Consider the following 56612-nt stretch of genomic DNA (forward strand, 5'->3'; position numbering starts at 1 on the left):
CCTCGTCGGTCGGGACGCGCAGGCGTACGGCGGGGGCCGGCGCGGTGGGCGGCGGAACAGGTGCTATCGACATGAGGGAGCCCTTCGGAGGGTTGTTCAGCAGGCCCCCATAGACTGCACGGGACATGTGCCGCGCGGCACGCGAATTCGAGTCTTCGGGAGATCCGACCGTGACCGAGCCCCTCTCCGAGCACAGCGCGGACGTGATCGTCGTCGGAGCGGGCCCAGCCGGCTCCACGACCGCGTACTACCTCGCCAAGGCCGGACTCGACGTCCTGCTGCTGGAAAAGACGGCGTTCCCGCGCGAGAAGGTGTGCGGCGACGGCCTCACCCCGCGCGCCACGAAACAGCTCGTCTCCATGGGGATCGACATCTCCGAGGAGGCCGGCTGGCTGCGCAACAAGGGCCTGCGCATCATCGGCGGCGGCGTCCGGCTCCAGCTGGACTGGCCGGAACTCGCCTCCTACCCGGACTACGGACTGGTCCGCAAGCGCGACGACTTCGACGAGCAGCTCGCCCGGCAGGCGCAGAAGGCCGGCGCCCGGCTGTACGAGCGCTGCAACGTCGGCGCACCGATCCGCGACGAGCGCACCGGCCGCATCACCGGCGTCGAGGCGAAGGTCGGCGAGGAGAAGACCCCGGTCACCTTCCACGCCCCGCTCGTCGTCGCCGCCGACGGCAACTCCACGCGCCTCTCGCTCGCCATGGGCCTGCACCGCCGCGAGGACCGCCCGATGGGCGTCGCCGTCCGTACGTACTTCACCTCGCCGCGCCACGACGACGACTACCTGGAGTCCTGGCTGGAGCTGTGGGACCGCCGCGGCGCCGAGGACCGGCTGCTGCCCGGCTACGGCTGGATCTTCGGCATGGGCGACGGCACCTCCAACGTGGGCCTCGGCATCCTCAACTCCTCCTCCGCCTTCAAGGAGCTGGACTGGCGCGAGGTGCTCAAGGCCTGGTGCGCCTCGATGCCCGAGGAGTGGGGCTACACGCCGGAGAACATGACGATCCCGATCCGGGGCGCCGCTCTCCCGATGGCCTTCAACCGCCAGCCGCACTACACCAAGGGCCTCCTCCTCGTCGGCGACGCGGGCGGCATGGTCAACCCGTTCAACGGCGAAGGCATCGCGTACGCCATGGAGTCGGGCCAGATCGCGGCCGACGTCATCGTCCAGGCCCACGCCCGCGCGACCCCGGCCCAGCGCGAACTGGCCCTGAACAACTACCCGAAGGTGCTCAAGGAGACCTACGGCGGCTACTACACGATGGGCCGCGCCTTCGTGAAGCTGATCGGCAACCCGAAGGTCATGAAGGTCGCCACGCAGCGCGGCCTGACCCACCCGCTGCTGATGAAGTTCACCCTGAAGATGCTCGCCAACCTCACCGACCCGACGGGCGGCGACGCGATGGACCGCATCATCAACGGGCTGTCGAAGGTGGCGCCGAAGGCCTGAGGAAGGCCGCGAGGTGTGCGCCTTTCGGGGGCGCACACCGTTGTTCGGTGGGCAGGCCGGCCGGAGAGGCCGGCACACCCTCCTCGATCGGGCCGTCGCCCGCCGGACCGGGGAGTTCCTCCTTGCGCAGAGCCGGGCGAGGAAGCTTCCGTGCTCGTTCTTGACGTGGCGTACAACCATCGGTGCGTCCGGTCGGTCTTGGCCTCCGAAAGAATGTTCGCCAGGAGGTTTGCTCTGTGAAGTTGTCCCGGATCGCTGCTGCCGTCACCACCGCTGCTCTGGCTCCAGCCGTCCTTATCGCGTCTCCGTCCTTCGCCGTCGGCAAACAGGCGGCCGTGCCCGGCCACCCGGCGGCTCCGACCGCGATGGACCAGGCCGCGAGCGACCAGGCCGCCGAAGACCAGGCGGAGCAGGACCGCAAGACCATTCTCGCGATCATCGCCGAACCGAGGGCGAGCGAGTACATGAAGCAAGCGGGCCACGACGCCATAGCCGCGGGCCCCGCAGCCATGCGCAAGTTCGTCGAGACCGACCAGCACGAAATCCGCCGTGACGACTACCGGGTGCTGATCGGCCGTCTGCTGAACGACGCCGGTCCTTACCTGAAAGAGGGCATTCAGGACATTCTCCGCAGTGGTGGCGCGACTGTGGAGCAACTGCGCGCGTTCTACGAGGTCACCCAGCACAAGCTGCGTGATGTCGACAACCGGATCACCATCGCCAGGCTGATCACCGACGGCGGTCTCGGAATGCGGGAAGCGGGCGAGAAGGCACTCAAGGGAACCCCCACCGACCGGATCGCCTTCCTGGAGAAGGGGCAGTACCTCGCGCAGGCATCCGACGACAGGGTCGAACTCGCCCGCATCGACCAAGGCTGGGACGGCCCCATCCTGAGCCAGGCGATCAGCAAGCTCCTCAACGGCTATCCGACCCCGGCCGAGCTGCGCCATTTCCTGGAGACGACCCAGTACGAGCTGCGCGACCAGGACAACCGTGTCGCGATCGCGAAGATCATCGACGGTGGAGGGCCTGAACTGGTCAAGGCCGGCCGCGCCGCGCTGGCGGGCACCGCCGCCGATCGCAGCGAATTCCTCGAAACAGGACAGCACGAGGCACGCGCCAAGGACGAGAAGGCCCAGCAGGAGGAAGACAAGGACCTGGAGGACGACAAGGACCTTGAGAACGAGCAGGACAAGGACCAGCAGGACCAGAGCGGCGTAGAGACCAGCTCGGGCTCCGGTTCGGGCTCCGGTTCCGGTTCGGGCTCCGGTTCGGGCTCCGAGACCAGCACCAGCACCAGCGATGCCGAACCGCAAGGTGGCGGCGATTCCCTCGCCGCCACAGGTGCGGGCGGCTCGGCTCTGATCGCGGGCGGCGCGGGCAGTGCCCTCGTCGTCGGCGCAGGCGCCCTGCTCGTCGCGCGGATGCGCCGCGCCGGATCCGCGGGCTGATCCGGCCACGTACTTCCGGGCCCCCCGCGCCGTAGGCTTTCGGCGCGGGGCGGCCCGGGCCCGGGCTTAATCCTCGGCCCTCCAGGTGATCGTGTGCGATGATTTGCGCGCCACCCCCGGTCATCGGCAGTCCCGGACCGGCTGGTGCCCGCCCTCGCATCGGCGGCGACCCGCGGTGCGTACGCATCCTCATGACGCGCGCTCACATCGAGCGCAGGCCAGCGGGGTACGGAACAAGCCGATACAGCGCTGCTCGACCCCAAGGACAGACAGCCATGACCACCGCATCCCTGCCCCGGAAGTCCTCACGCCCGGAACCGGCAGCTGAGAACACCGCGCCGCTCCAGCACCACAACCTCTTCCTGGAACCGCAGTTCGCCGCGGGCCTGACCTCCCCGGACGAGGACGACGAGGAGCTGGACGCCTCGTACGACGCGCTGCCCGCGCCCACCACCTCCGCGCGCGAGCCGGAGCGCACCGCCAACCGCCGCCAGCGCCGCCGCTGACCTCCGGTAGTCTCGCCGCATGTCCAGCCCCGAGTCCGACAGACTCCGCCCACCGGTGCGCCGGTGGGCGAACTGCCGCTGAGCGTCGCCGGCCGACCCCACGGGTCACCGGCTTCCTCCGCCACGGCCGAGCCCCCGCCGGATCACCGCGGGTAAGGGCCGCTCCCACCCGGCGTACGCGCCGACCCATCGCCGTACGCCGGTTTCCTGCCCCGGGCCATGAGCACCCCGGGCACTTCTCCGCGATGCCTCGCCGACCTCCGGCGGTGGTCCCGCGCGGCCCGCATCCCCGCACTTCGGTACGTCTGTCCACCGACGCTTCCGTCAAGGGGTCTGCCACCCATGCCACTTCCCTTCGCCGTCCACGTCCTCGGGCTCGCGGTCTTCGCCCAGGGCACCTCCGAGTTCATGCTGTCCGGGCTCGTCTCATCCATCGCCGCCGATCTCGGCGTCTCCCTCGCCGCCGCCGGCCTCCTCACCTCCGCCTTCGCCGTCGGCATGGTCGTCGGTGCGCCCTTCATGGCCCTGTTCAGCCGCACCTGGCCCCGGCGCCGAGCGCTGCTGCTCTTCCTCGCGGTGTTCGTCGCCGTCCACATCGCGGGTGCGCTGACCCCGAGTTACGGAGTCCTCCTCGCCGCCCGCTTCGTCGGGGCCCTCGCCAACGCGGGCTTCTGGGCGGTGGCGCTGTCGGCGGCGGTCTCGATGGTCCCCGACCGGCTGCGGGGCCGGGCCACCGCCGTGGTGGTCGGCGGGGTGACGATCGCCTGCGTCGTCGGCGTACCGGCCGGAGCGGTGCTGGGGGAGCGGTGGGGGTGGCGGGCGGCGTTCTGGGCGGTCGCGGTGGTCTCGCTGCCGGCGTTCCTGGCGATCGCGCGGTGCGTCCCGAGCGGCCGGGGCTCCGAGGCTGTCCCCGTACGGGACGAGCTCCGCCTCCTCACCGGTCCGCGCCTCCGTCCGACCCTGCTCACGATGGCCTTGGTCCAGGGCGCCACCTTCTGCGCGTTCTCCTACCTCGAACCGCTCCTCACCCGCGCGACCGGCCTCACCGCCGCCTATGTGCCCGTAGCGCTCGCGCTCTTCGGTGCGGGGGCGTTCCTCGGCGTCACGGTGGCGGGCCGCTACGCCGACCGCCGGCCCACGGCCTTCATCGCGTACGGCATGGCGGCCCTGGCCCTCGGCTGGAGCACCCTGGCCCTCACGGCGGGCCGACCGGTCGCCGTCCTCGTCCTGATCCCGCTGCTCGGCCTGCTCGCCTTCGGTACGGGCACGGCCCTGATCACCCGGGTCCTCGGCCTGGCTCCCGAGGCGTCGGCACTGGCGGGAGCCTTCGGCACGAGCGCGTTCAACCTCGGTGCTGCGGTGGGCCCGTGGGCGGGCGGCCTGGCCCTGGAGGCGGGGTTCGGCTACCGGGCGCCGGTCTGGGTGAGCGCCGCGCTGATGGTCCTGGCGCTGCTCACCGTGGCGGCGCGGTGGAGGCGACGGACACAGGCCCGTGCGGGAACGGCGGCGGGGTGCTGAGGGTCAGGTAGGTGAGGGGCCGATGAGGATCGGGCGGCCCTCGTGGCGTCGGCGGACGCCTGTATGTTGGGCCGGTGGTCGGTGCAGAGGTGAACGACAAGGGCCCGGGAGGCCGCCGGATCCGAGGTCTGGACGCCGAGGAGCGGCGCGCGAGGCGCCGCGAGGACCTGCTGGACGCGGCGCTGGAGCTGTTCTCCGTACAGGGGTACCAGGACACCTCGATCGAGCAGATCTGCAAGCAGGCCTACGTCGGGACGAAGAGCTTCTACGAGGTGTTCACCGGCAAGGAGAACCTGTACCTGGCCCTGCTGGACCGGATCGTCGTGGACGTGACCGGCCGGCTGACCGCCGCGCTGGACGCGCTGCGTGACGACGAGGACGGAACCGAGGCGGCACGGCGGCTGATCCGGCACTTCGCGGACGCGTTCGTGGACGACGTGCGTGTGGCGCGGGTGACGTTCGGCGAGGGCCGTGCCGTCACCCCGCTGGCGGAGGTGCACCGCCGGACCAACCGCCGGTGGGCGGCGTCCTTCGTCGAGACCGTCTGGCAGCGCCTCGGCCTCCCGGTCGGCCCGCACGCGCATGTGGTGGCCATGGGACTGATCGGCGGTCTCTTCGACATCATCGCCGACTGGCTCCTGGACGGCGACACCGCGCGGCCCGACGACCGCGCGGCCCTGCAGGCCGGACTCGACCGCTTCTACACCGTCATCAGCGCGGGTCTCACAGCTTCCTGACGCTCCGCCACAGCGGTTCTCAGGTCCCTGGCATCACCTTTCGGCAGCGGGTCCGGAACCACGCGTCTTTTTTGGAAACGATGCCTTGTTCCTAATAATGGGCCGTGCTGTACTTCGGGTAACCCCACCGCGAACAGGGAGTCGCCCGCATGGCAAAGCTCCGCACGTTCCTGACAGTCCTTCTGCTGTCCGTCCTCGCCTCGACCACCCTCACGACGACGGCCTCGGCCGGGACGGCCCCGTCGTCGGGATGGAACAACTGGTCCTGCCGCCCCAGCACCGCACATCCCGAGCCCGTGGTGCTCGTCCACGGCATGGGCGCCAACCACTGGGACAACTTCCTGACGCTGGCGCCGACGCTCCGCGCGAACGGCTACTGCGTCTACTCGCAGACGTACGGCAAGACCCTGCTCGGCGGCCTCGCCGGCGGGCTCGCGCCGATGGCCGGCAGTGCCGCCGAACTGAGCACGTTCGTCGACCGCGTGCGCGCCGCGACAGGAGCGTCGAAGGTCGACATCGTCGGCCACTCCGAGGGCACCACCGTCCCCGCCTACTACATGAAGCACCTGGGCGGCGCCTCGAAGGTCGACGACTTCGTCGGCTTCGGCTCCAACTTCCAGGGCACCACGCTCAACGGCCTCGCGACTCTCGCCGAGGCGCTGGGGCTCCAGGGCCTGCTGACCGGCCTGGGCTGCGGGGCCTGCACGGACTATCTGCCGGGCTCGGCCTTCCTCGCCGAGCTCAACGACGGTCCCGTCGCCGTACCCGGGCCGACGTACACCACCATCGTCACCCGCTACGACACGGTGGTCACCCCGTACACCAGCGGACTGCTCGCTCCCGCGCCCAACGTGACGAACATCGTGCTCCAGGACAAGTGCGGCCCGGACTTCGCCGGCCACCTCGGCCTGGCGATCGACCCGAACGTCGCCCAGCTCGTCCTGAACCGTCTCGACCCCGAAGGGTCCAAGCCCTTCCGATGCCGCCCCTTCACCACCCTCGGCATCTGACGTACGGCGCACACCCCTGTGAGGGCGGCGCCGCCCTCAGCTGCTGAACCACGCCGAGGGCCGCCACTCCCGAGCGGGGGAGTGGCGGCCCTCAGTCGTGCTGCGAGGCGCTTGTGAACGCTTGTGAATCAGAGAACGCGGACCGCGCCGGACGGCCGGTCGTAGTCCATGGAGCGCTGCACCGTACCGGTGCTGGAGTTCTGCGCACCGACGAACTGGCCGTCGCCCACGTAGATCGCCACGTGGTACGCGCTGCCCGCGCCGCCCCAGTACAGGATGTCGCCGGGCTGGAGGTTGTCCAGCGAGACCTGGGTGCCGGCGGTCGACTGGGACTGCGAGACGCGCGGCAGGTCGATGCCCGCCGTGCGGTACGCGGCCTGGACCAGGCCCGAGCAGTCCCACGCGTTCGGGCCGGTGCCGCCGGAGATGTACGCGTCGCCGACCTGCGCCTTGGCGAACGCGACGATCGAGGCGGCGGAGCCCGTGGCGTTCGACGAGGAGGACGGAGCGGACGAGGAGGCGGACGCGGAGGACGAGGAAGCCGAGTTGTCCGAGGAGTTGTCCGAGGAGGAGCTGGAGGGAGCGCTGAGCGTCGTGCGCTCGGCGGTACGGGAGGCGCGCTCGGCCCGCTCCTCGGCCTCGGCACGGGCCTTGGCGGCGGCTTCGGCCTTCTTCTTGGCCTCGGCCTCGCGGACCGCCTCGGCCTTGGCCTTCTTGGCCTTCTTCGCGGCGCTCTCGGCCGCGGCGTCCTCCTGGGCCTGCGCCTCCATGTCGAGGGCGACCTGCTGCGTGGCCTGTGCGGAGGCGGCGACGGCCGTGGAGAGCCCGGCGGTGATGGTGGGCATCTCGATGGTCTGGGTCACCGGTTCGGCCTGCGCCGGACCCGCGGCACCCGCGACCGCGATGGTGCTGAGGACGCCACCGGCAACTCCGGCTCGCAGCGCCGACTTCGAGGCACGCTGGCGGGGCTTCCGGTGGCTGGGTATGTGAGCGGTGTGGGACATGGGTACTAGCGCTATCAGGGTTGTAGGGGTCCCATCAAGAAACGTGTGTTGCGACACAGTTACGTTCGGAATCTGTGAATCCGCTTTCTCTGCGCCTTTATTGACGCCGTAACGGGCAAAACGGTCATGGATGTTCAGGGTCGTGATCTCTGCCTTTCGACAATACGCCCGAATTGCCCGCCACCTACCATCCGTTCACACCGATGGCCAAGCCCGGTTTTCCCGCGCGATGGTCCGCGTGGCGCAGGTCACAGCTTGGCGATCCGGCGGCCGGCAACCCTCGCGCGCGCGGCCGGGTCTGGCTCCGCCTCGACGGCGGCCGCTCCGTCGTCCGCTTCCGGAAGTCCGCGCGAACTCCGCGCACTCGCGATCCGGAAGTTCGTGAATGCGTGCACATGTCCTCTTCGGTCCCCGGAGCCCCTCGTCCGAGTGAGGGATGGGTGGCGGCGGGTGGCACGCGGTGCCCATATCACTCCACCGCCGTCCATCGCCAATTTGCTTGTAGTGGCTGTCCATTGATAGCGCCACACGTCTTTGACCAGCGGTAACACCATTGAATGTCACGTCTCGTGATCACTTCGCCGCTTCGCGTACGAAGATCACTGCTCATACGACTTCATGATCCTTCGTCAGGTGGTGGAGATCACAAAGACGGTGACGTACCCCGTGTCGCAGATCACAGGGCGACGGGCATAGGATGCGGGGCAGTCGGGCTTGTGAACTGCCTCACATGTGCACGATCTTGGTGAGGTGGCGAGCCGGTCGCCCGATGCGGTCCAACGGTCAAGGACGACTGGAAGGAGCGAGGAGCGTGAATGCCTACGCGCCCATCCTCGTGCTCGGCGCCCTCGGGGCAGGGTTTGCGATCTTTTCCGTGGTCATGGCCACGCTTATCGGCCCCAAGCGGTACAACCGGGCAAAGCTCGAAGCGTACGAGTGCGGTATCGAACCCACGCCGACACCGGCCGGAGGCGGCCGCTTCCCGATCAAGTACTACCTGACGGCGATGCTTTTCATCGTCTTCGACATCGAGATCGTCTTCCTCTATCCCTGGGCGGTCTCCTTCGACGCCCTGGGGATCTTCGGGCTCGTGGAGATGCTGCTCTTCGTGCTCACCGTCTTCGTCGCCTATGCGTATGTCTGGCGTCGCGGCGGCCTGGAATGGGACTGAGGGGCTGAGGGGCACACATGGGACTCGAAGAGAAGCTGCCTAGCGGCTTTGTGCTGACCACGGTCGAACAGGCCGCCGGCTGGGTACGGAAGTCCTCCGTCTTCCCGGCCACGTTCGGCCTCGCCTGCTGCGCCATCGAGATGATGACGACCGGCGCGGGCCGCTACGACCTGGCCCGGTTCGGGATGGAGGTCTTCCGCGGATCGCCGCGCCAGGCGGACCTGATGATCGTCGCGGGACGGGTGAGTCAGAAGATGGCGCCCGTCCTGCGGCAGGTCTACGACCAGATGCCGAACCCCAAGTGGGTCATCTCCATGGGGGTTTGCGCATCATCGGGCGGAATGTTCAACAATTACGCCATTGTGCAGGGTGTTGATCACATTGTCCCGGTCGACATCTATTTGCCGGGATGCCCGCCGCGTCCCGAGATGCTGCTGGACGCCATCCTCAAGCTCCACCAGAAGATCCAGGACGGCAAGCTCGGGGTCAACGCCGAGGAGGCCGCCCGCGAGGCGGAGGAAGCGGCCCTCAAGGCGCTGCCCCTGATCGAGATGAAGGGGCTCCTGCGGTGAGCGACAACACCCACGGCGAGGGGCAGAACGGCGACTCCGTACCCGCCCCTCGCGACACCGGCGGCGAGGTCATCCGCGTACGCAGAGGGATGTTCGGCGCCAACAACGGCGGCGACACCTCCGGTTACGGCGGCCTCATCCGCACGATCACCCTGCCGGGAGCCTCCTCCCGGCCGTACGGCGGGTGGTTCGACGAGGTGGCCGACGAGCTCGAAGGGGCCCTGGAGGAGCAGGACCTGCTCCCCGGGAACGCCATCGAGCGCACCGTCGTCGACCGCGACGAGCTCACCTTCCACATCGCCCGCGAGCACCTCGTCCAGGTCGCCCGCACCCTGCGCGACGACCCCGCCCTGCGCTTCGAGCTCTGTACAGGCGTCAGCGGTGTCCACTTCCTCGGGGACAAGGGCCGCGAGCTGCACGCCGTCTACCACCTGCGGTCCCTCACCCACGGCCGGATCATCCGGCTGGAGGTCTCCGCCCCGGACAGCGACCCGCACATCCCGTCCCTCGTCGAGGTCTATCCGACCAACGACTGGCACGAGCGCGAGGCGTACGACTTCTTCGGCATCGTCTTCGACGGGCACCCGGCCCTGACCCGGATCATGATGCCGGACGACTGGCAGGGCTTCCCGCAGCGCAAGGACTACCCGCTCGGCGGCATCGCCGTCGAGTACAAGGGCGCCCAGATCCCGGCTCCGGACCAGCGGAGGTCGTACTCCTGATGACCACTCCTCATGCGACACCCCGTGCCACGACCGAGGGGACCGTATATACGGTCACCGGCGGCGACTGGGACGAGGTCGTCGAATCCGCCGCCAAGTCCGACGACGAACGCATCATCGTCAACATGGGCCCCCAGCACCCGTCCACGCACGGCGTGCTGCGGCTGATCCTGGAGATCGACGGCGAGACCGTCACCGAGGCCCGCTGCGGCATCGGCTACCTCCACACCGGGATCGAGAAGAACCTCGAGTTCCGCAACTGGACGCAGGGCACCACCTTCGTCACGCGCATGGACTACCTGACGCCGTTCTTCAACGAGACGGCGTACTGCCTGGGCGTCGAGAAGCTCCTCGGCATCGAGGACCGGATCCCCGACCGGGCCACGGTCCTGCGCGTGCTCCTGATGGAGCTCAACCGCATCTCCTCGCACCTGGTCTGCATCGCCACCGGCGGTATGGAGCTGGGCGCGACCACGATCATGATCTACGGCTTCCGCGATCGTGAACTGGTTCTCGACCTCTTCGAGCTGATCACCGGCCTCCGGATGAACCACGCGTTCGTCCGCCCCGGCGGCCTCGCCCAGGACCTGCCGCCGGGCGCGGTCGACGCGCTGCGCGAGTTCATCAAGACCATGAAGAAGAACCTGCCGGAGTACGACAAGCTCGCCACCGGCAACCCCATCTTCAAGGCCCGCATGAAGGACGTCGGCTACCTCGACCTCACCGGCTGCATGGCGCTCGGCGCCACCGGCCCGGTCCTGCGCTCCGCCGGGCTCCCGCACGACCTGCGCAAGAGCGACCCCTACTGCGGCTACGAGACCTACGACTTCGAGGTGCCGACTACCGACACCTGCGACTCCTACGGACGCTTCCTGATCCGCATGGACGAGATGCGCGAGTCGCTCCGGATCATCGAGCAGTGCCTGGAGCGCCTGGAGCCGGGCCCGGTCATGGTCGCGGACAAGAAGATCGCCTGGCCCGCCCAGCTCGCTCTGGGCCCGGACGGACTCGGCAACTCGCTCGACCACATCAGGAACATCATGGGCACCTCCATGGAAGCCCTCATCCACCACTTCAAGCTGGTGACCGAAGGCTTCCGGGTCCCCGCCGGGCAGACGTACACCGCCGTCGAGTCCCCCAAGGGCGAACTCGGCGTGCACGTCGTCTCCGACGGCGGCACCCGCCCCTACCGGGTCCACTTCCGCGACCCGTCCTTCACCAATCTGCAAGCCATGGCGGCGATGTGCGAGGGCGGCCAGGTCGCCGACGTGATCGTCGCCGTCGCGTCCATCGACCCCGTGATGGGAGGCGTCGACCGGTGACCGCAAACCAAGAGGTCAGTCTGGGGATGCCGCAGCTCCCCGCCCCCGCCTACCCGGCCGACGTGCGCGCCCGGCTCGACGCAGACGCGAAGGAGGTGATCGCCCGCTACCCGGGAAGCCGCTCCGCACTACTGCCGCTGCTCCACCTCGTCCAGTCCGAGGAGGGATACGTCTCCCGTACGGGGATGGCCTTCTGCGCCGAGACGCTCGACCTCACCACCGCCGAGGTCACGGCCGTCGCCACCTTCTACTCCATGTACCGCCGCAAGCCCAGTGGTGATTACCAGGTAGGGGTCTGCACCAACACCCTGTGCGCGGTCATGGGCGGCGACGCCATCTTCGACACGCTCAAGGAGCACCTCGGCGTCGGCAACAACGAGACGACCGAGGACGGCAAGGTCACGCTCGAACACATCGAGTGCAACGCGGCCTGCGACTTCGCGCCCGTCGTGATGGTGAACTGGGAGTTCTTCGACAACCAGACGCCCGAGAGCGCCACGCAGCTCGTCGACGACCTGATCGCCGGGCGCACCGTCGAGCCCACCCGCGGCGCCCCGCTCTGCTCGTACAAGGAGACCGCCCGCATCCTGGCCGGCTTCCCCGACGAGCGCCCCGGTGCCGTCGAGGCCACCGGCGGCGCCGGTCCCGCCTCTCTGATCGGGCTCAAGCTCGCCAAGGGCGAGGTGCTGCCCAAGGCCCGGGTCGTCGCCCCGCGCGACGGACAGCCGGGGGGTGGGCAGTCGCACGACGCACAGGTCCACGATCCGTCGCCGACCGAGCGCCTCAGCTCGCACGACGCACCGCAGCAGACCTCGGCCTCCGACCCGGAGTTCCCGGCCGGGCCCGCAGCCGAGGAGGGGGAGTGATGACCTTGGCCGCCGAGATCGACCACAACGGGACGAGCCCCGAGAAGCTGCTCGCTCCCGTCCTCTCCTCCTTCTGGGACCAGCCCGAGTCCTGGACCCTGGAGACCTACCGTCGCCACGAGGGGTACGAGGGACTGCGCAAGGCCCTCGCCATGGACCCCGACGACCTCATCGCGTACGTCAAGGACTCCGGTCTGCGCGGACGCGGCGGCGCCGGCTTCCCCACCGGGATGAAGTGGCAGTTCATCCCGCAGGGCGATGGAAAACCGCACTATCTAGTTGTCAACGCCGACGAATCGGAGCCGGGGACCTGCAAGGACATCCCGCTCCTCTTCGCGAACCCGCACAGCCTCATCGAGGGCATCGTGATCGCCTGTTACGCGATCCGTTCGTCGCACGCGTTCATCTACCTGCGCGGTGAGGTCGTCCCCGTGCTGCGACGACTGCACGAGGCGGTACGAGAGGCGTACGAGGCGGGTTATCTGGGGACGAACATCCTGGGCTCAGGACTCGATCTGGAACTCACGGTGCACGCAGGTGCCGGCGCGTACATCTGTGGTGAGGAAACCGCGCTGCTCGACTCTCTCGAAGGACGGCGTGGCCAGCCCCGGCTGCGACCTCCTTTCCCTGCGGTCGCCGGTCTGTACGCCTGCCCCACTGTGGTGAACAACGTCGAGTCCATCGCCTCGGTTCCCGCGATTTTGAACCGGGGCAAGGACTGGTTCAAGTCGATGGGCAGCGAGAAGTCACCGGGCTTCACGCTCTACTCGCTCAGCGGCCATGTCACCAGCCCCGGCCAGTACGAGGCCCCGCTCGGCATCACGCTCCGTCAGCTCCTCGACATGAGCGGCGGGATGCGGGCGGGTCACCGCCTCAAGTTCTGGACGCCGGGCGGCTCCTCCACGCCGATGTTCACCGACGAGCACCTCGACGTACCTCTCGACTACGAAGGTGTCGGCGCCGCCGGGTCCATGCTCGGCACCAAGGCGCTCCAGTGCTTCGACGAGACGACCTGCGTCGTGCGGGCCGTCACCCGCTGGACCGAGTTCTACGCCCACGAGTCCTGCGGCAAGTGCACGCCGTGCCGCGAAGGGACGTACTGGCTGGTCCAGTTGCTCCGCGACATCGAGGCCGGCAAAGGCCAGATGGCCGACCTGGACAAGCTCAACGACATCGCCGACAACATCAACGGCAAGTCGTTCTGCGCACTCGGCGACGGCGCCGCCTCGCCGATCTTCTCCTCGCTCAAGTACTTCCGCGAGGAGTACGAACAGCACATCACGGGCAAGGGCTGCCCCTTCGATCCCGCGAAATCCACGGCCTGGGCCGACGACAGAGACGCCGACGGCAAGAACGCTCACCGGGGGGTGAACGCATGACAGTCACCACGAGTGCGCCCTCCGGGGGCGGCGAGGCGGCCATCCCGCCCGAGGACCTGGTCACGCTGACCATCGACGGCATCGAGATCAGCGTCCCCAAGGGGACCCTGGTCATCCGCGCCGCCGAACTCCTCGGCATCGAGATCCCGCGCTTCTGCGACCACCCGCTCCTCGACCCGGCCGGCGCCTGCCGGCAGTGCATCGTCGAGGTGGAGGGCCAGCGCAAGCCGATGGCCTCCTGCACCATCACCTGCACCGACGGCATGGTCGTCAAGTCGCAGATCACCTCTCCTGTCGCCGAGAAGGCGCAGAAGGGCGTGATGGAGCTGCTGCTGATCAACCATCCACTCGACTGCCCCGTCTGCGACAAGGGCGGCGAGTGCCCGCTCCAGAACCAGGCGATGTCGCACGGCGGCGCCGACTCCCGCTTCGACGGGAAGAAGCGGACCTTCGAGAAGCCCGTGCCGATCTCCACCCAGGTGCTGCTGGACCGTGAGCGGTGCGTGCTCTGCGCGCGCTGCACCCGGTTCTCGAACCAGGTGGCGGGCGACCCGATGATCGAGCTGATCGAGCGCGGCGCCCTCCAGCAGGTCGGCACCGGCGAGGGCGACCCCTTCGAGTCGTACTTCTCCGGCAACACCATCCAGATTTGCCCGGTCGGCGCGCTGACCTCGGCGGCGTACCGCTTCCGCTCCCGCCCCTTCGACCTGGTCTCGACCCCGTCGGTGTGCGAGCAGTGCTCCGGCGGCTGCGGTATGCGCACCGACCACCGGCGCGGCAAGGTCATGCGGCGCCTCGCGGCCAACGAGCCCGAGGTGAACGAGGAGTGGATCTGCGACAAGGGGAGGTTCGGCTTCCGTTACGCCCAGCAGCGCGACCGCCTCACCACCCCGCTGGTCCGCAACGCGGACGGCGTCCTGGAGCCGGCGAGCTGGCCCGAGGCGCTCGAAGCCGCGGCGGCCGGTCTCCTCGCCGCCCGCGGGCGCGCGGGCGTCCTGACCGGCGGTCGGCTGACCGTCGAGGACTCCTACGCGTACAGCAAGTTCGCCCGCGTCGCCCTCGACACCAACGACATCGACTTCCGCTCCCGGGTCCACAGCGCCGAGGAGGCCGACTTCCTGGCCGCCCGTGTCGCCGGACGCGGCCGGGACCTGGACGGCGAGGGCGTCACGTACACCGCGCTGGAGAAGGCTCCCGCGGTCCTGCTCGTCGGGTTCGAGTCCGAGGAGGAGGCCCCCGGCGTCTTCCTCCGGCTCCGCAAGGCCCACCGCAAGAGCGGCCAGAAGACCTTCGCTCTCGCCTCGCACGCCACGCGCGGCCTGGTGAAGGCGGGCGGCACGCTGCTGCCCGCCGCTCCCGGCACCGAGACCGAGTGGCTGGACGCGCTCGCGGGCGGGGTCGGCCTGGAGGCCGAAGGGGCGGCCGCCGCCGAGGCGTTGCGCGGTGAGCACTCGCTGATCATCGTCGGCGAGCGGCTCGCGGGTGTGCCCGGTGCACTTTCCGCTGCGATCCGTACGGCCACCGCGACCGGCGCACGCCTGGTGTGGATTCCGCGCCGGGCGGGCGACCGGGGCGCGGTGGAGACGGGCGCGCTCCCGACCCTGCTGCCCGGCGGCCGTCCGGCCACCGACCCGCGGGCCCGGGACGAGGTGGCCGCCGTATGGCGCGTCGCCGAACTGCCCTCCCGCCACGGCCGCGACACCGGCCAGATCATCGAGGCCGCGGCCACCGGTGAACTGGGCGCGCTGCTCGTCGGCGGCGTCGGCGTGGAGGACCTGCCCGATCCGGCCCGTGCGCTGAAGGCCTTGGACGAGGTCGGCTTCCTGGTCTCGCTGGAGCTGCGGCCGAGCGAGGTGACCGCCCGGGCCGACGTGGTCTTCCCGGTCGCCGCCGTCGCGGAGAAGTCCGGCACCTTCCTCAACTGGGAGGGCCGGGTCCGGATGTTCCAGGCGGCGCTGAAGCCGGAGCAGATGCCCCGGACGCTCGCGCCGATCGACTCCCGCGTACTGCACATGCTGGCCGACGCCATGGACGTGCACTTCGCGCTGCCGGACCTGACCGCCGCCCGCCGCGAGCTGGACCGGCTCGGCGGCTGGGAGGGCGGCCACGCGGACGACCCGCGCGAGCCGGCGCAGCCGCTGCCCCGGCCCGGCGACGGCGAGGCGGTCCTCGCGGGCCACCGGATGCTGCTCGACCTCGGCCGGCTCCAGGAGGGCGACACCGCGCTCGCCGGGACCCGGCACGCGTCGCTCGCCCGGCTCTCCGCCACCACCGCGGCCGAGACCGGCGTCAAGGACGGCGACCTGCTCACCGTCACCGGCCCCACCGGCACCGTCGAACTCCCGCTCCAGGTCACCGACATGCCGGACCGCGTGGTCTGGGTGCCGCTGAACTCGGTGGGACGCGGCATTCCCGCCGACACCGGCGCCAACCCCGGTGGCCTGGTCCGGATCGGCCCCGCCGCCGTACCGGGCGCTCCCGTAGAACCGTCGGAGGTACGAGCGTGATGGGCCTCACCGCACTCACCACGGCGCCCGAGCGCGCCGTCATCGCCGCCGAGGATCTCTCGATGTTCGGCACCGACCCCTGGTGGCTGGTGCTGGTCAAGGCGGTCTTCTGCTTCGCGTTCCTGATGCTGATCGTGCTCTTCTCCATCGTGTGGGAGCGCAAGGTCGTCGCCTGGATGCAGCTGCGCATCGGCCCCAACCGGCACGGTCCTTGGGGACTGCTCCAGTCGCTCGCCGACGGCGTCAAGCTGATGCTGAAGGAAGACGTCATCGTCAAGCGGGCGGACAAGGCGGTCTACGTCCTCGCCCCGATCCTCGCGGCGATCCCCGCCTTCATGGCCGTCGCGGTCATCCCGTTCGGCCCGGCGGGCAACGAGGTCTCGATCTTCGGCACCCGTACGACGATGCAGCTCACCGACCTGCCGATCGCCGCGCTCTACATCCTCGCCGTCGGCGCGGTCGGCGTGTACGGATTCGTCCTCGGCGGCTGGTCCTCCGGCTCGACGTATCCGCTGCTCGGCGGGATCCGCTCGTGCGCCCAGATGATTTCGTACGAGATCGCCATGGGCGCCGCGTTCGCCTCGGTCTTCCTCTACTCCGGGTCGATGTCGACCTCCACCATCGTGGAGGCGCAGGGCGACCGGTGGTACATCATCCTGCTGCCGATGTCCTTCCTCATCTACATGGTGACGATGGTCGGCGAGGCCAGCCGGGCCCCGTTCGACATGCCGGAGTCCGAGGGCGACCTGGTCGGCGGCTTCAACACCGAGTACAGCTCCATCAAGTTCGCGATGTTCATGCTCGCCGAGTACATCCACATGGTGACCGTGTCGATGATCGCGGTGACGCTGTTCCTCGGCGGCTGGCGGGCCCCGTACCCGATCTCGGCGTTCTGGGAGGGTGCGAACCACGGCTGGTGGCCGATGCTCTGGTTCTTCCTGAAGCTCCAGGCGCTGATCTTCTTCTTCATCTGGCTGCGCGGCACGCTGCCACGCGTCCGCTACGACCAGCTGATGAAGCTCGGCTGGAAGGTCCTGATCCCGGTCTCGGTGGGCTGGCTGATGCTCGTCGCCACCGTCCGCGCGCTGCGGAACGAGGGCTACGACTTCTCCCGGATCGTGCTGTACGTCGGCGGGGCGGTGCTCGCCATCCTGCTGATCTCGCTGGTCGTGGACATGTTCCGCGACCGCAGGGTCAGGGCCCAGGAGGCGGAGGCCGGACCGGCGCCCGCGTTCGACCCGATGGCGGGCGGATTCCCGGTGCCACCGCTGCCCGGACAGACCCTGCCGCCGGTGCCCAGGCGCGTACCGAGGCGCGAGCGGGAGCTCGTTGTCAGTGGTGGGCCCGATACTCAGAGTGACGGAAACGCGAGTGACGGAAAGGAGGCCGGCGGTGTCTGAGAAACCAGAGCTCACGGGCTCATCGGGATCCGCTGGGTCCTCGGGCGAATCGGGAGCGGCGGGGGAGAAGTTCCAGAACCCCGTGGCCGGCTTCGGCGTGACCTTCAAGGCCATGTTCAAGAAGCGGCTGACCGAGCAGTATCCCGAGACGCCGAAGGTGACGGCGCCCCGCTTCCACGGCCGCCACCAGCTCAACCGCCACCCGGACGGCCTGGAGAAGTGCGTCGGCTGTGAGTTGTGCGCCTGGGCGTGTCCGGCGGACGCCATCTACGTGGAGGGCGCGGACAACACCGAGGAGGAGCGCTACTCCCCGGGCGAGCGCTACGGCCGCGTCTACCAGATCAATTACGCGCGCTGCATCCTCTGCGGACTCTGCATCGAGGCCTGCCCCACCCGGGCGCTGACGATGACGAATGAGTTCGAGCTCGCCAACACCACCCGCGAGAGCCTCATCTACACCAAGGACGAGCTGCTCGCGGGGCTGGAGGAAGGCATGGTCGACAGCCCGCACGCGATCTTCCCGGGCATGGACGAACAGGACTACTACCGGGGCCTGGTCACCGAGGCCGCTCCGGGTACGGAGCCGCAGCCGGCGCTCTCCAAGGGCGAGCAGGTCAAGTCCGACGAGTCCGCGGGCGCACAGCGGGGCAAGGGGGCCGGCGCATGAACGCGATCGCCGCGGCCTCCACCACCTCGACCGGTGAGGCCGTCCAGTTCTGGATCCTGGGCACCGTCGCCGTGATCGGCGCGCTGGCCACGATCCTGCTGAAGAAGTCCGTGCACAGCGCGCTGTCACTCGCCGGCACGATGGTCGTCCTCGCCGTCTTCTACCTCGCCAACGGCGCCTATTTCCTCGGCATCGTCCAGATCATCGTGTACACCGGCGCGATCATGATGCTGTTCCTCTTCGTCGTCATGCTCGTCGGCGTCACCGCGGCGGACTCCCTCAAGGAGACGCTCAAGGGCCAGCGCTGGCTGGCCCTGGGCTGCGGCCTCGGCTTCGGCATCCTGCTGATCGCGGGCATCGGCAACGCGTCGCTGTCCACCTTCAACGGGCTCGGCGCCGCCAATGCGCTGCACGGCGGAAACGTGGAGGGCCTCGCCAACCTCATCTTCACCAAGTACGTCTTCGCCTTCGAGATCACCGGCGCCCTGCTGATCACCGCGACCGTCGGGGCGATGGTGCTCACGCACCGCGAGCGCACCGAACGGGCCAAGACCCAGCGGGAGATGTCCGAGGAGCGCGTGCGCGGCAAGCACCTCCCGCCGCTGCCCGCTCCCGGTGTCTACGCCCGGCACAACGCGGTGGACATCGCCGGTCTGCTGCCCGACGGCACCCCGTCCGACCTCACCGTCATGAAGACGCTGCGCGACCGGGGCCAGATCCGCGATGTCTCCCAGGAGGCGCTCGCCGATCTCAAGGCGCTGGAGCAGCGCTCCGGCGAGCGGCTCGGACGTGAGGACGCGGACGCCGTGGCACGCGGGGCGAACCCCGCCTCCGCGGCGGAGAATTCGGAGGCCGCCAAGTGAACCCGGTCAACTATCTCTACCTCGCGGCCCTGCTGTTCGCGATCGGCGCCTCCGGGGTGCTGATCCGGCGGAACGTGATCGTGCTGTTCATGTGCATCGAGCTGATGCTCAACGCGTGCAACCTGGCGCTCGTCACGTTCTCCCGGATGCACGGAAACCTCGACGGACAGATCGTCGCCTTCTTCGTGATGGTCGTCGCCGCCGCGGAAGTCGTCGTCGGGCTCGCGATCATCGTGTCGTTGTTCCGCTCCCGCCACTCGGCCTCGGTCGACGACGCCAGCCTGATGAAGCTGTAAGGGGACCGGAATCGTGGAGAACCTGATCGCGCTGCTCGTCGCGGCGCCCCTGCTCGGAGCGGCGGTCCTGCTCTGCGGCGGCCACCGGCTCGACAAGGCCGGGCACTGGCTCGGCACGGTGCTCGCCGCCGCCTCGTTCGTCGTCGGCGTCGTCCTCTTCGCCGACATGCTGGGGAAGGGCGCCGAGGACCGGGCCCTGCACCAGCACCTGTTCAGCTGGATTCCGGTGGAGGGCTTCCAGGCCGACATCGCCTTCCAGCTGGATCAGCTGTCGATGACGTTCGTCCTGCTCATCACCGGTGTGGGCACGCTGATCCACATCTACTCCATCGGCTACATGGAGCACGACGAGCGCAGGCGCCGCTTCTTCGGCTATCTCAACCTGTTCCTCGCGGCGATGCTGATCCTGGTCATCGCCGACAACTACCTGCTGCTGTACGTCGGGTGGGAGGGCGTCGGTCTGGCGTCCTACCTGCTCATCGGCTTCTGGCAGCACAAGCCCAGCGCGGCCACCGCCGCGAAGAAGGCGTTCCTGGTCAACCGCGTCGGTGACGTGGGACTGTCGATCGCCATCATGCTGATGTTCACCACCTTCGGCACCTTCGCCTTCGGGCCGGTGCTGGAGGCGACCGGTGAGGCCGGCGAGGGCAAGCTGACGGCGATCGGCCTGATGCTGCTGCTCGCCGCGTGCGGCAAGTCGGCCCAGGTGCCGCTGCAGTCCTGGCTCGGTGACGCGATGGAGGGCCCGACCCCGGTCTCCGCCCTCATCCACGCCGCGACCATGGTCACCGCCGGTGTCTATCTCATCGTCCGCTCCGGCGCCATCTTCAACGGCGCTCCGGACGCCCAGCTGGTCGTCGCCATCGTCGGCGCGGTCACGCTGATCTTCGGTGCGATCGTCGGTTGCGCCAAGGACGACATCAAGAAGGCGCTCGCGGGCTCCACGATGTCGCAGATCGGCTACATGATCCTCGCCGCGGGCCTCGGCCCGATCGGCTACATCTTCGCGATCATGCACCTGGTGACGCACGGCTTCTTCAAGGCCGGGCTCTTCCTGGGAGCCGGTTCGGTGATGCACGGCATGAACGACGAGGTCGACATGCGGAAGTACGGCGGCCTGCGGAAGTACATGCCGGTCACCTTCATCACCTTCGGCCTCGGCTACCTGGCCATCATCGGCTTCCCGGGCCTCTCCGGCTTCTTCTCCAAGGACAAGATCATCGAGGCGGCCTTCGCCAAGGGCGGCACCGAGGGCTGGATCCTCGGCTCCGTCGCCCTTCTCGGCGCCGCGATCACCGCGTTCTACATGACGCGCGTGATGCTGATGACCTTCTTCGGTGAGAAGCGCTGGCAGCCCGACGCCGAAGGCCGCGAGCCGCACCCGCACGAGTCCCCGAAGTCCATGACGGTCCCGATGATCGTGCTGGCCGTCGGATCGGTCTTCGCCGGTGGCTTCTTCGCCATCGGTGACCGCTTCGTCAACTGGCTGGAGCCGGTCACCGGTTACGACCACGGCCACTCCCCGCTGAGCGTGGCCACCGTCACCGGAGCCACCGTGGTGGCCCTGGTCATCGGCGTCGCGATCGCCTGGACGATGTACGGGCGCAAGCCGGTGCCCGTCGTGGCCCCGCGCGGCTCGCTGCTCACCCGGGCGGCCCGCCGCGACCTGCTCCAGGACGACTTCAACCACGTGGTCCTGGTACGCGGCGGCGAGCACCTCACCCGCTCGCTCGTCTACGTCGACCACTCCCTGGTCGACGGCGTCGTCAACGGCACGGCCGCGTCGGTCGGCGGGCTCTCCGGCCGGCTGCGCAAGCTGCAGAACGGCTACGCCCGCTCCTACGCGGTCTCGATGTTCGGCGGCGCGGCCGTCGTCATCGCCGCGACCCTGCTGATGAGGGCGGTCTGATCACATGTCCTTTCCCCTCCTGACCGCGACGGCGGCGCTCCCGGCCATCGGAGCCATCGTCACCGCCGCCGTCCCCGCCGCACAGCGCACCGTGGCCAAGTGGGTCGCGCTGTTCTTCTCGCTCTCCACGCTCGTCCTGGCGGGCATCGTCTTCGCCCGTTTCGAGCCGGGCGGCGACCGCTACCAACTGACCGAGTCCCGGGCCTGGATCGCCGACTTCGGCGTCCGGTACGAACTGGGCGTGGACGGCATCGGCGTGGCCCTTCTCGGGCTCACCGCGCTGCTCATCCCGTTCGTCATCGTGGCCGGCTGGCACGACGCCGATCCTCTGGAGACGAAGTCCTCGCGCTGGCGTCCGACCCAGGGCTTCTTCGCGCTGATCCTCATGGTCGAGGCCATGGTGGTCCTGTCGTTCCTCGCGACCGACGTCTTCCTCTTCTACATCCTGTTCGAAGCCATGCTCATCCCGATGTACTTCCTCATCGGCGGCTTCGGCGACCGGGCCCACGCGGGCAGCGACGAGAACGCCGCGAAGCAACGCTCGTACGCGGCCGTCAAGTTCCTCCTCTACAACCTGGCCGGCGGCCTGATCATGCTGGCCGCCGTCATCGGGCTCTATGTGGTCGCGGGCAGCTTCTCGCTCTCCGAGATCGCGGCGGCCCGCGCCGACGGCTCCCTGGAGATGGCGACCAACACCGAGCGGTGGCTCTTCCTCGGCTTCTTCCTCGCCTTCGCGATCAAGGCACCGCTCTGGCCGCTGCACACCTGGCTGCCCAACGCGATGGGCGAGGCGACCGCACCGGTGGCCGTGCTCATCACCGCGATCGTCGACAAGGTCGGCACCTTCGCGATGCTCCGCTTCTGCCTCGGGCTCTTCCCGGAGGCCAGCAAGTGGGCGACCCCGGTCGTCATCGCCCTGGCGCTCGTCTCCATCGTCTACGGAGCGCTGCTCGCGGTCGGCCAGCGCGACATCAAGCGGCTCATCGCCTACGCCTCGATCTCGCACTTCGGCTTCATCATCCTCGGCATCTTCGCGATGACCAGCCAGGGCCAGTCGGGCGCCACGCTCTACATGGTCAACCACGGCATCTCCACCGCCGCGCTGCTCCTGGTCGCCGGATTCCTCATCACCCGGCGCGGCTCGCGGCTCATCGCGGACTACGGCGGAGTGCAGAAGGTCGCTCCGGTGCTGGCGGGCACCTTCCTCATCGGCGGTCTGGCGACCCTGTCGCTGCCGGGACTCGCACCGTTCGTCAGTGAGTTCCTGGTGCTGGTCGGCACGTTCAGCGCCTATCCGGTGGCCGGAATCATCGCCACCTCCGGCATCGTGCTCGCCGCGATCTACGTCCTCGTCCTCTACCAGCGGACGATGACCGGTCCGGTCAACGAGTCGGTCCGCACCATGCCCGACCTCAAGGCGCGTGAGCTGGTGGTCGCCGTACCGCTGATCGCGCTCCTGCTCCTCCTGGGCGTCTTCCCGAAGCCGCTCACCGAGGTCGTCAACCCGGCGGTCAAGCACACCATGTCCGACGTACAGAAGAAGGACCCCCAGCCCGAGGTGGAGGCCGCCAAGTGAGCGCAACAGCTGTCCACAGCCTGTGGACGACGGCGAGCGGGGTGAACTTCGCAGCTCCGGGCGACCGCTTCACGGCGCCCACGATCGAGTACGCCCAGCTCGCGCCCGTCCTGATCATCGTGATCGGCGCCGTCCTGGGCATCCTGGTGGAGGCCTTCGTCCCGCGTAAGGCCCGCTACCACGCCCAGCTCCTGCTGACCGTGGTGGCGCTGGCCGCCGCGTTCGCCGCCGTCGTCTCTCTCGCGGCCGGCGGATACGCCACCACGAAGGCGCAGATCGCGGCCATGGGGGCCATCGCGATCGACGGCCCGACCCTGTTCCTCCAGGGGACGATCCTCCTGGTCTCCGTGGTGGCGGTCTTCACCTTCGCCGAACGGCGGCTCGACCCCACGGCCCACGGCAACCGGGTCGACTCCTTCGCCGCTCAGGCCGGTACGGTCCCCGGCAGCGACGCCGAGAAGGCCGCCGTCCGCGCGGGCTTCGCCACCACCGAGGTCTTCCCACTGGTCCTCTTCTCGGTGGCGGGCATGCTCGTCTTCCCCGCCGCCAACGACCTGCTGACCCTCTTCATCGCGCTGGAAGTCTTCTCGCTCCCGCTCTACCTCCTCTGCGCCGTCGCCCGCCGCAAGCGGCTGATGTCGCAGGAGGCGGCCGTGAAGTACTTCCTGCTCGGCGCCTTCTCCTCGGCGTTCCTGCTCTTCGGGATCGCCCTCCTCTACGGCTACGCGGGCTCCCTCTCGTACGCCACCATCGCCAACGTCGTCGACGGCTCGGTCATGGAGATCGACCCGGCCCTCGCCGGCACCATGGGCAACGACGCACTGCTGCTCATCGGCGGCGCGATGATCCTGGTCGGCCTGCTCTTCAAGGTCGGCGCCGTCCCGTTCCACATGTGGACCCCGGACGTCTACCAGGGCGCGCCGACCCCGGTGACCGGCTTCATGGCCGCCGCCACCAAGGTCGCCGCGTTCGGTGCGCTGCTGCGCCTGCTGTACGTGGTGCTCCCCGGGCTCACCTGGGACCTGCGGCCGGTGCTGTGGGCGGTGGCCATCATCACGATGCTGGGCGGGGCGGTCGTCGCGATCACCCAGACCGACATCAAGCGGCTGCTGGCCTACTCCTCGATCGCGCATGCGGGCTTCATTCTGGCCGGTGTCATCGCGACCAGCCCGGAAGGGGTCTCCTCGGTCCTCTTCTACCTGGGCGCGTACTCCTTCGTGACGGTCGGCGCGTTCGCCGTCGTCACGCTGGTACGGGACGCGGGCGGCGAAGCCACGCACCTGTCGAAGTGGGCCGGGCTCGGCCGCCGGTCGCCGCTGGTCGCGGCGGTCTTCGCGGTGTTCCTGCTCGCCTTCGCCGGGATCCCGCTCACCTCGGGCTTCTCCGGCAAGTTCGCCGTCTTCAAGGCGGCTGCGGAGAGCGGCGCGGGTGCGCTGGTCGTGGTCGGTGTGATCTCGTCGGCGATCGCGGCCTTCTTCTACATCCGCGTGATCGTCCTGATGTTCTTCAGCGAGCCGAAGGCGGACGGCCCCACGGTCGCCGTCCCGTCGCCGCTGACCATGACGACGATCGCGGTGGGCGTGGCCGTGACGCTGGTGCTGGGCCTGGCTCCGCAGTACTTCCTGGACCTCGCCGGCCAGGCGGGAGTCTTCGTGCGGTAGGCGATTCTCCCGCAGAACAGCGCCGGACGGTCCGTTATCCACAGGACCGTCCGGCGTTGTCGTAGGAGGCGCCTATCGTGGTCGGGGACGGAGAGCGGACGGACAAGGGCCGGACGGCGCGGACGGTAGGGGTTTACGGACCGGACGGCGCGGACCTCGGGGGACAGAGCATTGGGAAGCGTGAGCATGGATGTGACCGGGACGGTGACCGGCAACGGGACCGACACCGCTGACCTCTCCGAGACCGAGGCGCGGCGGACGCTGCACCGGGTCTTCGGGTACGACGCGTTCCGCGGCGAGCAGGGCGCGGTCATCGAGCATGTGGTGGCCGGCGGCGACGCTGTCGTGCTCATGCCGACCGGCGGCGGAAAGTCCCTCTGCTACCAGATCCCGTCCCTGGTCAGGCGCGGCACCGGCGTCGTCGTCTCGCCGCTGATCGCGCTCATGCAGGACCAGGTCGACGCCCTGCGCGCGCTCGGTGTGCGGGCCGGCTTCATGAACTCCACGCAGGACTTCGACGAGCGCCGCTCGATGGAGGCGCAGTTCCTCGCCGGCGAGCTGGACCTGCTCTACCTGGCGCCGGAGCGGCTGCGGCTGGACTCCACGCTCTCGCTGCTGGCCCGCGGCGAGATCTCCGTCTTCGCGATCGACGAGGCGCACTGCGTCGCCCAGTGGGGCCACGACTTCCGCCCGGACTATCTCGCGCTGTCCGTGCTCGGCGAGCGCTGGCCCGACGTCCCGCGCATCGCTCTGACGGCGACCGCCACGGACGCCACGCACCAGGAGATCACCCGCCGCCTCGGCATGCCGGAGGCGAAGCACTTCGTCGCCAGCTTCGACCGGCCCAACATCCAGTACCGGATCGTCCCGAAGTCCGACCCGAAGAAGCAGCTCCTCACCTTCCTCCAGGAGGAGCACGCCGGAGACGCGGGCATCGTCTACTGCCTCTCGCGCGCCTCCACGGAGAAGATCGCGGAGTATCTGAGCCGCAACGGCATCGACGCCGTGCCGTACCACGCGGGCCTCGACGCCTCCACGCGCGCCACGCATCAGGCGCGCTTCCTCCGCGAGGAGGGCCTTGTCGTCGTCGCGACCATCGCGTTCGGTATGGGCATCGACAAGCCGGACGTCCGCTTCGTCGCCCACCTCGACCTCCCGAAGTCCGTGGAGGGGTACTACCAGGAGACCGGCCGTGCGGGCCGTGACGGCGAGCCGTCGACGGCGTGGATGGCGTACGGGCTCCAGGACGTCGTCCAGCAGCGCAAGCTCATCCAGGGCGGCGAGGGCGACGAGGCCCACCGTCGCCGGGCCGCCGCCCACCTGGACTCGATGCTGGCGCTCTGCGAGACGGTCCAGTGCCGTCGGGCCCAGCTGCTGACGTACTTCGGCCAGGAGCCGTCGGCGGCGAACTGTGGCAACTGCGACACCTGCCTGGCCCCGCCGGAGACCTGGGACGGCACGGTCGTCTCGCAGAAGCTGCTCTCCACGGTGGTCCGCCTCAAGCGCGAGCGGAACCAGAAGTTCGGCGCCGGCCAGATCATCGACATCCTGCTCGGCCGCAAGACCGCCAAGGTCATCCAGTTCGACCACGACCAGCTCTCCGTCTTCGGCATCGGCGAGGAGCTGGCCGAGGCGGAGTGGCGCGGCGTGGTCCGCCAGCTGCTGGCGCAGGGCCTGCTCGCGGTGGAAGGCGAGTACGGCACGTTGGTCCTCACCGACGAGAGCGCCACGGTCCTCGGCCGCGAGCGCGAGGTGCTGCTCCGCAAGGAGCCGAAGAAGCCGACGACCCGCTCGTCGTCCTCGTCCGGCGGTTCCAAGTCCGCCAGGGGCAAGGCCGCCGCGGCCGACCTTCCCGCCTCCGCCGTCCCGGTCTTCGAGGCGCTGCGCGCCTGGCGCGGCGCGACGGCCAAGGAGCAGGGCGTCCCGGCGTACGTGATCTTCCACGACGCGACGCTGCGGGAGATCGCGACGGTCCATCCGTCGTCGTCGGCGGAGCTGGGCGGGATCAGCGGCCTGGGCGAGAAGAAGCTCGCGACGTACGGAGAGGGCGTACTGGAGGTCCTGGCGGAGACGGCTCCGGGAGCGTCGGCCGCTCCGGAGGCTCCCGCGCCGACGGCCCCGGCACCACGCGCGGCGCCGACCCCGTCCCGTACGGAGGCTCCTGCCGCCCCGCAGCACGGCGACCCCGAGTTCGCCTGGGACGAGGAGCCGCCCGAGTACGAGTGAGGAGCGGGCCGGGCGGCGGGACCTACTCCGAATCCGCCACCGGGCGGCGGAACATGAGAGCGGTCAGGTCCAGATGGACAGGGAACGGCACCGACACCGTACTTGACCGGCTTGGTCTCCCGGTCGCGGGTCAGCGGCCGATGGCGGAGACCAGCGCGGCCAGGAGGCGGTCGCGGTGGTCCGGGTAGCCGGCCGTCTCGGCCAGGGTGAACCGCCTGCGGAGGCTCGGTACGAGGTCCGGCTGGACCGGGAAGTGGCGGTGGTACGGGAACAGGCCGAGGAAGCGGCGGTTCTCCCGGGAGAGCAGGGAGCGCTCGACCAGGGAGTCCAGGTAGGTGTCCCGCACGTGCTTGTCGAAGTCGCTCACCCAGCGCCGGGCGCGCATCCCGGAGCGGCGGCCCTTGGCCTGAGGCAGGGTCCGCAGCAGGGCGGCGAGGCGCGGGTCGGCCGGGTCCAGCGGGTTCACCACCTGGACCCGGCCGTGCTCCTCCCGTATCCGTCCCTGGAGCTCCAGCTCCGCGAGCACGGCCCCGGCCACTCCGTACGCCAGGGCCGCGGCCTCGCACATCGGCTTGCCGCGTCCAGGGTCCAAGGTGAGCAGGATCAGCTCCTCGGGCAGCGTCAGCGTCAGAGCGCCAGGTGCCGAAGGCGCGGGAGCCCCGTACGTCATGGTGCCGTGACGATCCTGCCGGTCACATCGCCGAGGCCCACGCGGGTGCCGTGCGGGCCCGGGGCCCAGGCGGTCAGTGTGACCGTGTCACCGTCCTCCAGGAACGTCCGCTTGCCCTCGGACAGTTCCAGCGCGTCGCGGCCGTTCCAGGTGAGCTCCAGGAGCGAGCCGCGCTGGCCGGTCTCGGGGCCGCTGACCGTGCCGGAGCCGTACAGGTCACCGGTCCGCAGTGAGGCGCCGTTGACCGTCATGTGGGCGAGCTGCTGGGCGGCTGTCCAGTACATCGAGGCGAACGGCGGCTCGGCGACGACCTGGCCGTTGATCTCGACGGTGATCCGGATGTCGAAGCCGCCGTGCTCCTCCTCGCCGGAGTCGTCCAGGTACGGCAGGAGCGGGACGTCGCGGGTCGGCGGTGCCGTGCGGGCCGCGTCCAGGGCCTCCAGCGGTGTGACCCACGCCGATACGGAGGTGGCGAAGGACTTGCCGAGGAACGGGCCGAGCGGCACGTACTCCCAGGCCTGGAGGTCGCGCGCCGACCAGTCGTTGAGCAGCGACAGCCCGAAGACGTGCTCGCGGAAGTCGGCGAGCGGGACCGGGGTGCCGTGGGCGGAGGGGACGCCGACGACGAAGCCGACCTCGGCCTCGATGTCCAGCTTCACCGAGGGCCCGAAGACGGGCGCCGGGTCGGTCGGGGCCTTGCGCTGGCCGCTCGGGCGGACCACGTCCGTACCGGAGACCACGACGGTGCCGGAGCGGCCGTGGTAACCGATCGGCAGGTGCTTCCAGTTCGGGGTCAGCGCGTCGCCGTCCGGCCGGAAGATCTGCCCGACGTTGGTGGCGTGGTGCTCGCTGGCGTAGAAGTCGACGTAGTCCGCGACCTCGTACGGCAGGTGCAGGGTCACCGCGTCGACCGGGTGCAGCAGCGGCTCGATGTCCGCGCGGTGGCCAGGCACGGTCAGCCAGGCGGTGAGCGCGCGGCGCACGTCCCGCCAGGCGGTGCGGCCCGCCGCGAGCAGCGGCGTCAGGCTCGGCTGAGCCAGCAGTCCGGCGTACGGCGAGCCGAGCGCGTGGGCGGCGGCGCCGGCGTCCAGGACGTGGTTGCCGATGCGGACGCCGACCCGGCGGTCCTCGGGGTGGTCGGGGGTGGAGAACACACCGTAGGGCAGGTTGTGCGGGCCGAAGGGGTCGCCCTCGGGCAGGTCGAGCGGGCTGCTCTGCTCGGGCATGTGTTGCTGCCTCGCTTTCCAGGTCGTGTGGAGGACACGTTACGTCGGAGGTCCTGCCCCACGGCAGTGCCCCGACCATCCCCAACTGTGCCTATTGCCCGGAAAGTTCGAAGGGTCCCACGGAAATCCGGAGGACCCGACGACGTCACGGGGACCGAGTGACGGGGGCCGATCACCCGGCCGTGCGCGGAATCCGCTTCTCCCAGGTGCGGTGGAAGACGATCTCGTCGCCGTCCTTGCAGATCACCTCGTCGGAGGTGATGAAGTCGACGTCGTCGGCGGCGATCTCGGAGCGCGTCTCGATCTCCACGTCCCAGGCCATCTCCGGCCGGTGCAACCGGATCCGCCAGTCGCTGCGGGTGCGCGCGGAGAGCGGGTCGTCCTGCTGGATCGTGTACGTCTCCAAGGCGTCCTCGGTGAATTCGAGGCCGTCGGGATAGACCCGCGTACCGCCGTAACGCGGATCCACCTCCAGCCGCCACTCGCCCTTGGCGACGTCGCGGACGACGAGGCGTTCCGGGCGCGGCTCCTCCAAGGTGACCGGGTGGACGACGCCGAGCGGTTCGGACTGTTCCGGTTCGCCGAAGGTGATGGCCGGGTCCTCGGTGTGGCGGCGTACCGGCAGTTCGACGAGGCTGCCGTCGGCGTCGAGCGTGAACCCGGCCGAGCCGGCCTGCGGCCAGATCCAGGGCCAGTACGCGGAGGAGATGGCGATCCGGATGCGGTGGCCGGGGGGGAAGGTGTGGCCGATGCCGTTGAGGTCGAAGACCACGTCCTCGGTCTCGCCGGGCGTCCAGTCGTCGGTGCGGTCGCGGCCGTGCCGGGCGGCGAGGTTGAGGACGCCCCGGGTGACCAGCGTGGAGGCGCCGTCGGGCGCCACGTCGCAGAGCCGCGCGATGGCCTGGCCGCGCGGCACGTCCATCCGGAGGCGGAGCTTCACCCGAGGCCGGCCGAGGATCTCGATCGGAGCCTCCTCCACCGGGAACTCGAACGACACCGACTTCGCGTCCTCGTCGCGCTGGTCCGGCGGCAGGTCCGCCTCGTTGCCGAACGGGAAGAAACGGCCCGCGTCCAGGCCGGTCTGCTGCGGCGAGGCGACGATCCGCTCACCGCCTTGGAGCGCGTACGCCACCGGCGTCACGTTCTCCGAAGGCCAGGAGGCGTCCCCGACCCAGCGGCCCGGCAGCGTCTCGTACACCGTGGCGGGCCGGTGCGAGCCGCTGATCCAGGACCGCAGCAGCGGCTCCCGCATCACGCCCGTCTCCTTGCCCTTCAGGTGCTGGTCCCACCAGCGCAGCGTCTCCTGGAGGAAGCCGATCGCCGGCCCCGGCGGCAGCCCGCGGTCCGGGTACTGGTGCGACCACGGGCCGATGATCCCGCGCACCTGGCCCGGGTCCAGGTGCTCGACGAGCCGGAGGACGGTGTCCCGGTACGGGTCGTGCCAGCCGCCGACCGCCAGCACGTTCGCCTTGATCGCGCCGTAGTCCTCGCAGACGCTGCCGTGCTTCCAGTAGTCGTCGCGGCTCTGGTGGGCCAGCCAGGTGTGGCTGAAGGGCTCGACCGCCTCCAGCCGCTTCAGCCACATCTCCTTCCAGTCGTCGCCGACCTGCGCCGGGTCCGGCGGGCGGGAGACGAAGGCGAGCATGGTGGCGGCCCAGGCGTGCATGTCCACGGCGAGGACCGAGCCGCCCATGTAGTGGACGTCGTTGTCGTAGCGGTCGTCGGCCGAGCAGACGGTGACGATCGCCTTCAGCGGCTCCGGAGCCAGTGCGGCGATCTGGAGCGAGTTGAAGCCGCCCCAGGAGATGCCGAACATGCCGACCCGGCCCGAGCACCACTCCTGCTGGGCCAGCCAGTGGATGACGGCGACCCCGTCGGCCAGTTCCCGCGCGTCGTACTCGTCGCCCGGCAGCCCTTCGCTGTTGCCGTGACCGCGTACGTCGACCCGTACGGAGGCGTAACCGTGGCCCGCGTACCAGGGGTGGCGCTGCCAGTCGCGCGGCGCGGTCCAGTCGCCGAGCCGGTAGGGCAGGTACTCCAGCAGCGCGGGGACCGGTTCGTCGGTCAGCGGCCGCCAGATCCGGGCGTAGAGCCGGGTCCCGCCGGGCAGCGGGATGTACACGTCCTCGCGGGTGGTCTCGTACGGGAACTCGGTCGTGATGTTCATGGGTCACCTCGGTGGGGGACGGGGTGCTCGGGGGCGTACGGCTCAGTGGACGGGGTGCATCGTGCGCTTCAGCCAGGGCGCGGCGGCGATCATCGCGAGGCCGGCGGCGACGGCGATCGCACCGTTGACGCCGAAGTAGGCCGGTGTGGAGACCTCGCCGTACAACTTCACGACCTGCGCCTGGATGCCGTTGGCGACGGCCAGCGACAGGAACCACAGGGCCATCGTCTGGCTGGCGAACGCCTTCGGTGCGAGCTTGCTGCTGGCCGAGAGGCCGGAGGTCTCCAGCAGCACGTCACCGAGGCCGAGCAGCAGATAGGAGCCGACGATCCACCAGGCGGCCATCTTGTACGTGTCGTCGGCGTGTCCCGAGGTCGGCAGGACCATCAGCAGGAACGACAGGCCGCCGAGGATCACGCCGAAGGCGATCTTGTTGGAGGCGTGCGGCTGGCGGCGGCCCATCCGGACCCAGGTGGCGGCCACCACGGGCGCGAGCGCCACCTCGAAGGCGCCGAGCGCGGAGGCGTACCAGCTGGCCGGGAAGGTGAAGCCGAAGACCTCGGTGCGGGCGTTGGTGGACGCCAGCAGGATCATCGTGGAGTACGCCTGGAACAGGATGAAGTTGAAGACGACCGATCCCAGGAAGAGCACGATGTACGGGCGGAGCCTGCCGCGCTCCTCGGCGGTGACACGCGGGCTTTTGAACATGACCACGAAGTACGCGATCGGCGCGATGACCGAGACCACCGTGAGCACGTCCACGAACCGGTCGATGGTGAGCCATCCCGCCAGCGCCAGCGCGGTGACGACGACGGCGACCAGGACGGCTCCGCCGATGATCAGCCGTACCGCGCGGCGCATGGCGGCCGGAGCGAGCGGGAATTCGGCGCCTTCCTTGCGTCCGACCAGGTGACGGCGGCCCGCCACGTACTGGATCAGGCCGAAGGTCATCCCGATCGCGGCGGCCGAGAAGCCCCAGTGCCAGCTCCAGTGGTCGCCGAGCCAGCCGGTGACCAGCGGTCCGGCGAAGGCGCCGATGTTGATGCCCATGTAGTAGAGCGCGAAGCCGGCGTCGCGCCGCTCGTCGTCGGTGCGGTAGAGCTTGCCGACCATGGAGGCCACATTGGGCTTGAGCAGGCCCGTTCCGGCGCTGATCAGCCCGAGCCCGACCCAGGTCATCGCGTCGGTCGGCACGGCCATGGAGTAGTGGCCGCAGGCGATGAGGATGCCGCCGTAGAGCACGGCCCGGTACGAGCCGAGGATCCGGTCGGCCAGCCAGCCGCCGGCCACGGAGACCAGGTAGACGAGGGTCCCGTACGCGGCCGATACGGAGGCAGCGGTTCCGGGGTTCATGCCCATGCCGCCGTTGGTCACGGCGTCGGCGAAGAACAGCACCAGGATCGCCTGCATGCCGAGGAACGAGAACCGCTCCCAGACCTCCAGGCCGGACAGGGTCATCAGACCCCGGGGCTGGCCGAAGAAGGCGCGGTCGTCCTCGGGCGGGGGCCGGCCCGGCTCGGTGTCGGCGGTCGCGTGGGACAAAGTGGATACTCCTGATCGTATGAGCTGATCACGAACATACCGGCGGTGGTGGGAAGCCGCCCACGGTGATCCATAGGAGACCGGATACGCTGAGTTGATTCGAGAGACAGCGACACATCGACAATGAGTGTGATCGTCAGCAGACAGGAGATGCCCTCGTGACCGTCGTCGGGCCGTTCGGACTGCACGTGCGGGACCAGGCTCTTGAGGCCGACGTCCAGACGGGCCTGGCCGCTGTCGAAGCAGGGCTGCTCGAAGCCACCAAGAGCGATGTGCCCTTCATCACGGAGGCCGCCCAGCACCTGGTGCGGGCCGGAGGCAAGCGGTTCCGCCCGTTGCTGGTCATGCTCGCGTCACAGTTCGGCGATCCGGACGCGCCGGGTGTCGTCCCGTCGGCCGTCGTCGTCGAGCTGACCCACCTGGCCACGCTGTACCACGACGACGTGATGGACGAGGCCGACGTACGCCGCGGAGTGGAGAGCGCCAACACGCGCTGGGGCAACTCGGTGGCCGTCCTCACCGGCGACTTCCTGTTCGCGCGCGCCTCGCACATCCTGGCCGACCTCGGCCCCGACGCCGTACGCATCCAGGCCGAGGCGTTCGAACGGCTGGTCACCGGCCAGATCCTGGAGACCGCCGGCCCGCGCGACGGCCGCGACCCGGTCGACCACTACCTCGACGTGCTCAGCGGCAAGACCGGCTCGCTGGTCGCCGTCTCCGGCCGGTTCGGCGCGCTGATGGCCGGCGCCGACGACCGGACCGTGGACATCCTCACGCAGTACGGGGAGCGGCTCGGCATCGCCTTCCAGCTCGCCGACGACGTCCTCGACATCGCCTCCGACACCCACGAGTCCGGCAAGACGCCCGGCACCGACCTGCGCGAAGGCATCCCGACCCTCCCGGTCCTGCGCCTGCGCGCCCAGGCCGCGGAGGACGGCAAGCCCGACGACCTGGAGCTCGTCGAGCTCCTCGACGGCGACCTCGGCGACGACGACACCCTCGCCGAGGCGCTGCGCCGGCTCCGCGCCCACCCGGCGCTGGAGCAGGCCCGCCAGGACACCGTCCGCTACGCCCAGGAGGCGCGCGCCACGCTCGCGCCGCTGCCGGAGGGGTACGCGAAGTCGGCGCTGGAGGAGCTGTGCGACGCGGTGGTGCACCGCGCTGGCTGAGAGCGCGCGGCGCTGCGCTTCCTGGTCGCTTGCCGCGTCCCCCGGTTGATGCCGCGTCACCTGACAGGAGCCCGTGCCGGCACTCCGCACGGCCCTACCCCTACGGGATGGCTGATGTGGCCCGTCCGGTTGTCATACCGCAGCAGTAGTCAGGTTGATCCCCGGGGTTGACGCTTCAGGCCGCCCGATTTGGTCAGATGGATACCAACCACTCCTGACCACATCGGGTGAGAATGGCGGCAGGGAGTGGACGAGCAACCGGACGGAAGCCGCCGACCACGGAGGTAGGGCACACATGGCACCGAACGACAGCGCAGAGACCATCGGCGAGGCCACGGGCACTGTCGTGGGCCGCCGGAAGGCGGCGCGCTACATCGTCCCCGTCGCGGTCGCGGGGGTGGCGGCCGCGACCATCGGGCTCGTCCCGGCACTCGCCGACGCCGGCGACCCGGACCTGCCGAAGATCAGCGCGCAGGAACTCATCGAGAAGATCGCCGCTTCCGACGAGGAGCAGCTCTCCGGAACCTTCAAGATCAGCACGGACCTCGGCCTGCCTCTCGACGGCCTCGCGGGATCGTTCCTGCCGGGCGCCGACGGCGAGGGCAAGGATGGCGGCGCCGCCGCGCCGCAGGACAAGCTCATGGAGCTGACGTCCGGCACGCACACGCTGCGGGTGGCCGTCGACGGCCCGGAGAAGCAGCGGCTCTCCATCCTCGGCAAGGCCTCCGAGTACAACGTCATCCACAACCAGGGCGAGGTCTGGGCGTACGACTCGAAGTCCGACGAGGTCTACCACGCCGAGGCGCCGGAAGGCGCGGGTGCCGAGAAGGAGGCTCCGAAGGCGCCCAAGGGCGTGCCGGCCATGCCGAAGGACTTCGCCGAGCAGGCGCTCGCGGCGGCCGGCGACACCACGTCGGTCACCGTGGACGGCACCGCGCAGGTGGCGGGCCGCGACGCGTACCAGCTGGTCATCAAGCCGAAGCAGGAAGGCTCGACGGTCGGTTCGATCCGGATCGCGGTGGACGCGGAGAACGGCGTACCGCTGAAGTTCACGCTGGCCGCGGCGGACGGCGGCAAGGCCGTGGTCGACGCCGGCTTCACCAAGGTGGACTTCGCCAAGCCCGCCGCCTCCTCGTTCGACTTCACGCCGCCGAAGGGCGCCAAGATGACGGAGGCCGACGAGCTGGAGACCGGCAAGGACGAGCACGGCCAGGCGCAGAAGGCGCTCCCGGAGCAGTTCTCCGGTCAGATCCCGGGCCTGGAGGGGCTGGAGAGCTCCGAGGACGTCAACGTCATCGGCAAGGGCTGGACGTCGATCGCCGCCATCGAGATCCCCGGCGGCAAGGGCCTGCCGACGGAGGGCTCCGGCGACGTGCCGGCCGAGGCGCAGGGCTTCCTGGACGCGCTCGGCGACAAGGTCACCGGCAAGTTCGGCTCGGGCACGGTCTTCAAGACCCGCCTCGTCAACGCCCTGCTGACGGACGACGGCAAGGTATATGTCGGAGCGGTGACGAAGGACGCGCTGGTACGGGCGGCCGACGGCGCCAAGTAGGGCTTACGGGATCACCCGGTCGTCCCGCCCCGTCGCGCACCCGCGCGGCGGGGCGGTCCGGCCCCTGCGTGTGCTGAGAGGTGCGGCCGGCATGACGGAGACGGGGACGAAGACAGCGGCTGCCGCGGACACCGCGACAGCCCCGACGCACGCGGACCGGAGCGGTACCGCTGCCGTCATCCAGACCCACGGCCTCACCAAGCGCTACCGAGGCGGTCAACTCGCCGTCGACGGCCTCGGCCTCACCGTCCCCGGCGGCAGCGTCTTCGGCTTCCTCGGCCCCAACGGCTCCGGCAAGACCACCACCATCCGGATGCTCATGGGCCTCATCGACCCCACCTCCGGCACGGCCACGGTCCTCGGCCGCCCGATGCCCCAGGCAGCCCGCACGGTCCTCCCGGAGGTCGGCGCGCTGATCGAGGGGCCCGCGCTGTACGGCTATCTGAGCGGCCGGGACAACCTCGTACGGTTCGACCGCGCTGACCCCACCGCCGACCCGCGCACCCGTCGGGCCCGTGTCGGCCATGCCTTGGAGCGGGTCGGCCTCGCCGCCGCGTTGGCCAAGAAGACGAAGGCGTACTCCCTCGGCATGAAACAGCGCCTCGGCCTCGCCGCGGCCCTGCTCCGGCCCCGCCGCCTGCTGGTCCTGGACGAGCCGACCAACGGCCTCGATCCGCAAGGGATGCGCGAGATCCGCTCGCTGGTGCGGGAGCTGGCGGCCGAGGGGACCACGGTGTTCCTCTCCTCGCACCTGCTGGACGAGATCGAACAGGTCTGTACGCACGCGGCGGTGATGGCCCGGGGCCGGTTGCTGGCGCAGGGTTCGGTCGCCAACCTCGCCGCGAGCGCCCGCGGCCGCCTCGCCGTCACCACGCCCGACGCCGCCGACGCCGTCCGCGTCCTCCAGGCACACGGCCTCACCGGCCTGGCCGTCGACGGCGACCGCCTCACCGCCGACGCTCCGACCACCGCCGTGGACCTCGCGGACCTCAACGCGGCGCTGGTGGCCGACGGGGTGCGGGTGCGGGCGTTCGGGATCGAGGGCGGGTCGCTGGAGGACGCGTTCGTGGCACTGACAGGAGAGGGGTTCGATGTCGCGGGCTGAGAGGACAGAGGCTGAGACGGCAGAGGCTGAGACGGCAGAGGCCAAGGCGGCACAGAGGCACGGACACGGGCACGGACAAGCCGTACCGAGAGGCCCCCGTAACCCTCTCCGCACCCTCGGAATCCTCCGCTCCGAGATCATCACCGTCACCCTCCGCCGCCACCGCACCTACGCGCTCCTCGCGGTGCTCGCCGCCGTTCCCGTACTCATCGGGATCGCGGTCCGCATCGAGACGGGCGGCGGTGGACCAGGCGGAGGGGCAGGAGGCGGGTCGGACGGCGCCGGAGGGCCGGCGTTCCTGACGCAGGTCACCAACAACGGCCTCTTCCTGGTCTTCGCCGCTCTCGCCGCCACGCTGCCGGTCTTCCTTCCGATGGCCGTCGGCGTGGTCGCCGGCGACGCGATCGCGGGCGAGGCGAGCGCCGGAACGCTGCGCTATCTGCTGGTCGCTCCGGTGGGCCGGACCCGACTACTTCTGGCCAAATACGCGTCGGTCCTGGCCTTCTGTCTGGTCGCGACGTTCGTGGTGGCCGCCTCGGCGCTGGCGGTCGGCGCGCTGCTCTTCCCGGTGGGCGAGGTCACGACGATCTCCGGTACGCGGATCGGCTTCGGCGAGGGCCTGGTGCGGGCCGCGCTGACGGCGGCGGTCGTCGCGGCGTCCCTGGTCGGGTTCGCCGCGCTCGGGCTCTTCGTGTCGACCCTGACCGACAGCGGGATCGCGGCGATGGCGGCGACGATCGGGCTGCTGATCACGGTGCAGATCCTGGACAGCATCCCGCAGCTGAGCGGCATCCATCCGTACCTCTTCCCGCACCACTGGATGTCCTTCGCGGACGTCCTGCGCGAGCCGGTCCACTGGGACGAGCTGGCGAAGAACTTTCAGCTCCAGGGCGCGTACGCGGCGGTGTTCGGCTCGGCGGCCTGGGCGCGCTTCACCACGAAGGACATCACGGCCTGAGGCACAAGACCATCGGGTCGTCCGGTGGCGGGACCATGGCCGGATCGGATCGGTGAGCGGTCGTCCGCGCCGTCGGCCGGGCGAGCCGTCCCCCGATCGGCTCGTCGCGGCACGAACGGCACGAACGGTGCGGAGGTGGGAACGAATCGACACGGTACGTTCCGTTTCCGCTTGGGTATTGTTCGGCCTATGACGACTACCTGTCAATAAGGAATGGCTCAAACCGTCCTATGCTCACCGGATGATCACACCGCCCAGTAGCCTGCGCCGCAGCGAGAGATCACGCCGCGCGACGCTGCAGGCCGCCCTCGACCTCTGTACGGAGAAGGGGTACGGGCGCGTGACGATAGAGGCCATCGCGGCCCGCGCCGGTGTCAGCAAGAAGACGATCTACCGCTGGTGGCCGTCAAAAGGAGCGGTGCTGCTGGAGGCGTTCACGGACGCGCTGGTGGACGCCACGCCGTTCGTGGACACGGGTGACATCGGCGCGGACCTGCGTACTCATGTGGCCGGCGCGGTGAAGCTGCTCACCGTGCCGCCCTTCGGACCGGCCTACGCGGGCATCCTCTCCGAGCTCCACCACGACGACGTCCTCGCACAGGCACTGAGGGACCAGCTGGTCGACCCACGCGTCGAACAGGCGGTGGCCCGCCTGCGCAGCGCCCAGGACCAGGGCCAGATCCCGCCCGGCGCGAACCTGCCGCTGGCCGTGGAGATGCTGTACGGCCCCCTCTACTACCGCCACGTCCTGCGCAAGCCGGTCCACGACGAGGAGACGATCGCCGCCCTCGTGGCCCATGTGCTACGCGCGCTGAGGGCGCCGGGGTACTGAACGGACCAGGTGAAGCACTCCAGGATCGGCGGCAGATCCTCCAGCCACTCCTGAAGGCGGGCGAATACACCGCGGTGGGCGGGTGCGGCGCGAACAGGTCCCCCAGCTCCGCCGGTGCGGGCCGCGACGCCGACTCCTTGGCCGGGCACGCCTCCTCGGCGCGGAACCGCTCCCGGAAGTGCGGGTCGTTCGCGCGCAGGGCCCGGGACCGCCTCCGAGATCGTCAGGAGTCCCTCACACCCCCGCCACCCCCCGGTGGCCGCTCCCGCCACGCCGGGTGATGCTGGTCCGGCACGTGCCGGTGCTCCGGGGCAGCGGCGTGCCGGAGCCTGAGGGTGGGTGGAGCCGTGTCGTACGCCGATAGCCCGGCCGGATCCGGGTTTCCTCCGGGCGGCCTGGACGATGCGCTGCTGAAGGCCCTCTTCACCCAGTCCGCCATCGGCCTCTTCGTGCTCGACCCGCAGCTCAGGCTCGTCCGGACCAACTCGCTCGTCGAAGGCGTCGACACCGAGGAGTACATCGGCCTCCGCTTCACCGAGGCCTTCCGGCTCGACGACCCCGCCGGCTCCGAGCAGCTGCTGAAACGCGTCCTCGCAGGTGAGGGGTCCGTGCGCGACCATCTCGTACGCGGTCGGCTCCGCCGGATCCCCGGTGACCGGATGTTCCTGGTCTCCGCCTACCGCCTGGAGGGCCCGGACGGCGCGGGCGGTCCCGCTCTCGGTCTGCTCAGCGCCGTCGTCGACGTCACCGAGCGGGAGCGGGCCCGGGCCCGGGAGGCCACCTTGGCCGACGTGCGGGACGCGGTCGGCGGTTCGCTGGACGTGGCCACCACCTGCCGGTCGTTCATCGACGCGCTGGTGACCGGGTTCGCCGATCTCGCCGTCATCGAGGTGGTGGACGAGGTCCTGCGCGGCGCCGACCCGCCGGTGGGCCCGCTGCCGGCCGGCACTCCGCTGCGCCGCGCGGCGAGCGGCCGCTGCGAGACCCTCGGCGGCGACGCGGCGGGCCGCCCGGCCGGCGGGATCCGCCGCCTCCCGCTCCGTACGCCGTACGCACTCGCCGTCGGTGACCTGCGCCCGCGCCGCGAACCGCTCACCGCCGACACCTCGTGGCTGGACGCCGACCCCGACGGCTCCCGCGTCCTCGTGGAGACCGGCGCGCACTCCCTGATCGTCGTGCCTCTCACGCTGCGCGGAGCCGTCCTCGGCCTGGTCAGCCTGTACCGGTGCGGGGCCTCCGAACCCTTCGACGAGGAGGACGTCTCCGTCGCCGCCTCGGCCGCCACCCGCGCCGCACTCGCCATCGACAACGCGCGCCGGTACGAGCGCGAGCACGTCATCGCCTCCACCGTCCAGCGCCGCCTCCTCCCGCAGGCCGAGCGCCACCAGGCCGCCGTGGAGACCGCGCACGTGCTGCTGCCCGGCCGGGACAGCGGCTGCTGGTTCGACACGATCGCGCTCTCCGGGGCCCGTACCGCACTCGTCGTCGGCGGGGTCGCCGGAGAGGGGCTGCAGACGGCGATCGCGATGGGCCAGCTCCGTACGGTCATCCAGGCGCTGGCCGGTCTCGACCTGGAGCCGGAGGAGGTTCTGGCTCGTCTCAAGGAGACCGCCGACCGCCTGGCCGACGAACGCGCGGCCCTGCCGCCGAGCGACTCGCTCCAGGGCGAACCGCTGCGGGCCGGATGCGTGTACGGGGTCTACGACCCGTTCACCCGGACCTGTACGGTCGCCCGGGCCGGGCATCCCGCGCCTCTGATCGTCGGCCCCGACGGCCGGGTCGTCCGCCTCGACGTGCCCGAGGGGCCCGGCCTCTTCGACGCCGACAGCGACCTCTTCGCACCCGCCACCGTCACCTTGGAGGAAGGCAGCGTCCTCGCGCTCTGCACGGCCGAACTGCTCGCCGACGACCGCGCCGAGGAACGCATCACCCGGACCCTGGCCCGTCCCGGCCGCAGCCTCCAGCAAATCGGCGACGACATCGTGTACGACCTCCCGGACGACACCCGCTCCGCCGGCGCGGCGCTGCTCCTGGCCCGCACCGGTACGGTCTCCGACCACCGCGTCGCCACCTGGGACCTGGCCCAGGAGCGCACGACCCCGGCCACGGCCCGGCTGCTCGTCCGCGACCGGCTCCAGGGGTGGGGCCTGGACGAGGACACCGTCGACTCGACCGAGCTGATCGTCAGCGAACTGGTCACCAACGCCGTCCGCTACGGCACGCCGCCGCTCCGCCTGCGCCTCCTGCTGGACACCACGCTCACCTGCGAGGTCCACGACGGCTCGACGGCCTCACCGCACCTGCGCCACGCCCGCACGGTCGACGAGGGCGGCCGCGGCCTGTTCATCGTCTCCCGCCTCGCCGCCCACTGGGGCGCGCGCCACGGCCCGGACGGCAAGGTGCTCTGGACGGAACAGGACCTTCCGGGAAGCGGCGGCGGCACGCACTGACCGGCCTTCACCGACTCTTACGGTGTCGCCTTCGCAGCTCGGCCGGACGGGCCGGTCCACGGCGGCGCGCTCGGTCGGAGCGAGAACACCGGCCGGACGAGGTGTGGACGGCGACGCGGCCGGACCGAGGACAGTCGCCACCCGCGCGCCTCCCGCCCGGAGCGCCCGCTCACCCGAACAACCGCTCCAACACCACCGCCACCCCGTCCTCCGCGTTCGTCGGTGCCACCTCGTCCGCCGCCGCCCGCAGCTCCGGATGCGCGTTGCCCATGGCCACCCGGTGGCCGGAGCGGAGGAACATCGGCAGGTCGTTCGGCATGTCACCGAACGCCACCGTCCGCTCCGGCCCGACCGCCAGCAGCTCGGCCGCCGCCGCGATGCCGGTGCCCTTGTCCACGCCGTACGGAGCCAGCTCGACCGTGCCCGGCCCCGCCATGCTCACGCTCGCCAGATCACCCACGGCCCCGCGCGCGGCGGCGGCCAGCGCGTCGTCGTCCAGCTCCGGGTGGCGGACCAGCACTTTGATGACCGGCCGCTGCCACAGCGCGTCCCGGGAGTCCACGCAGAGCGCGGGAAGCGCCGGGTTCGGCATGCGGTAGCCGTTCTCGATCAGCGTGACGCCGTCCACGCCGTCCTGGTCCACGGCCGCGAACACCGCACCGACCTCCGCCTCGATCTTACCGAGCGCGGTGTCGGCCGCCTCCCGGTCCAGGGTCACCGAGCGCAGCAGCCGCGCGCTGTCGGCGTCGTACAGCTGCGTCCCTTGACCGCACACCACGAGCCCGCGGTACGCGAGGTCCGCGAGCAGCGCCCGTATCCCGGGAACCGGCCGCCCGGTGACGATCAGGTGCCGAGCGCCTGCGGAGACGGCGAGGCCGAGCGCGGCGCGGGAACGGGCGCTGACGGTGTCGTCCGGGCGCAGGAGCGTGCCGTCCAGGTCGGTGGCGACAAGGGCATAGGCGGGTGGCATGGGCATGGGCCACAGCTTAGAAGGGCTGGGACGGCCGCCTGTCCGCCAGCGGCACGACCGCGCGGATATGTGCGCGGCAACGGGACGGGAAACGGTCCGCCGCTTTAACAGTCCAGCGGGAATTCTGTTAAAACTTCGCCACGTCAAGCACCTTGTTGCCGCTGGGCCGTTGGGTCAAAGTTCATGTCGCGGCGGGCCTCGCCCCGGCCGCCGGGCGAGAACTCATTCTCGGCGATACGCCTGACGTGTCCGCCGAACCAACCCCCCTCACGGGTTTTCGCCTGCCATTCGGAAGGAATCAGCGTGCGTAATTCCCGCAATTCCCGCAGTAATCGGCGCTCCGGCAGATTCGCGCTCCTGGCGGCCGTGCTCTCGGCCTCCGCGGTCCTGGGGACCCAGGTGACGGCCCAGGCCACCACCCAGGACGCCACGCCCGCCGCCGGTTCGTCGGCCGCCCCGCTCTACCAGCCGGAGATGGTCCGGGCGCTCGCCGCGTCGCTCGGCGTGGACGAGAAGGCGGCGGCCGACCGGCTGGACCGTCAGGACGCCCAGCAGAAGCGGCTCGTGGAACTGCGCAAGAGCGGGCTGACCGATGACGGCGCCTTCTTCGACGCCGCCGGCAGCCTCACCGTGAACGCCGACGACCGCGCGGAAGCCGCCCGGTTCGAGCGGGCCGGGGTCGAGGCTCGGGTTCCCGCCCGTGGCGAGGACGTCCTCGACCGGGTCAAGGCCGAGCTGGACGCCCTCGCGGTGAAGCAGGTGCCCGCAGGTGTGGCCGCCTGGTCCGTCGACCTCGCCGCCGACCAGGTCGTCGTCAAGGTGAACAGCGACCGTTCCGCCCCCGCCAAGGCGTTCCTCGCCGCGGCGGCGAAGCACGGCTCCGCCGTCAAGATCGTGCGCGGCCAGGAGAAGCTCGCGGCCCAGGCCGCGATATACCCGGGCAGCAAGATGACGATCAACAACACCACCGGCTGGTGTTCCGTCGGGTACGGCGCCCGCGACCGTTCCGGGAACCAGTACCTGGTGACCGCCGGCCACTGCGTCGAGAACCTCCCGACGCTGCGCTACGACGGGGCGGCCTTCGCCAAGGGCACCAAGACCCGCTTCGCCCTCGGCGCCCGCAGCGTGGACATGGGCATCGCGTCCGTCAACTCCGGCCACTCGATCACCACCAGTGTCGGCACCTGGGGCAACAGCAGCCCGATCGCCGTCCGGGGCAGCAGCCGGGCCGCCTCCGGCGCCTCGATCTGCAAGTCCGGAGCCACCACCGGCTGGACCTGCGGCAAGATCGGCTCGTACAACGTCAGCGTCACCTACACCGACCAGAACGGCGGCCCCGACACCGTCGTGACGGGCCTCGCCACCTCCAGCGTCTGCACCGAGGGCGGTGACAGCGGCGGCGCCTACATCTCCGGCAACCAGGCCCAGGGCATGACCTCCGGCGGTCCGACCAACCAGCGTTGCACCGGCGGCGTCAACTCCCGCGGCTCGTCCTACTTCCAGCCGCTCGACGATGCGCTCTCCTACTACGGACTGACTCTCAACACCAACTGACCTGCGCAGAGGGGCTGACCAGGGGCTGTCCACCCGGCTAGGGTGGGCGGCCCCCGGTCGCCTGTCCGGTCTGGAAACCGCCGTTGAGCCGTGCGTTCCGGTACGCCGGTGTGCGCGCGTTTCCGGTACGCCGGTGCGTGCCCGGGCCGGCGCTCCGGAGTCGCCGATGCCCGCAGCTCGCTGAGAGACGCCATGCCGCACAACCCCGACCGCGACGGAGCCGACGCGACCTTCGCGACCGTCTTCCGCCAAGCCCTGCGCCGACGCGGACTATCGCTGGAACGCATCCGCGACCACCTGCGGGCGCAGCAGATATCCGTCAGCCTGGCCACCCTCAGCCACTGGCAGCGGGGACGCAGCCAGCCCGAGAAGGCCCAGTCGCTGCGGGCCGTGGACGCCTTGGAGCCGCTGCTCGGCCTGCCGAAGGGCGCCCTGCGCTCCCTGCTCGGCCCGCACCGCCCACGGGGCGGCACCCGGCCGCCCGACCCGGCAGCCGCGCGGGGAGTCTTCGGCGAGGACTCCGATGTCGAACAGGCCCTCGGCGACGCCTTCGCCCACTTCAACGACGGCCTGCGCGCACTGACCGTCCAGGAGACCGTCTGCCTGGACGAGCACCGGACCATCCGCGAGACCTCGATCACCACCGTGGTGCAGGCGGTCCGCGATGGCGTCGACCACCTCGGCGTCGTGCACTTCCTCGACTCCCCGAAGCCCGGGACGGCCGTCCTGTCGGTCCCCGGGGGGCCGGCGCCGGGCATCCGGTTCCAGGAGGAGCTGGGCTGCGTGGCGGCCGACATCCCGCTGGGCCGGCGGCTGGCGCGGACGGAGACGGCGGTGGTCGCCTACACGCTCCGGTCCGAGGGAGAGGCTTCCTGGCAGCACGAGCGCCGTGTGCCCACGGCGCTGCGGGCTTACCTGCTGCATGTGCGCTTCCATCCCCGGGCGGTCCCCAGCAGGTGCTGGGGATATCACCGCACCCGGATCGGCGCCGATCCGTCCCAGCGGCAGCCCATCCCGGTGGACGCGTTCCACACCACGCACTTCCTGCCGACGCGGTGCGTACCGGGGGTGTACGGGATCGAGTGGGCCTGGCCGGACTGATCGGCACGGAGACCGGTCCGGTCCCGTCATGAGCCGGTCCGCCGGGCGGGGCACGGCAGTTCGGGCGCGCTGCGGTTCGGCGAGCAGGTCACCACGGCGACGGAGTGGAAGACCGTGCCCTTCAGGTAGTGGCCGAGCGACACGTCTCCGCCCCACGCGAGCCGTTCGACGGCGGCGTTGACGAAAAGGACCAGCCGCGTCGCCTCCCGGTCCTGCGCGGAGGCGAACCGAGGCGCGAACTCCGCGAGTTGCCGCGCCAGCCACGCACCCGCCTCCTTCGGCTCGTCCCACGTGCCTCGGACCGTCGACGCCGGTTTCATGAGCCAGTGCGCGGTCTGGAGCGGCGGTACGTCGGAGGCCGGGAACACCGTCACCGCTTCGCGGTAGCGGTCGTGCACATCCGGGTCGGAGGTCGGCGTCGGCGCCTGGCCCGGAGGACGGCGGATGCTCTCCTTGTCGAACATCCGCTTCTCTCCGAGCCAGGCGTAACCGTGGTGGTGCACCGGCGCGTTGCCGTTCAGGCGGAGAGGTCGAAGCGGGCGGGGTCGATGCCGGCCGCGTCCAGCTCCGCGGTGGTGAACCGCAGCGGCTCCGCGTCCGGCCGCTTGCTGTCGCCGACGGCCCAGGCGTCCGGGCCGATGCGTGCGAGCGTCAGGCACGCCTCGCCGTCGGGACGGGTGTTGCCGCCGCAGGCCTTCGAGAACGCGGCTCCGTCGATGGGGAGTTCGTACAGGTCGGTCATGGATTTCCCTTTCCGGGCTGCTGATTTCCTCGTGTGTCGGCAGCAATGGTGACCAGGAAAGGGAGGGCTTTCTAGCTGGTTTCCTGTTCGCGCAAAAGCTCGTTACGGATGCCTTCGATCAGGGCTCGCATGGCGTCGCCGGAAACAGCGGATTCGCTGAATCTCTCGAACTTGGAAACGTACAGGGAAACATCTCTCGGCTCGGTCACGACGACTTCCGCGTGAACCGTTTCGACAGCCACGACACGGTCATCCTGGATCACGAATGCGTGGTTTGGAATGTCGCACTTCCGCCCGGCGATGGGCACGACTCGTATGTCTACGCTCGGCAGCCGAGAAGCTGAGACCAGCCGGTCCAGCTGTCCGGCCATCACTCTGGCCGGCACGATCAGCCAGCGAAGCACTGATTCGGTGATGACGAACTGCAACGTCTTGGATGCGTCGTACAGAACCTCTTGCCGGTCGATCCGGGCACTGGCTGTGCGGCGTACGGTCTCCTCGGACAGATCGTCGTAGCGAGACAGGATCGCCCTCACGTATTCGGGGGTCTGGAGCAACCCGGGCACCAGGGCCGGCTGGAAGACCCGGAGCAGGCTCATCTGAGCTTCCACGTCCCGCAGCCGCTGCTGGGCCTTGTGGAGCCCCGCCCGCTGGATCAGGCGCCAGGCCGTGGTCTCCGTCGCCGCGGCGCGGGCGGCGTCCATGTACTCCGTCTTGACGTCCTCCGAGACGCCTACGGCGGTCAGAATACGGTCGACGTCGTCCGCCGTAGGGGAGAGCTTTCCCGTCTCGATCCTGCTCAGCTTGCTCGGCGACATGACAGCGCTGCGGGCAACTGCTTTGGCTTCCTTTCCGGAAGCGTTCCGCAGCGCCCGCAGCGCGAGGCCGAGCTCTGAACGGTTCATTCGCCGTGTTCGGCCCACCAGTCCGCGAACGGTACGGCGTGAGCCAAGGCCGTGTTCCTGTAGCCGACGTACTCGTCGGCCCGGTCATCCGGGAGCACGTCGGCCCCGGTGAACTCGCCGTCGGGCGTGTAGTGCATGGGCGTCGCGGTAACCGAGTCGAACAGCCAGAAGTCACCGACGCCTTCGAGCGGGTTGGCTTGCTGGGTCACGTCCAGGATGAAGAACTCTTCACCGGCCGCGCTGTTCGTGGTGTATCCCCAGCCCAGTTCGTATCGCAGATACGGCGTGAGCGGCCGCGTGACCACGTGTACGCGATACATCCTCCGGCCGGCCTCAACGTTTTTGTTTACCCCCTCCAGCCAGTCCGTGTTGTAGCCCTCCGGCTTCGGCTTTCCGTCAAGGAAAAGTCGGTACGCGTCCACGTTGCCCGAGCGGCCGTAGTCGTCGAGGGTTTCCAGCCGGAATGCTTCACGTTCGAAGTCGTCGAACAGGTCTCCCAAGGTCTTAGGCACCGAGCTGGCCTCCGAATGCTTCGCGGATCAGGTCCATGGGAATTTCGACGAGGGTTTCGTGAGCCGGAATCGTGAGTCCGTGGTCTGTCGGAGTCTCACCCTGAACGATGATCGTACCCCGGTCCGTTTTGTAGACCGTCGGACAGTTCGTCTTTTCGCATGTTGTAGCAAGCACCGTCACCTTCACGGTCGTTCCCCTCTGCCGCCAACGATGTCCCGTCCGATCCTTCCGGTCTGCGGCCGGTCCGACAAGAGGTTCCAGTTTCCGGAACGGGAAACTCAAGACTCGTGTCACCGAGGCCGACCTTGCCGTCCGGACTACCTTCCGCGCGACCCGTCGGGCAACGAAGAAGCCCCACCGCACACACGCGGTGGGGCTTCTCCATGCGACTCGGCCGGACTCGGTCGGACTCGACGGGCGACGGCTCAGATCGCGTCGAACTCGCCGGCGCGGACGCCCGTGACGAACGTCGTGAACGCGGCGGCCGGGACGGTGAGGACCGGGCCGGTGGTGTCGTTCTTGGAGTCGCGGACGGGCACGATGCCGTGCGGAGCGGCCAGGTTGGTGGCGACCTCGACGCACGCGCCACCGTTGTCGCTGTACGAAGACGTGAACCAGCGGGGGGTCTCGGTTGTCACGTGATGCCCTTTCGCAACTGCTTGACGATGTCGACGGAGGCCGCCTGCGAGGGAGCTACCGCTTGCAGGCGATGGTACTCCGAGAGCAGAGGCTGCACAGCGGTCGTTTCCCGCTCCACATAGCCTTGTTGTGAGGATTCGGCGTACGACATGAGCGAGCGGTCCACCAGGGTCAGGATGTAGACCGGCAGGTTGAAAGGACGGCGCTCTCCTAGCTCGAACGGGACCACCTGAAGCATGGTGTTCGGCAGTTCGGCGAAGTCGATGAGGTGGTCGTACTGCGCCTTCATCACCTCGGGTCCGCCGACCGGCCGCAGCAGGCAGCTCTCGTCCACCATCGCGAAGACCATCGTCTCGCGGCCTCCGAAGACCGCCGCCTGCCGCTGCGCGGTGACCGCGACCCGCTCCTGTGCCTGCTCGGCGCTGATGGCCCTGCGCCCGGCCGCGCTCTCCGCGAGGACCGTCGCGTACTCCGGCGTCTGGAGCAGGCCCGGAATGACACCGACCTCGTACAGCCGGATCTCCGCCGCTCGTTGCTCAAGGCGCAGGTATTCCGGGAAGCCCGCCAGCAGGCTGCCTTGCTTGATTTCCCGCCACTCGCGCTCGAAGGCCTCAGGACTGCCGACCAGCCCGAAGATCTGATCGGCCCTTCGCGAGAAAGGCAGGGTTGCGGACTTACGGCCAGTTTCCATGGCCGAGATATGCCGGCCGCTGCACCCGGCCATGTCGCCCAATTGATCCTGCGTCCAGCCTCGGGCCTCGCGTAACTTCCGCAGGCGCGCGCCGTACGCCGCCTGCGGGCTGGACTCAGGATTCAGCTCTTTCACGTACACGAATGTGCCCTCCGAACCGGCCATGTTGAAGACAATTCGACGGTAGGCCACGCTGAGCCTTCCCGGTAGTCGTATGGCTACAGAGAGGAGCTATAGGTGTACGGCGAGAACGTATGCCCGAATCCTGAGCGCTGCCCGCGCGTTCCTGATCCCGGAACTCTCCTGGTGGACACCAGTCGTGGTGACCGCGTCGGCGAGTTCCGAGGGGTCGCCGGCTTCTACTGGTCGCTGCGGCCCGTCGGCGGCGGCGTCGAGTGGGAGGTCGAGCCCCGCTACCTGCGTCCCGCTCTTCTCATGGAGCAGCTCCGCGCCCGTACGGCCCGCCTCAACGCTCGCAGCCGAGGCGAGGTGCTGTGAGTGCTGTGAGCAACTCCGCGCAGACGCACGGTCGATGGTACGTCGCCGAGAGCCACGCGGGCGATGCGGCGAGGTCCGTCCGGCTCGGCCGGATCACCGCACCGACCCGGAGGCTCGCGCTCCGGTGGCTGCGACGGCAGGCCCGGCGCATCGCGGACGCGCTGGACCCGGACCCGTACGCGCCGTGGGTTCCGGCCATCGCGCTGCGACCGGTCACCGGCGACCGGTACGACGCACCGGCCGAACTCCGGTCCTGGGCGGACAACGTGCGCGAGCACGACTACGCGCTGCTGCGGCTCGCGGACGGGCTGCCGTACGAGTTCGTCGCCCGCGACGCACCGGCCTGGTACGGGCTCGTCGTCCGCCCGCTGACCCGATAGGTCCCCGACCCTTTCTCCCACTCCTGAGGAACGATCGACGTGTTGCAGTGCACCGCCATCGCCGCAGTCCCCGACATGGGCGCGCTCGTCGTGCTCACCGTCATGAACGCCGAACCTGGCCAGTCCACGGACGTACCCGCTCTGGACGACATGCTCCTGTGCGAACTGGGCGAGCACGACGCCGAGACCGAGCATGTCGCGCAGCTCTGGTCCGGTGAGATGTCGGCGGCGCGGGACCTGTGGATGTTCTGGACCGACGAGGACACGGACAAGGGCGTACGCCGGAAGTTCCGGTTCGCCGAACTTCCGCCGTGCCTCGCGGTCATGCGCACCTTGGCCACCGGCGAGAAGGAGGCGTGCCTCCTCTACGACCGGCACCCGGCGCCGCACTCCTGGGACGTCACGGACCCGCTCGCGGACCTGGTGGCGGAGCGGATGAAGGAGGAGATCAGCCGCGAGCGGGACGGTGACGAGGGCGGGCAAGGGGACGGGGACGAGGGTGGGGATGGTGGTTCCGCCGGGTGTGCCTAGCCGTTCTGGGCGATCTGGATCAGGTTGCCGCACGTGTCGTCCAGGATCGCCGTGGTGACCGGGCCCATCTCCATCGGCTCCTGCGTGAACCGCACGCCGAGTCCTCGCAGCCGGTCGAACTCCGCCCGTACGTCGTCCACGGCGAAGGCGGCGGCCGGGATGCCGTCCGCGAAGAGAGCCGTCTTGTAGGGGCCGACCGCGCGGTGGTGGTCCGGCTCCAGGAGGAGTTCGGTGCCGGTGGGGTCCTCCGGCGAGACGACGGTCAGCCAGCGGTCCGGGCCGCCGAGCGGAACGTCGTGCTTCTCCGCGAAGCCCAGGACGTCCGTGTAGAAGCGCAGAGCCTTCTCCTGGTCGTCGACGAAGACGCTGGTCAGGTGGATCTTCACGGGGACTCTCTTCCGGTCGGCGGGGTGAGCGATTGTCTGTAGGGGTGAGCGACTGCCTGAAAGGGGTCACGCGTGACCTATTAGTTCACGCAGAACTCGTTGCCCTCAGGATCCGTGAGTACGAGCCAGTTCCCGCCCGGCTCGTCGACCGCGTGCAGGATGCGCGCGCCGAGCGCCACCAACCGCTCGGCCTGCGCGTCGCGCTCACCGGGGCCCGAGTGGACGTCGATGTGGAGGCGGTTCTTCACCGTCTTCGGTTCCGGGACGCGCTGGAACAACAGCCGCCGCCCGAGTCCCGTACCGCTCTTCTCGTCGTACGGGTCGTCCGGATGCCGGACCGCCGCGAGGTCGCGCCAGGCGCGGCGGCCGTGGGCGTGGGTGGTGATGGGCTCGGGGACGGCTCCGGCGGCGAGCAGCTGCTCGACCAGGACGCTGTTGTCCTCGATCAGATAGCCGAGGGCCTCGGCCCAGAATCCGGCCTGCGCGTGCGGGTCGGCGCTGTCGATGACGAGCTTCCAGGAGAGTGTGCGTGTCATGGAAACCGTTTATAGTGGTTACATGAGTGCGAGCGCAATGGACACGCCGGGAGCGGGCGGCGCGGGACGGGCCGCGGCTTCGGGGATGCTGCTGGTGCATCCGGACGGCAGCTCGTTCCGGTTCGATCCGGGCGCTCTGTGCCTGGAGCTCCTGCCGACCGGTGGGCCCGGCCGCCTCGCGTACTTCGAGGTGCTGCACGGGCCGGAGGACCTGGTGCGCTGGGCGGACGAGAGCCGGCTGCCCGGCCGGCTCGGCCTGACCGTGAGCGCGGCCGAGGTGGCGGACGCGCGCCGTCTGCGTGACGCGCTCTGGCGGCTGGCGGAGGCACATGTGTCCACGCTGGAGCCCGGGTCGGACGACCTCGCCACGGTGAACGACGCAGCGGCGCATCCGCCGCTGACGGCCCGGCTGACCGCCGAAGGGACGCGCGCGTGGGCGGCGGGCGCGACGGGTACCGGGCTGCTCTCGACCCTGGCGCGGGACGCCGTCGAGCTGTTCACGGGACCGTACGCGCACCGGATCCGCACGTGCGGCTCCGACGACTGCCGCCTGCTGTTCGTCGACACCTCGCGGCCGGGCAGGCGGCGCTGGTGCTCGATGGAGCGGTGCGGAAACCGCCACAAGGTCCGGGCCCACCGCGCCCGGCTGACTGCTGACGACTGACCGCCGGCTGATCACCGACCGGCCACCGACCGAAGGAGCGTGCCATGCCTACCGGACTCACTCAGGACGCCGGCTGGGAGATCGGCGTCTCCCGCACGATCCGGCAACCTCCGCAGGCCGTATGGGAGTTCATCACCGGCCCGGACGGTGTCGCGCTCTGGCTCGGCGCCGAAGGGCCGCTGCCGTCGGAGAAGGGCGCTCCGTACCGTACGGCGGACGGCACCGAAGGCGAGATCCGCAGCTACCACCCCGGCGACCGCGTCCGCCTCACCTACGGCACGTCCACCGTCCAGGTCACGGTGTCGTCCGGCAGCTCGGAGGACCGGTCGGTGCTCCGTTTTCACCAGGAACGGCTGGCGAGCACGGAGGAGCGGGAGGAACGGCGTACGCACTGGAAGAGCGTGATGGACCGGGTGGCGGCGGAGCTGTCCTAGCCGGTCGGCGGTTTCAGACCGTACGCGGTCGGCAGGCCGCGCAGGTGTGCCCGTCCAGCGCGGCCGGCAACCGCGCGGCGGCATCCCGTACGGCCTGCGGCGACGAGGCGTCCACGGCCAGCCGGGCCGCCGTGGAACGGCCCTCCGCCACCGCCTCGTGCGCGGCGCGGGTCCACTCCGGGTGCCGGGCGTGGCCGGCGGCGAGGATCGAGGCGAGCAGGTCCAGCACACCGGCCCGGTCCTGGACGCTCTCCGTCGCCGCCAGCTCCCACAGGAACGGCACGGCCGCCACGGTCGCGTCGAACACGGCCGGTGCGCCGATCCACCGGTCCAGGTCGCTCAGCGCGTCCTCGGCGGTCGGACCGTCACCCCAGGCGATCCGCGACAGCATGCCGGGAACCTGGGACGCGGAGCCGTACGCGTGCTGCAGCTCGTGCCACCGCACGTTCCTCATCCCGCCCAGGACAGTCCCCATCCGGGCACTCAATCAGCCTTATCGCACCGCGTCCACCATGCCGGGCGCTCCGTGCGGCAGCCGCAGGTACTCCCGTACGGAACCGGCGTCACCGGCCGAGGCCACGATGCCGACGTGGTGGTCGGGCCGGATGACGGCGAGGCCGCTTCCACCTGGGCCGATGCCGTACGCGGCTGCCGCGTGACCCTGGTCGTCGATCACCTCGGCGAGCACCGGGCCCGGCTCCGCCGCGCCGAGGTCCTCATGAGCCGCGTACACCCGGCAGGCGCGGAGCCCGTGTCGTACAGGCGCGTGCGCTCGCCGGTGACGGCGTCCCGGCAGGAGGCGTCGGGGGGTTGAAGGCGTCCTGGATCCCGGTGTCCGTCCCGAGCCCGCCCGCGAGGGCAGCACCTCCTCGGCGACTCCGAGGTCCGCCAGGATCTCCAGCGACCGGGGGTTCGGGCCCTTGGCGCGCGAGGTGCGGGGATGGGCGGCGGACCTGTCCGCTATGCGTACGGCGGCTCCTCGCCGGGTCAGGTCGAGGGCCAGGGTCAGACCGGTGGGGCCGGCTCCCACGATGAGTACGTCGATCATGCCGTTGCTGCTCCTCGGTCACGGTTCCGGAGTAACCGAAAAAACGTAACTGAGCAATAAGGGCAACTAGGTAACCTTTTGTTGGGCGGAAGGTTCGGCGGGCGCCGGGACCGCCGCCGCGGTGGCCAGGAGCTGGGTGGCCAGGGCCCGGTTGCGGCGGGCGTTGCGCAGGGCGTCCCAGGTCAGGAGGGAGAGGGCCAACCAGACCAGCGCGAAGCCGGCCCACCGCTCGGGCGGCATCTCCTCGTGGAAGTAGACGATGCCCAGCGCGAACTGGAAGACCGGCGCCAGGTACTGGAGCAGCCCCAGCGTCGAGAGCGGCACCCGGATCGCCGCCGCGCCGAAGCAGATCAGCGGCACCGCCGTGACGATGCCCGTCGCGGCGAGCAGCGCCCCGTGGCCCAGCCCCGCGTCCCCGGCCGTGAACGTGGACGCGCCGGTGGCCGTCAGCCAGAGCAGGAAGCCGAGTGCGGGCAGGAAGAGGACGGCGGTCTCGGCGGCCAGCGACTCCAGACCGCCCATGTTGACCTTCTTCTTGATCAGGCCGTACGTGGCGAAGGAGAACGCCAGCACCAGCGAGATCCACGGCGGCCGCCCGTACCCGATCGCCAGGACGAGCACGGCGGCCAGGCCGGTGGCGACCGCGATCCACTGCGCCGGCCGCAGCCGCTCGCCGAGCAGGAGGACACCCATGGCGATGGTGACCAGCGGATTGATGAAGTAGCCGAGCGAGGCCTCGACGACCTGGCCGTTGTTGACGGCCCAGATGTACAGGCCCCAGTTGACGGTGATGGTCGCCGCCGCCAGCGATACGAGGCCCAGCTTGCGCCGGTCGCGCGCCAGCTCGCCGATCCATGCCCAGCGCCGGACCACGAGCAGCGCGATCCCGACGACGGCCAGCGACCAGACCATCCGGTGCGCGAGGATCTCGACCGCGCCGGACGGCTTCAGGAGCGGCCAGAAGAGAGGCACGATGCCCCACATCCCGTACGCGCCGACTCCGTACAGCAGGCCGGCCCGCTGTTCGTTCTTCCCCTTCACGGGCCCCTCCAGGACTACCTGCGCCGCTCTCCATACCGGCACGTCTGCCGACGGGATGACGGTAGCGCCGGAAGGGCCTCGTGTCATAGCCGTTTCAGGTAAACACTCATGACAGGTGTGTGTGGCAGGCGTTCAGCCGGTCGGAGGTTGGGCGGTCGGACGGTCAGGCAGTGGCGAGAGCCGTGCGGACCGTCGTGGCCAGCGGAGTGGTCGGGCGGCCGATCAGCCGGGCCAGGTCGCCGCTGGTTCCCGCGAGCCGGCCGCGCTCGATGGCCTCGTCCACGTCGGTGAGGATCGCGGCGAACCCTTCCGGCAGGCCCGCGCCGACCAGGATCTCCTGGTGTACGGCCGCCGGGACGTTCTTGTACGCGATCTCCTTGCCGGTCACCTCGGCCAGCAGGGCCGCGTACTCGGCGAGCGACCAGGCGGTGTCGCCGCTCAGCTCGTAGGCCTGGCCGAGGTGGCCCTCGCCGGTGAGCACGGCTGATGCGGCGGCAGCGAAGTCGGCCCGCGAGGCGGAGGCGATCCGGCCCTCGCCGGCGTTGGTGACGACCGCGCCGTGCTCCAGGACGGGCGCGAGGTTGGCGGTGTAGTTCTCCGTGTACCAGCCGTTGCGCAGGAACGTGTACGGCAGCCCGGAGTCCAGGATCAGCTGCTCGGTCGTCTTGTGCTCGTCGGCCAGCGTGAAGTCCGCGTCCGGTCCGCCGAGGACGCCGGTGTACGCGAGCTGCGCCACGCCCGCCGCCCTGGCCGCCTCGATGAGCGCGGTGTGCTGCGCGACCCGCTTGCCGACCTCGCTGCCGGAGATCAGCAGCACCCGGTCGCCGGCCCGGAAGACGTCGGTCAGCGTTTCGGGGCGGTCGTAGTCGGCGATCCGGAGCTCGACGCCTCGCGCGGCGAGTGCGGCGGCCTTCTCCTTGTTGCGGACGACGGCGACGACCTCGCCGGCCGGGACCGTGGCCAGCAGTTCGTCGATGACGAGGCGGCCGAGTTCTCCGGTGGCTCCGGTGACGACGATGCTCATGGGGGGCTCCTGCGAGTCGGTGATTGCTTACCGATCGAGCGTAGGTGGAGCGCTAACTAATGGAAAGTACCCACTTTGAAGTAAGGTACTGGCATGGGAGTGAGTGATGGTGGAGCAAAGAGCGCGGCTCCGGTCGGCCTGGCGGGTCTGCCGAAGCCGGTCCAGGACGTCAACCAGCCGATGTGTCCGTCCCGGCTCGTGCTGGAGCATGTGACGAGCCGCTGGGGCGTCCTCGTCCTGGCGGCGCTGCTGGAGCGCTCGTACCGCTTCAGCGAGCTGCGCCGCACGATCGGCGGGGTCAGCGAGAAGATGCTGGCCCAGACCCTCCAGACGCTGGAGCGCGACGGCTTCGTCCACCGGGACGCCAAGCCGGTGATCCCGCCTCGCGTGGACTACTCGCTCACCGCGCTCGGCACCGAGGCCGCCGAACAGGTGTGGGCCCTCGCCCGCTGGACCGAACGCCAGGTGGACGCGGTGCAGGCGGCGCGCGCGGCATACGACGAGGCCCGGGCCTGATCCTCCAGATCGTGTCCTGGTTCGGGGATCGGGCTCGGGCCGCTGCCGTACCGCTGGTGCTTCTCAGCCGACGACGGTCCAGGTGTCGGCCCCGGCGAGCAGCGCGCCGAGGTCGCCCTTGCCGTCGCGCTCCACGGCGGCGTCCACCTGGTCGGACATCAGCGTGTCGTAGACCGGCCGCTCCACGCTGCGCAGCACACCGATGGGCGTGTGGTGCAGGGTGTCGGCGTCGGCGAGGCGGGAGAGCGCGAACGCCGTGGTCGGAGAGTCGGCGTGGGCGTCGTGGACGAGGACCTGCGAGCGGTTCTCGTCGGTGACGGCGACGACCTCCAGATCACCGGTGGCCTGGTTGCGGACGACGCCCTTGGAGCCGTCGGCCCCGAAGAGGATCGGCTCTCCGTGTTCCAGGCGGATGACGGCCTCGGCGGCCTGCTCCTTGTCCTTGAGGACCTCGAAGGCGCCGTCGTTGAAGATGTTGCAGTTCTGGTAGATCTCCACGAGCGCCGTGCCCGGATGCTCGGCCGCCGCGCGCAGCACGCTGGTGAGGTGCTTACGGTCGGAGTCGACCGTGCGCGCCACGAACGAGGCCTCCGCGCCGATGGCGAGGGACACCGGGTTGAAAGGCGCGTCGAGCGAACCCATCGGCGTCGACTTGGTGATCTTGCCGACCTCGGAGGTGGGGCTGTACTGGCCTTTGGTCAGCCCGTAGATCCGGTTGTTGAAGAGCAGGATCTTGAGGTTGACGTTGCGGCGCAGCGCGTGGATGAGGTGGTTGCCGCCGATGGAGAGCGCGTCGCCGTCACCGGTCACCACCCAGACCGACAGATCACGGCGTGAGGTGGCGAGCCCGGTGGCGATGGACGGGGCGCGGCCGTGGATGGAGTGCATCCCGTACGTGTTCATGTAGTACGGGAAGCGGGAGGAGCAGCCGATGCCGGAGACGAAGGCGATGTTCTCCTTCGCGAGGCCCAGCTCCGGCATGAAGCCCTGTACCGCGGCGAGGACGGCGTAGTCGCCGCAGCCCGGGCACCAGCGCACTTCCTGGTCGGATTTGAAGTCCTTCATGGACTGTTTCGCCTCGGCCTTGGGCACCAGCTGCAACAGCTCGTTGTGGAGCAGTTCCTGGGTGTCAGGCATCGATGGCCTCCTTGAGAGCTGTGGCGAGCTGCTCGGCCTTGAACGGCATGCCGTTGACCTGGTTGTAGCTGTGCGCGTCCACCAGATACTTCGCCCGCAGCAGCATCGCGAGCTGTCCGAGGTTCATCTCCGGGACGACGACCTTCTCGTAACTCTTCAGCACCTCGCCGAGGTTCCTCGGGAAGGGGTTGAGGTGTCTGAGGTGCGCCTGGGCGATGGGCTGTCCGGCGGCGCGGAGCCGGCGGACGGCGGCGGTGATCGGCCCGTACGTCGAGCCCCAACCGAGCACCAGCGTCGCCGCACCGGCGGGGTCGTCGACGACGAGGTCGGGGACCTCGATGTTGTCGACCTTCGCCTGGCGGGTGCGGACCATCAGGTCGTGGTTGGCGGGGTCGTAGGAGATGTTGCCGGTGCCGTCCTGCTTCTCGATGCCGCCGATGCGGTGTTCGAGACCGGGCGTGCCGGGCACGGCCCAGGGGCGGGCCAGGGTCTGCGGGTCGCGCTTGTAGGGCCAGAAGACCTCGGTGCCGTCGGCCAGGGTGTGGTTCGGGCCGGTGGCGAACGGCGTGGTGAGGTCGGGCAGGCTGTCGGTCTCCGGGATGCGCCACGGCTCGGAACCGTTGGCCAGATAGCCGTCGGAGAGCAGGAACACCGGCGTCCGGTACGTCAGCGCGATCCGGGCCGCCTCGATCGCGGCCTCGAAGCAGTCGGCCGGGGTCTGCGGGGCCACGATCGGCACCGGTGCCTCGCCGTTCCTCCCGTACATCGCCTGGAGCAGGTCGGCCTGCTCGGTCTTGGTCGGCAGCCCGGTGGA

At 70.1% G+C, this 56612-nt stretch carries 55 protein-coding genes and 2 pseudogenes (2 of these 57 only partly in view); 35 read left to right on the forward strand and 22 right to left on the reverse strand.

Annotated features, from left to right (window positions below):
* On the reverse strand, positions 1-73 hold the 5' end (the start) of the coding sequence (locus ABZ267_RS22040) for a GNAT family N-acetyltransferase (RefSeq protein WP_356747634.1). 461 nt of this gene lie to the left of the window's left edge; only the first 73 of its 534 coding nucleotides appear in the window; its start codon is at positions 71-73; the stop codon falls past the left edge of the window.
* A gap of 97 nt (positions 74-170) precedes the next feature.
* Here ABZ267_RS22040 and ABZ267_RS22045 point away from each other — a divergent pair, with 97 nt between their 5' ends.
* The 6 genes from ABZ267_RS22045 to ABZ267_RS22070 all read left to right on the forward strand — a co-directional run bounded on the left by ABZ267_RS22045 (position 171) and on the right by ABZ267_RS22070 (position 6676).
* Positions 171-1454: a geranylgeranyl reductase family protein gene (locus tag ABZ267_RS22045; protein ID WP_356747636.1), complete on the forward strand. Its 1284-nt coding sequence runs from the start codon at positions 171-173 to the stop codon at positions 1452-1454.
* Between the two features lie 365 nt (positions 1455-1819).
* Complete coding sequence (locus ABZ267_RS22050) at positions 1820-2905, forward strand: ALF repeat-containing protein (RefSeq protein ID WP_356747638.1); 1086 nt, start codon at positions 1820-1822, stop codon at positions 2903-2905.
* A 275-nt stretch (positions 2906-3180) separates the two neighbouring features.
* On the forward strand, positions 3181-3411 hold the full coding sequence (locus ABZ267_RS22055) for a hypothetical protein (protein WP_356747640.1): 231 nt from the start codon (positions 3181-3183) through the stop codon (positions 3409-3411).
* A 342-nt stretch (positions 3412-3753) separates the two neighbouring features.
* Positions 3754-4929, forward strand: a complete 1176-nt coding sequence (locus ABZ267_RS22060) for a Cmx/CmrA family chloramphenicol efflux MFS transporter (protein ID WP_356747642.1) — start codon at positions 3754-3756, stop codon at positions 4927-4929.
* Positions 4930-5003: 74 nt separating this feature from the next.
* Positions 5004-5666 carry a TetR/AcrR family transcriptional regulator gene (locus ABZ267_RS22065; RefSeq protein ID WP_356747643.1) on the forward strand — a complete coding sequence of 221 codons (663 nt, stop codon included), beginning with the start codon at positions 5004-5006 and terminating at the stop codon, positions 5664-5666.
* 149 nt (positions 5667-5815) lie between these two features.
* Positions 5816-6676, forward strand: a complete 861-nt coding sequence (locus tag ABZ267_RS22070) for an alpha/beta hydrolase (RefSeq protein WP_356747645.1) — start codon at positions 5816-5818, stop codon at positions 6674-6676.
* Between the two features lie 128 nt (positions 6677-6804).
* Here the strand turns inward: ABZ267_RS22070 and ABZ267_RS22075 are convergent, their stop codons facing one another.
* The gene (locus ABZ267_RS22075) at positions 6805-7680 is read right to left on the reverse strand and encodes a C40 family peptidase (protein ID WP_356747647.1); all 876 of its coding nucleotides are present in this window, start codon (positions 7678-7680) and stop codon (positions 6805-6807) included.
* An 811-nt stretch (positions 7681-8491) separates the two neighbouring features.
* Between ABZ267_RS22075 and ABZ267_RS22080 the strand changes: the two genes are divergently transcribed.
* From ABZ267_RS22080 to recQ, 15 genes are all read left to right on the forward strand, one after another.
* On the forward strand, positions 8492-8851 hold the full coding sequence (locus ABZ267_RS22080) for an NADH-quinone oxidoreductase subunit A (protein WP_003967084.1): 360 nt from the start codon (positions 8492-8494) through the stop codon (positions 8849-8851).
* A 17-nt stretch (positions 8852-8868) separates the two neighbouring features.
* Positions 8869-9423, forward strand: coding sequence for an NADH-quinone oxidoreductase subunit B (locus ABZ267_RS22085; RefSeq protein ID WP_018490715.1), 555 nt, complete (start codon positions 8869-8871; stop codon positions 9421-9423).
* Positions 9420-10145: an NADH-quinone oxidoreductase subunit C gene (locus ABZ267_RS22090; RefSeq protein ID WP_356747649.1), complete on the forward strand. Its 726-nt coding sequence runs from the start codon at positions 9420-9422 to the stop codon at positions 10143-10145. The genes ABZ267_RS22085 and ABZ267_RS22090 overlap by 4 nt, the downstream gene beginning before the upstream one ends.
* The gene (locus tag ABZ267_RS22095; RefSeq protein WP_356747651.1) at positions 10145-11467 is read left to right on the forward strand and encodes an NADH-quinone oxidoreductase subunit D; all 1323 of its coding nucleotides are present in this window, start codon (positions 10145-10147) and stop codon (positions 11465-11467) included. The genes ABZ267_RS22090 and ABZ267_RS22095 overlap by 1 nt, the downstream gene beginning before the upstream one ends.
* Positions 11468-11493: 26 nt before the next feature.
* On the forward strand, positions 11494-12333 hold the full coding sequence (nuoE, locus tag ABZ267_RS22100; protein ID WP_356747873.1) for an NADH-quinone oxidoreductase subunit NuoE: 840 nt from the start codon (positions 11494-11496) through the stop codon (positions 12331-12333).
* On the forward strand, positions 12330-13712 hold the full coding sequence (nuoF, locus tag ABZ267_RS22105) for an NADH-quinone oxidoreductase subunit NuoF (protein WP_356747653.1): 1383 nt from the start codon (positions 12330-12332) through the stop codon (positions 13710-13712). The genes nuoE and nuoF overlap by 4 nt, the downstream gene beginning before the upstream one ends.
* Positions 13709-16219 (forward strand): NADH-quinone oxidoreductase subunit G, encoded by a 2511-nt coding sequence (locus ABZ267_RS22110; RefSeq protein ID WP_356747655.1) that lies wholly within the window; start codon positions 13709-13711, stop codon positions 16217-16219. The genes nuoF and ABZ267_RS22110 overlap by 4 nt, the downstream gene beginning before the upstream one ends.
* Positions 16219-17619, forward strand: a complete 1401-nt coding sequence (gene nuoH / locus ABZ267_RS22115; RefSeq protein WP_356747658.1) for an NADH-quinone oxidoreductase subunit NuoH — start codon at positions 16219-16221, stop codon at positions 17617-17619. Before ABZ267_RS22110 ends, nuoH begins: the two co-directional genes overlap by 1 nt.
* Positions 17612-18286, forward strand: coding sequence for an NADH-quinone oxidoreductase subunit NuoI (nuoI, locus tag ABZ267_RS22120; protein WP_356747660.1), 675 nt, complete (start codon positions 17612-17614; stop codon positions 18284-18286). The genes nuoH and nuoI overlap by 8 nt, the downstream gene beginning before the upstream one ends.
* Positions 18283-19149 carry an NADH-quinone oxidoreductase subunit J gene (locus ABZ267_RS22125; protein WP_356747662.1) on the forward strand — a complete coding sequence of 289 codons (867 nt, stop codon included), beginning with the start codon at positions 18283-18285 and terminating at the stop codon, positions 19147-19149. Before nuoI ends, ABZ267_RS22125 begins: the two co-directional genes overlap by 4 nt.
* Positions 19146-19445, forward strand: coding sequence for an NADH-quinone oxidoreductase subunit NuoK (nuoK, locus tag ABZ267_RS22130; RefSeq protein WP_031127582.1), 300 nt, complete (start codon positions 19146-19148; stop codon positions 19443-19445). The genes ABZ267_RS22125 and nuoK overlap by 4 nt, the downstream gene beginning before the upstream one ends.
* Before the next feature lie 13 nt (positions 19446-19458).
* Positions 19459-21354: an NADH-quinone oxidoreductase subunit L gene (gene nuoL / locus ABZ267_RS22135; RefSeq protein ID WP_356747664.1), complete on the forward strand. Its 1896-nt coding sequence runs from the start codon at positions 19459-19461 to the stop codon at positions 21352-21354.
* 4 nt (positions 21355-21358) lie between these two features.
* Positions 21359-22930, forward strand: coding sequence for an NADH-quinone oxidoreductase subunit M (locus ABZ267_RS22140; protein WP_356747666.1), 1572 nt, complete (start codon positions 21359-21361; stop codon positions 22928-22930).
* Positions 22927-24591 (forward strand): NADH-quinone oxidoreductase subunit NuoN, encoded by a 1665-nt coding sequence (gene nuoN, locus ABZ267_RS22145; protein ID WP_356747668.1) that lies wholly within the window; start codon positions 22927-22929, stop codon positions 24589-24591. The genes ABZ267_RS22140 and nuoN overlap by 4 nt, the downstream gene beginning before the upstream one ends.
* Before the next feature lie 186 nt (positions 24592-24777).
* Positions 24778-26817: a DNA helicase RecQ gene (gene recQ, locus ABZ267_RS22150; protein WP_356747875.1), complete on the forward strand. Its 2040-nt coding sequence runs from the start codon at positions 24778-24780 to the stop codon at positions 26815-26817.
* 136 nt (positions 26818-26953) lie between these two features.
* On the opposite strand, the pseudogene ABZ267_RS22155 reads toward recQ, so the two are convergent.
* From ABZ267_RS22155 to ABZ267_RS22170, 4 genes and pseudogenes are all read right to left on the reverse strand, one after another.
* Positions 26954-27487 (reverse strand): annotated as a pseudogene (locus tag ABZ267_RS22155) (GPP34 family phosphoprotein); the annotation flags it as partial.
* Positions 27484-28713 carry a fumarylacetoacetase gene (fahA, locus tag ABZ267_RS22160; RefSeq protein ID WP_356747670.1) on the reverse strand — a complete coding sequence of 410 codons (1230 nt, stop codon included), beginning with the start codon at positions 28711-28713 and terminating at the stop codon, positions 27484-27486. The gene fahA and the pseudogene ABZ267_RS22155, both read right to left, overlap by 4 nt.
* A 172-nt stretch (positions 28714-28885) precedes the next feature.
* Positions 28886-30880, reverse strand: coding sequence for a CocE/NonD family hydrolase (locus tag ABZ267_RS22165; protein WP_356747672.1), 1995 nt, complete (start codon positions 30878-30880; stop codon positions 28886-28888).
* Between the two features lie 42 nt (positions 30881-30922).
* The gene (locus ABZ267_RS22170; protein ID WP_356747674.1) at positions 30923-32422 is read right to left on the reverse strand and encodes a peptide MFS transporter; all 1500 of its coding nucleotides are present in this window, start codon (positions 32420-32422) and stop codon (positions 30923-30925) included.
* Positions 32423-32580: 158 nt separating this feature from the next.
* On the opposite strand from ABZ267_RS22170, the gene ABZ267_RS22175 reads away from it, so the two are divergent.
* From ABZ267_RS22175 to ABZ267_RS22200, 6 genes are all read left to right on the forward strand, one after another.
* Positions 32581-33591 (forward strand): polyprenyl synthetase family protein, encoded by a 1011-nt coding sequence (locus tag ABZ267_RS22175; RefSeq protein ID WP_356747676.1) that lies wholly within the window; start codon positions 32581-32583, stop codon positions 33589-33591.
* Between the two features lie 295 nt (positions 33592-33886).
* Positions 33887-35143 carry a DUF2092 domain-containing protein gene (locus ABZ267_RS22180; RefSeq protein WP_356747678.1) on the forward strand — a complete coding sequence of 419 codons (1257 nt, stop codon included), beginning with the start codon at positions 33887-33889 and terminating at the stop codon, positions 35141-35143.
* A 91-nt stretch (positions 35144-35234) separates the two neighbouring features.
* The gene (locus ABZ267_RS22185) at positions 35235-36248 is read left to right on the forward strand and encodes an ABC transporter ATP-binding protein (protein WP_356747680.1); all 1014 of its coding nucleotides are present in this window, start codon (positions 35235-35237) and stop codon (positions 36246-36248) included.
* Positions 36235-37206, forward strand: coding sequence for an ABC transporter permease (locus ABZ267_RS22190; RefSeq protein ID WP_356747682.1), 972 nt, complete (start codon positions 36235-36237; stop codon positions 37204-37206). Before ABZ267_RS22185 ends, ABZ267_RS22190 begins: the two co-directional genes overlap by 14 nt.
* Positions 37207-37447: 241 nt before the next feature.
* The gene (locus ABZ267_RS22195) at positions 37448-38038 is read left to right on the forward strand and encodes a TetR/AcrR family transcriptional regulator (RefSeq protein ID WP_356747684.1); all 591 of its coding nucleotides are present in this window, start codon (positions 37448-37450) and stop codon (positions 38036-38038) included.
* A gap of 347 nt (positions 38039-38385) precedes the next feature.
* Complete coding sequence (locus tag ABZ267_RS22200; RefSeq protein WP_356747686.1) at positions 38386-40488, forward strand: SpoIIE family protein phosphatase; 2103 nt, start codon at positions 38386-38388, stop codon at positions 40486-40488.
* Positions 40489-40657: 169 nt separating this feature from the next.
* Here the strand turns inward: ABZ267_RS22200 and ABZ267_RS22205 are convergent, their stop codons facing one another.
* Positions 40658-41464 (reverse strand): HAD family hydrolase, encoded by an 807-nt coding sequence (locus ABZ267_RS22205; protein ID WP_356747687.1) that lies wholly within the window; start codon positions 41462-41464, stop codon positions 40658-40660.
* Positions 41465-41761: 297 nt separating this feature from the next.
* Here ABZ267_RS22205 and ABZ267_RS22210 point away from each other — a divergent pair, with 297 nt between their 5' ends.
* Both ABZ267_RS22210 and ABZ267_RS22215 read left to right on the forward strand, forming a co-directional pair.
* Positions 41762-43012 (forward strand): alpha-lytic protease prodomain-containing protein, encoded by a 1251-nt coding sequence (locus ABZ267_RS22210; RefSeq protein WP_356747689.1) that lies wholly within the window; start codon positions 41762-41764, stop codon positions 43010-43012.
* Positions 43013-43204: 192 nt separating this feature from the next.
* Positions 43205-44113 (forward strand): helix-turn-helix transcriptional regulator, encoded by a 909-nt coding sequence (locus ABZ267_RS22215; protein WP_356747691.1) that lies wholly within the window; start codon positions 43205-43207, stop codon positions 44111-44113.
* Between the two features lie 26 nt (positions 44114-44139).
* On the opposite strand, the gene ABZ267_RS22220 is transcribed toward ABZ267_RS22215, so the two are convergent.
* The 7 genes from ABZ267_RS22220 to ABZ267_RS22250 form a co-directional block, all read right to left on the reverse strand.
* Positions 44140-44616, reverse strand: coding sequence for a hypothetical protein (locus ABZ267_RS22220; protein WP_356747693.1), 477 nt, complete (start codon positions 44614-44616; stop codon positions 44140-44142).
* Positions 44617-44630: 14 nt separating this feature from the next.
* A complete protein-coding gene (locus ABZ267_RS22225) occupies positions 44631-44855 on the reverse strand; it encodes a DUF397 domain-containing protein (protein WP_356747695.1) in 225 nt (74 codons plus the stop codon).
* Between the two features lie 71 nt (positions 44856-44926).
* Positions 44927-45760 carry a helix-turn-helix transcriptional regulator gene (locus ABZ267_RS22230; protein WP_356747697.1) on the reverse strand — a complete coding sequence of 278 codons (834 nt, stop codon included), beginning with the start codon at positions 45758-45760 and terminating at the stop codon, positions 44927-44929.
* Complete coding sequence (locus ABZ267_RS22235; RefSeq protein WP_356747699.1) at positions 45757-46272, reverse strand: DUF6879 family protein; 516 nt, start codon at positions 46270-46272, stop codon at positions 45757-45759. Before ABZ267_RS22235 ends, ABZ267_RS22230 begins: the two co-directional genes overlap by 4 nt.
* Positions 46265-46459, reverse strand: a complete 195-nt coding sequence (locus ABZ267_RS22240; RefSeq protein ID WP_356747701.1) for a hypothetical protein — start codon at positions 46457-46459, stop codon at positions 46265-46267. Before ABZ267_RS22240 ends, ABZ267_RS22235 begins: the two co-directional genes overlap by 8 nt.
* Positions 46460-46698: 239 nt before the next feature.
* Positions 46699-46911, reverse strand: coding sequence for a DUF397 domain-containing protein (locus ABZ267_RS22245; protein ID WP_356747703.1), 213 nt, complete (start codon positions 46909-46911; stop codon positions 46699-46701).
* The gene (locus ABZ267_RS22250; protein ID WP_356747877.1) at positions 46908-47768 is read right to left on the reverse strand and encodes a helix-turn-helix transcriptional regulator; all 861 of its coding nucleotides are present in this window, start codon (positions 47766-47768) and stop codon (positions 46908-46910) included. The genes ABZ267_RS22245 and ABZ267_RS22250 overlap by 4 nt, the downstream gene beginning before the upstream one ends.
* A gap of 72 nt (positions 47769-47840) precedes the next feature.
* On the opposite strand from ABZ267_RS22250, the gene ABZ267_RS22255 reads away from it, so the two are divergent.
* Genes ABZ267_RS22255 through ABZ267_RS22265 form a run of 3 tightly spaced genes read left to right on the forward strand, consistent with a single transcriptional unit; the run spans position 47841 to position 49012 of the window.
* Positions 47841-48101 carry a hypothetical protein gene (locus tag ABZ267_RS22255; protein WP_356747705.1) on the forward strand — a complete coding sequence of 87 codons (261 nt, stop codon included), beginning with the start codon at positions 47841-47843 and terminating at the stop codon, positions 48099-48101.
* Positions 48098-48481, forward strand: coding sequence for a hypothetical protein (locus tag ABZ267_RS22260; RefSeq protein ID WP_356747707.1), 384 nt, complete (start codon positions 48098-48100; stop codon positions 48479-48481). Before ABZ267_RS22255 ends, ABZ267_RS22260 begins: the two co-directional genes overlap by 4 nt.
* Before the next feature lie 39 nt (positions 48482-48520).
* Positions 48521-49012 carry a hypothetical protein gene (locus ABZ267_RS22265; RefSeq protein WP_356747709.1) on the forward strand — a complete coding sequence of 164 codons (492 nt, stop codon included), beginning with the start codon at positions 48521-48523 and terminating at the stop codon, positions 49010-49012.
* On the opposite strand, the gene ABZ267_RS22270 is transcribed toward ABZ267_RS22265, so the two are convergent.
* Together ABZ267_RS22270 and ABZ267_RS22275 are read right to left on the reverse strand one after the other, a co-directional pair.
* Positions 49009-49398, reverse strand: coding sequence for a VOC family protein (locus ABZ267_RS22270; RefSeq protein WP_356747711.1), 390 nt, complete (start codon positions 49396-49398; stop codon positions 49009-49011). The genes ABZ267_RS22265 and ABZ267_RS22270 overlap by 4 nt on opposite strands.
* Positions 49399-49478: 80 nt before the next feature.
* Positions 49479-49934, reverse strand: coding sequence for a VOC family protein (locus ABZ267_RS22275; protein WP_356747713.1), 456 nt, complete (start codon positions 49932-49934; stop codon positions 49479-49481).
* Between the two features lie 85 nt (positions 49935-50019).
* Here ABZ267_RS22275 and ABZ267_RS22280 point away from each other — a divergent pair, with 85 nt between their 5' ends.
* On the forward strand, positions 50020-50598 hold the full coding sequence (locus ABZ267_RS22280; protein WP_356747879.1) for an ABATE domain-containing protein: 579 nt from the start codon (positions 50020-50022) through the stop codon (positions 50596-50598).
* A 44-nt stretch (positions 50599-50642) separates the two neighbouring features.
* On the forward strand, positions 50643-51032 hold the full coding sequence (locus tag ABZ267_RS22285; RefSeq protein WP_356747715.1) for an SRPBCC domain-containing protein: 390 nt from the start codon (positions 50643-50645) through the stop codon (positions 51030-51032).
* A 13-nt stretch (positions 51033-51045) separates the two neighbouring features.
* Here ABZ267_RS22285 and ABZ267_RS22290 read toward each other — a convergent pair whose 3' ends face one another.
* The 4 genes and pseudogenes from ABZ267_RS22290 to ABZ267_RS22305 all read right to left on the reverse strand — a co-directional run bounded on the left by ABZ267_RS22290 (position 51046) and on the right by ABZ267_RS22305 (position 54145).
* Positions 51046-51507, reverse strand: coding sequence for a hypothetical protein (locus ABZ267_RS22290; protein ID WP_356747717.1), 462 nt, complete (start codon positions 51505-51507; stop codon positions 51046-51048).
* A gap of 372 nt (positions 51508-51879) precedes the next feature.
* Positions 51880-52080 (reverse strand): annotated as a pseudogene (locus tag ABZ267_RS22295) (FAD-dependent oxidoreductase); the annotation flags it as partial.
* A gap of 66 nt (positions 52081-52146) precedes the next feature.
* Positions 52147-53121 (reverse strand): EamA family transporter RarD, encoded by a 975-nt coding sequence (gene rarD / locus ABZ267_RS22300; protein WP_356747719.1) that lies wholly within the window; start codon positions 53119-53121, stop codon positions 52147-52149.
* A gap of 163 nt (positions 53122-53284) precedes the next feature.
* On the reverse strand, positions 53285-54145 hold the full coding sequence (locus ABZ267_RS22305; RefSeq protein WP_356747721.1) for an SDR family oxidoreductase: 861 nt from the start codon (positions 54143-54145) through the stop codon (positions 53285-53287).
* A gap of 93 nt (positions 54146-54238) precedes the next feature.
* On the opposite strand from ABZ267_RS22305, the gene ABZ267_RS22310 reads away from it, so the two are divergent.
* On the forward strand, positions 54239-54661 hold the full coding sequence (locus ABZ267_RS22310; RefSeq protein WP_356747723.1) for a helix-turn-helix domain-containing protein: 423 nt from the start codon (positions 54239-54241) through the stop codon (positions 54659-54661).
* A gap of 63 nt (positions 54662-54724) precedes the next feature.
* Here the strand turns inward: ABZ267_RS22310 and ABZ267_RS22315 are convergent, their stop codons facing one another.
* Positions 54725-55798 (reverse strand): 2-oxoacid:ferredoxin oxidoreductase subunit beta, encoded by a 1074-nt coding sequence (locus tag ABZ267_RS22315; RefSeq protein WP_356747725.1) that lies wholly within the window; start codon positions 55796-55798, stop codon positions 54725-54727.
* Positions 55791-56612, reverse strand: the 3' portion of a protein-coding gene (locus ABZ267_RS22320; RefSeq protein WP_356747727.1) for a 2-oxoacid:acceptor oxidoreductase subunit alpha. The gene runs 1140 nt beyond the window's last position; only the last 822 of its 1962 coding nucleotides appear in the window; the start codon falls outside the window, past its right edge; it ends in the stop codon at positions 55791-55793. Before ABZ267_RS22320 ends, ABZ267_RS22315 begins: the two co-directional genes overlap by 8 nt.

Origin of the sequence: Streptomyces sp. NPDC006174, from assembly GCF_040614075.1 — a bacterium.
Taxonomy (GTDB): domain Bacteria; phylum Actinomycetota; class Actinomycetes; order Streptomycetales; family Streptomycetaceae; genus Streptomyces.

What these genes read in the sequence shown, in the direction of transcription:
- ABZ267_RS22310 (WP_356747723.1), top strand. Translation starts at nt 54,239, where the DNA reads ATGGGAGTGAGTGATGGTGGAGCAAAGAGCGCGGCTCCGGTCGGCCTG.
- nuoE (WP_356747873.1), top strand. Translation starts at nt 11,494, where the DNA reads ATGCCGCAGCTCCCCGCCCCCGCCTACCCGGCCGACGTGCGCGCCCGG.
- ABZ267_RS22165 (WP_356747672.1), bottom strand. Translation starts at nt 30,880, where the DNA reads ATGAACATCACGACCGAGTTCCCGTACGAGACCACCCGCGAGGACGTG.
- ABZ267_RS22055 (WP_356747640.1), top strand. Translation starts at nt 3,181, where the DNA reads ATGACCACCGCATCCCTGCCCCGGAAGTCCTCACGCCCGGAACCGGCA.
- ABZ267_RS22250 (WP_356747877.1), bottom strand. Translation starts at nt 47,768, where the DNA reads ATGGCCGGTTCGGAGGGCACATTCGTGTACGTGAAAGAGCTGAATCCT.
- nuoH (WP_356747658.1), top strand. Translation starts at nt 16,219, where the DNA reads ATGGGCCTCACCGCACTCACCACGGCGCCCGAGCGCGCCGTCATCGCC.
- ABZ267_RS22190 (WP_356747682.1), top strand. Translation starts at nt 36,235, where the DNA reads ATGTCGCGGGCTGAGAGGACAGAGGCTGAGACGGCAGAGGCTGAGACG.
- ABZ267_RS22275 (WP_356747713.1), bottom strand. Translation starts at nt 49,934, where the DNA reads ATGACACGCACACTCTCCTGGAAGCTCGTCATCGACAGCGCCGACCCG.
- ABZ267_RS22215 (WP_356747691.1), top strand. Translation starts at nt 43,205, where the DNA reads ATGCCGCACAACCCCGACCGCGACGGAGCCGACGCGACCTTCGCGACC.
- ABZ267_RS22195 (WP_356747684.1), top strand. Translation starts at nt 37,448, where the DNA reads ATGATCACACCGCCCAGTAGCCTGCGCCGCAGCGAGAGATCACGCCGC.
- ABZ267_RS22050 (WP_356747638.1), top strand. Translation starts at nt 1,820, where the DNA reads ATGGACCAGGCCGCGAGCGACCAGGCCGCCGAAGACCAGGCGGAGCAG.
- ABZ267_RS22095 (WP_356747651.1), top strand. Translation starts at nt 10,145, where the DNA reads ATGACCACTCCTCATGCGACACCCCGTGCCACGACCGAGGGGACCGTA.
- ABZ267_RS22205 (WP_356747687.1), bottom strand. Translation starts at nt 41,464, where the DNA reads ATGCCCATGCCACCCGCCTATGCCCTTGTCGCCACCGACCTGGACGGC.
- recQ (WP_356747875.1), top strand. Translation starts at nt 24,778, where the DNA reads ATGGATGTGACCGGGACGGTGACCGGCAACGGGACCGACACCGCTGAC.
- ABZ267_RS22125 (WP_356747662.1), top strand. Translation starts at nt 18,283, where the DNA reads ATGAACGCGATCGCCGCGGCCTCCACCACCTCGACCGGTGAGGCCGTC.
- ABZ267_RS22075 (WP_356747647.1), bottom strand. Translation starts at nt 7,680, where the DNA reads ATGTCCCACACCGCTCACATACCCAGCCACCGGAAGCCCCGCCAGCGT.
- ABZ267_RS22070 (WP_356747645.1), top strand. Translation starts at nt 5,816, where the DNA reads ATGGCAAAGCTCCGCACGTTCCTGACAGTCCTTCTGCTGTCCGTCCTC.
- ABZ267_RS22225 (WP_356747695.1), bottom strand. Translation starts at nt 44,855, where the DNA reads ATGACCGACCTGTACGAACTCCCCATCGACGGAGCCGCGTTCTCGAAG.
- ABZ267_RS22185 (WP_356747680.1), top strand. Translation starts at nt 35,235, where the DNA reads ATGACGGAGACGGGGACGAAGACAGCGGCTGCCGCGGACACCGCGACA.
- ABZ267_RS22315 (WP_356747725.1), bottom strand. Translation starts at nt 55,798, where the DNA reads ATGCCTGACACCCAGGAACTGCTCCACAACGAGCTGTTGCAGCTGGTG.
- ABZ267_RS22290 (WP_356747717.1), bottom strand. Translation starts at nt 51,507, where the DNA reads ATGGGGACTGTCCTGGGCGGGATGAGGAACGTGCGGTGGCACGAGCTG.
- ABZ267_RS22180 (WP_356747678.1), top strand. Translation starts at nt 33,887, where the DNA reads ATGGCACCGAACGACAGCGCAGAGACCATCGGCGAGGCCACGGGCACT.
- ABZ267_RS22060 (WP_356747642.1), top strand. Translation starts at nt 3,754, where the DNA reads ATGCCACTTCCCTTCGCCGTCCACGTCCTCGGGCTCGCGGTCTTCGCC.
- ABZ267_RS22230 (WP_356747697.1), bottom strand. Translation starts at nt 45,760, where the DNA reads ATGAACCGTTCAGAGCTCGGCCTCGCGCTGCGGGCGCTGCGGAACGCT.
- ABZ267_RS22085 (WP_018490715.1), top strand. Translation starts at nt 8,869, where the DNA reads ATGGGACTCGAAGAGAAGCTGCCTAGCGGCTTTGTGCTGACCACGGTC.
- ABZ267_RS22285 (WP_356747715.1), top strand. Translation starts at nt 50,643, where the DNA reads ATGCCTACCGGACTCACTCAGGACGCCGGCTGGGAGATCGGCGTCTCC.
- ABZ267_RS22305 (WP_356747721.1), bottom strand. Translation starts at nt 54,145, where the DNA reads ATGAGCATCGTCGTCACCGGAGCCACCGGAGAACTCGGCCGCCTCGTC.
- fahA (WP_356747670.1), bottom strand. Translation starts at nt 28,713, where the DNA reads ATGCCCGAGCAGAGCAGCCCGCTCGACCTGCCCGAGGGCGACCCCTTC.
- ABZ267_RS22110 (WP_356747655.1), top strand. Translation starts at nt 13,709, where the DNA reads ATGACAGTCACCACGAGTGCGCCCTCCGGGGGCGGCGAGGCGGCCATC.
- ABZ267_RS22140 (WP_356747666.1), top strand. Translation starts at nt 21,359, where the DNA reads ATGTCCTTTCCCCTCCTGACCGCGACGGCGGCGCTCCCGGCCATCGGA.
- ABZ267_RS22280 (WP_356747879.1), top strand. Translation starts at nt 50,020, where the DNA reads ATGCTGCTGGTGCATCCGGACGGCAGCTCGTTCCGGTTCGATCCGGGC.